This is a genomic window from Streptomyces sp. NPDC059832 (assembly GCF_042731715.1).
Taxonomy (GTDB): domain Bacteria; phylum Actinomycetota; class Actinomycetes; order Streptomycetales; family Streptomycetaceae; genus Streptomyces.
The window spans coordinates 1-57,671 of sequence record NZ_JBHWIY010000001.1 but is presented as its reverse complement, the minus strand read 5'-3'; the positions used below and the strand labels follow the sequence as shown (position 1 = coordinate 57,671).

The following is a 57,671-nucleotide window of genomic DNA, read 5'->3' as shown; positions in this document are numbered from 1 at the left end:
GCCGCGCAGTTCCGAACCGGACGATCTTTGCTTGCTGGCTTCTCGCCGATCGCGCACGGCGTGGACAATGGCACTCCCCGGCAGCCCGCCGAGCGCGTCAGCTCCCAGCACGCTGAACTTGACAGAGAAGGCGACGGAGGGCGAGGCGTACGAATCGCGTCCGTCGGCCGGCTGTCGGTCATCTTCCTCGCGAACCGCGCCCTGCGGCACCTGTCCGTGCTGGACATCGTCTGGCTCGGACAGCCACGTGGTGACAACGCCCCGACCCCGGCATCGCAACTGGGCGAATTCCAGGGAACGTCGCAACACGTGATCACCGATGTGTGATGGCGAGCAGTCCAGACAGCCGCTCGGCCGGGACACCCGGCCGAGCGGCTGACGATCGTACCGTGCTGGGCGCCGGCAATCCCATCTGTCTCGGCCGGGGTTCGCAGACGGCTGAGGCTCTGATGGACTCACGTCATGACGACACCGCTGCCCCGCATCATGCGAGCACTTGAGCAGTTCCATGCTACCCACCCCTGGGATCACAACGCCCACTACCACCGATGGATCCTGCGCCGGCTCCCCAGACGTTTCAACAGCGCTCTGGACGTCGGATCAGGCAGCGGTGACCTCGCCAGGCTCCTGGCCTCACGGGCCCAAGCAGTGCACGGTATCGACGTGGACCCCACCATTGTCGCTCGCGCGCGGGAGCTCACAGCCCCGGCAGCCCCGGTGACCTTCTCTGTCGGAGACGCACTGAAGGAGGTACCGCCTGGCGCCTACGACGTCATCACATGTGTCGCCACCATCCACCACATGTCGTTCAGCAACGCCCTCACCCGCTTCCGACAGCACCTGGCGCCCGGCGGAACTCTGGTCGTCGTCGGCCTCTCCCGCCCGCAGTCTCGGAGCGATTACCTGATCGATGCCGTCGCCATTCCGTCGAATGTCGCCATGGCCTGGATCAAGAACAAGGGGCGCAAGGCGCCGCGACCAGCCTCGATGACCGCCCCGACCCGACCGGCGACCATGACCTTTGCAGACATCGTTCGCGACGCCCGCCAGGCGCTACCCGGCGCACGGCTGCGCCGGCGACTGTTCTGGCGCTACACGCTGGTCTGGCACCAACAGTAGGCGGTCGGCCTCACGGCTTGGCCTGGGGGCCAAAGGCACCGCGCGGAAGTCCTCTTGTGCTGCCGATGCCGATGCCGATGCCGATGCCGATGCCGATCCCGATCGCTCAGCGCAGCTCTTTCCATCCACGCGGACACGAGGCTGCCCTCGACGCAACGGTCAGGTTGCGCGACGAGAAAGCGGGTTGCTGGTGAAGATCGTGACGCGGATGCTTCCACCATGAAGATGCACGCAAACCAGCTGACGGTGTCACCCGAGACGGTGCGCACGTTGGTGGACCAGCAGTTTCCTGAGTGGCGGAGCCTGCCGGTCAGGAGCATCGCTGGGCAGGGCACGGTCAACGCCATCTTCCGCATCGGCGATCGGTTCGCCGCTCGATTTCCTCTTGAGTCCGCGGACGTCGAGTCGACGCGGCGCCGGCTGGAGGCCGAAGTGGAAGCGGCTCGCGAGCTGGTAGGCCGCACGCGTTTCCCTACGCCCGAGCCGGTCGCGCTTGGTGAACCCGGGGCAGGCTACCCGCTTCCGTGGTCGGTGCAGACGTGGCTGCCCGGGATCGTGGCCGTCAATGAGGACCCGGGGGAATCGTTTGCGTTTGCCCGAGACTTGGCCGATCTCATCGGCGATCTGCGCGCGATCGACACGCGTGGCCGCACGTTTGCCGGCGCGGGTCGGGGAGGCGCCATGCAATCCCATGACGCATGGATGGAGACCTGTTTCAGGCACAGTGAGCAACTTATGGATGTCCCTCGGCTTCGCCGCATCTGGGCAACATTGCGCGATCTGCCGCGAGGTGCAGCTGAGGACGTCATGGCCCATGGTGATCTGATTCCGGGCAACGTGCTCGTGTCCGCCGGTCGGCTTGCGGGAATTCTTGACGTCGGCGGCTTCGGGCCGGCTGACCCTTCTCTGGATCTGGTGAGCGCGTGGCATTTGCTCAAGGCTGGGCCGCGGCGGGTGCTCCGTGATCACCTGGGTTGCGACGACCTTGAGTGGGAGCGGGGCAAGGCGTGGGCTTTCGTTCAAGCGATGGGGTTGGTCTGGTACTACGTCGAAAGCAACCCGGCCATGAGTCGGATGGGTCAACGGTCCTTGGAACGTGTCCTGGCGGACAGATCGCCCGCGTGACCTGTTTGCCTTCCTCGAAACCCTCGGCATCCACGCCCCCGGCACCGTGCTCGCAGCCGGATCCGCCCGGCGCCACCCAGCGAGCTTCCCGGCCCGTTTCCGGACGTTGTCGAGTCACGCGCCGAGCTTGACCACCACGCCACCGTCAGTGCCGTCCTGAGGGCTACGGAGATGTGTCCCGGTGCAATGGATCCTGCCCCAACGTGCGGGTGGACGGTGCGTCGCGTCGTTGGTGGTGGCGGCGAAAGGTCTTCACCACAGTCGTGGCAGAGGTGCTCGATCAGGCTGGCGGCCCGCTGCGGCACGGGTATGCCGTCCGGTGAGTCGGTGGGGCGCGGTCACACCACCACAGGGGGCGTGACCGCGATCGGCCGGCTGAGGCCTGGTGCTCGGGTGGTGGCGAGTCGGTAGGAGTCGGTGCCGGTCTCGATGATGTCGCCGCCGACGGTGAGGCGGTCGACGAGTTTGCCGCGTTCGAAGCGGGCTCCGGCCCGGACGAGGGCGGCGAGGTGGGGTGCGTTCACGGCTCGCCGGCGGGCCTGGGCGGACTCGACGAGCTTGAAGACCCTCGCCAGGGCGGCCGCTCGGGACCCGGCACCCTTGGTTGCCTTGGTTGCCTTGGTTTCCTTGGTTTCCTTGGTCCGCATCCTGACCGCTGCGAAGGCCGACTCGAACGGATTCTTGGTCCGCAGGCGGATCCAGCTTGAGCCGGCAGGGCTGAGCGTCGGAGCTGGCGGGCAAGATGGCTGCCGGGCGACCGGTGGGCCATCGTTTGCCGCCGCGGATGGTTTCCTTCCGGCAGGTGGGAGTGGGCTGGGAAGCCCGCCGCTCAGGCGGCACCGGTGGCGGGTATGGCGCGAGGGGGGCGGTCTGCATCCCAACGGTACGAGGTCGAGAAGACCGCGAAGACGGCTGTGCGGCACTACCCCAAGACGGAGTAGCCGCAGGTGCTGGAGCCCGCGGTGGCAGGGACAGTGGAGGGTAGGACCCACGGGGCCGCGCATCGGGGCTCACGCCTGTCGGGCGTGCGCTGCCCCGGCCAGCCGAAAGGTGCATCCCCATGTCCGCGGAGCGCGCAAACCTCGACCCGCACCCCCTCACTGCCCTGGTCACCGGGGCCACGTCCGGCATCGGCCGGGCGGTTGCCAAGCGGCTGGCCGCCGACGGAATGTCCGTCGTCGTGGCCGGCCGCAACGCCCAGCGCGGCGCCGAGACCGTCGACGAGATCACCACAGCCGGCGGCCACGCCCGATTCGTCGCGGCGAACCTGGAGGACCCGGTCGGCATCGACCGGCTCGCCGCAGAGGTCGGCGGGATCGACGTCCTGGTCAACAACGCCGGACATGCCGTCTGGGCACCGACCGAGGAGATGAAGATCTCCGACTACGACGCGATGTTCGCCGGCAATGTCCGCGCGGCGTTCTTCCTCGTGGCCGCGTTCGTCCCGGCGATGGCGGCGAAGGGATCGGGAAGCGTGATCAACATCGGCAGCATGGCCGGCAGCCTCGGCTTGGCCAATGCTGCCGCGTACGGCGCGACCAAGGCCGCGCTGGCATCACTGACGCAGAGCTGGACGGCCGAGTACAGCGGCCGTGGCGTCCGCTTCAACACCGTTGCCCCCGGCCCGGTCTACACCCGGGGCGCGGCCCGCGAGCTGTTCGACTCGATCGCCGAAACCACAGCGATGAAGCGCGTGGCCGAGCCTGCCGAGATTGCCGAGGTCGTCGCTTTCCTCGCCTCGTCGAAGGCCAGCTACGTCACCGGCGCGACCGTCGCCGTCGATGGCGGCCGCACCGCCATCTGACCCCTGGCTCCCACACTGGGCGGCCCCACTGACAGGCCCCCTGTCCGAGGAAACCATCACGCACGGCGGCCCTCTCAGGAACCGTCGGTCGGGGCTCCTGGCGGGGGTGCACCTCAGCGGCGAGAGCCACCAGGTGAAGCGCTCCTTACCCTGTTGGCGGGTTGATTCCGGTCCTTCGTACGATCGGGAGACCCAGGGGCCTGGGTGTGGCTGAAAGCGCTCATGTCGAACGTGTGGCTTTGACTGATAGGCCGTCCAGCGCCCCGCGACGACACGGCCTAAGAGGTGGACGACGTTGCTGCCCGCGGACCGTATCCGCTGCGCCGCCGGACACGTGCCCACCGCTCGATTGCTCACCGCTCGATACCAGGCCGCTCGTTGTGGTTCGCGAGTACCTCGGCCGGGACATCAGCAGGCAGGCGCGCCCACCGGGCCAGATCCCCCCAACTCCACCCCGGCCCGCAGCGCCGCTGTTGCGGTACCACGTCATCGACACCGAAGACCTCCGCAGCCATCAGGGCGTCGGACGGGAGGTGTCCTTCGTCAGGGGAGTCTTCTGGATCGCCGTGATCCTCCACCGGCCGTCCTGCTTGGCAAGGCTGATGGTGCGGTGCTGGGTGTACGGCGTGTTGAGGGCGAAGCCGCCCTTCTTCAGATAGCCGGGAGCGGCGGCCGTGAACTCGATCACCGTGTCCATTTCGGCCTTGGCCGTCGCCCGGTCCTTGTAGAGCGTGGAGCGGTACCAGGCCGTCTTCACCTGGCGCGTGGTCACCTTGTTGTCGCGGAAGAGGGAGGCCAGCTGTGCAGCGTACCCCTGCCGCTTGAGGGCCTTGACGAACTCGGGCGAGTAGAAGGCGAATTCGGCGTCGGTGCTGTCGGTGACGGACCGGTGGTCACGATTGTCCGTGGTTCCGGAATGCAGGGCGACTGCCTTGCGCACTGCCACGACATCCGGGTCGTCGTCGGGCAGCGTCTGGATGGTTTCGCCCTTGTCGCCGATGAGCGACCACAGCGACCTGCCTGCCGACCCGGTGGGCGGACCACCCTGCGAGGACCCGTCGGTGGAGGTCGCGGAGGTCGGGGTGTCGCCTGGTGCGGAGTCGCAGCCGCTCAGCATGAGGACCAGGGCGGCAGTGAGGGCGGCTGTGAGGTGGCGCATCGGGTTCGCTCCTGGGAGGGGAGGCGGGCGCGCCCCTCGGCAGGGCGCGCCCGGATGTTCAGCAGGTGATCAGAGAGCGGGTTCGCGAGTCCACTGGCTGGTCCAGTACGTCGCCGGTACGGAGCCGTACTGGACGGATCCGGTGGCGCCTTCCGTGTGCATGTACTGGCCGGTCCGGCGGTTCCTGAACCGGATACGGCCGTCGACGGTCTCCTCGGTCCACTGGCCGTCCGGCGGGTCAGTCGCGGGTGCAGCCGGTCCCATGCCTGCGCGGTCGCCTTGCCGCAGAGGCGGGTGCTTGAACGTGCGCATGCGCTGCTCGGCTTGGAGTTCCTCCGGAGCAGCCCGCATCAGTACCAGCCCGACACCCGGTATCTGGACTGTCCGGCGGGCGTAGGGTGCGGCGGCGCAGGCACCCTTGCATAGGCTGGCCGTCTCATCCGACGCACCGCGACGAGGATCAGCCCATGCGCAGCACCAGGATCCGCCTGATCGAGCCCACCGACGCCGCCCCGATAGCCGCGCATCGGCTGCGGGACTTCGAGGCTTTCCGGCCGTGGGAACCGGACCAGCCGGCCGACTTCTTCACCCCGGAGGGCCAGGCGGAGCGGATCGACAGCCTGCTGGCCGGATACCGGGCCGGCGCGGTCTGGCCGGGCGTGGTGCTCGCCGACGACCAGGTGATCGGGCAGGTCACCGTCGGAGGCATCCTGCCGCAGCCCCACCTGCGCCGCGGCTCCGTCGGATACTGGATCGCCGGCGTCGCCCAGAATCAAGGGCACGCCGGGCACGCCGTCGGGCTTGTACTCCGGGTGATGACGGACGAACTCGGGTTGCACCGCGCCGAGGCGTCCACCAATCTGGAGAATCTGCCGTCGCAGCGGGTGCTGCGCCGCAACGGGTTCAGCCCGTACGGCGTCGCGCACTCCTCGATCCTTCTCGACGGGAGCTGGCGGGACGGGCTGCTGTGGGAGCGGGTCCTCGGCGACTAGGGTGTTTCCTGCGGATCATCCGCCTGGCCTTGCGGCAACGGCACTGATCGAGTCAGGGAGCCCACGGCCGGGAGGCGGGTGGTCCTCTGCTTCGGGTGGGGGTCCTCCGGATCACAAACCACCGGCGACACCCGAAACCGCGTACGGGCGGGGCCTCGGCACGCACGGCGCGACGCACGGGTTCGAAGCTCGCGAACCGTCCCGGTGCAGCTCGGGGTCCGCAGGCAGAGGCTGTTCAGTCCTCGGCGTGCTGGTCGAGCAGCGCCGCGAATCCCGGGGCGAGCTCACACGCACGCCCCGCGTCGTGGTCGTAGCTCGTCACGGGACCACCAGGGGCGAGCACGAGGGGGTTGCCTGCGAGGTCGAAGGACACGACCAGTCCCCGGTCGGTGCCGGGCCACCCGTCGCGGCGAAAGCGCAGGGTGAGGTCTACGACGCTCACACGCTCCAGCAGGTCCGAGTTCCGCAGTCCGTACACCGGGACGCCGACATAGCAACCCCCGAAACGCTCGACGAACTCGGCGTAGTCCGGGTCGAGACCGACCCCGAGAGGGGAGATCGAGGATGCGAGTTCCGCCCGGTCGGTCGGCGTCCCGGCACCGTAGCGCCGGACGGCGCGCTCCAAACGGTTCAGCAGCGCGGGTTGGAAGGGCACGCCGTGATCCTAGCCAGAACCGTAGGACAAGCTGAATCGTGTGGTCAGGAGTTAAGCAGACCTGGTGAGGCCGATGCCACGCTGGTTGAGGAATCGGTGGTGATCGCCGTGGCGATCGCTTCGCTGCGCCATACGAGCATCGGTACGCCGGACATGTAGTAGTGGGTGCCGCTCGTGAGGTAGCCCAGGGCAAGAAGCGACCGCTGGGGCCTACCGCTCCGGTCGATGAGCCGTCCGGTTTCCGGCTGCACGCGCAAGCCACCGTCCGGGTGCCGTTGTCCGCACCCGTTACGGATCAGCGAGTCCATCAGCTCATGGGACGTGGCTGGGTGGGCCGTCGGTGCCGCGGTTGCGGCGGCGATCACGACATCGGCTTCCACCGTGTGGTGTTGCGCTGTGACCCGGAACCCCTGCTTCGCGGGCGTGACTTTCTCAAGGCCGCGTAGGACTTGCAATTGACCGTTGTCGGCCATCTCAAGGAGTGTGCCAGCGGTCGCGGCGGGCATGGGGGAAGTGAAGCTGGCCCACAGTCGGTGGTAGCGGCGGAAGAACTGCTGCCGATCGCTGCGGGGCAGAGTCGGCCACCAATAGTGCACGGTGGTGATCAGAGCCCAGGTGGTGACCTGGAGCCAGTCGATGTCCCGTACGTGTTCCCGGTCGGCGAGTTGTCGGCGTACACGGCTCAACCCCCAGTCCGCCATGGACGTCTCGGCGGCGATCTGCCCTGGCGTGGCCCCGGCGCGGAGTGCTTCTGCCCGGGCCAGAGCGGCCACCATCGACAGCCGAAGAGGTGAGGACGAGCGCTCAAGCCGGTCCCGGACGATCTCTGGGGTCATCACCGTCGGCCGCCCGACCTGTCGTGGGCGGCGCACGGCAGCCAGGATGCCGTCCCGCGAAAGCAGTGTGATCCGCCCCTGATGCCCTTGGGCCCGCAGCCCCAGGACGGCGTCGACAGCGGTGAGCCCGCAGCCGATGACGGCCACGGAGGCCGACGGATGAACGGTGTCAAGAGTGGATGCCACGGGATAGGGCCGCGTGATGTAGGACGGGTGACCAGCGAGTTTGTAGGGGTCGTAACCGGACGGGTCTCCGACGCACAGCACCGCGTAGTCGCACGGGATGGTGGCCCCGTCCTCCAGGCCCACCAGTGCCTTGTCACCGTCGGGCGCGACACTCACGACGCGTCGGCGCAGCCACGTGACACGCCAGCCGGCGCCCGTCAGGCCGTCCAGGGTCTGGGAGAGAGTTTCCTCTAGGTAGCGGCCGTAGACGTGCCGCGGTGGGAAGATCTCCTGCGTCCACAAGTTGGGAGCACAGCTCCCGTCGTGGTGACGGGCGAGCCACCGCTGTGCGTGCTCCGGATCGTTTGGGTCCAGCGTCATCATGGTGGGTGGGGCGTTCACCACGATCTCGTCACGGTCCATCCGGTACGCCCTGCCGCGCCACAGCTGGTCCGAGGGCTCCACGATCACGAGGTCAACGTTTCGAGAGCCGAGTGCGCGGGCGAGCGCCATGACGAGACATGCCGCGGCCGTGCCCCCGCCCACAATGCAGATACGCATGCGCAGCTCCTAAGCTCTCGGGGGCGACGTACTGGCGGATGGCTGCCTGCGAGCCAGCGCGAAGCGGTAGGTGATGCTGCCGACGAACCCTTCGTCCTGTGCCCTGCGCCGCGCTTCGTCCTTCAGCGAGCGGGCCAGGTCTTTGCCGATCGTCCCGCTGTCGAGCATCGTGTCTACGCCTCGGTCGATGATGGTGTACGCGTAGGCCGAGTGCGCAGCTGTGTAGGTATGGGCACCTGCCTGCGTGAGCTGGAAGCCTGCCGCCTCCAGCAGGCGCGGGAGGGATCGCAATTCGTGCGTGTTCACGACGTACTGTGCACGCCAGGCGGCCACGCAAGCGTTCAGCGGATCGTGCGGGCCCAGCGAGAAGTCCGTCGATGCGTAGTCGCCGTCGAGTACGGCGATCTGCCCTCCCTGGCGGCACACCCTGTGTGCCTCTTGGAGCACCGAGCGGATGTCCGGAGTGTGGCTGAGCAGCGTGTACATGAGGACCGTCGGGAACGACTCATCGGCGAACGGCAGCCGATGCGCGTCGGCTGCCAGGAGCCTGAGGTTCCCCGCTGTTCCGTCCGATTGGCCAGCCATCCTCAACAGGTCGACGCTGTGGTCGATGCCGACAACTGTGGCGGTACGCGCCCGGTCGCAGAGGTCGGCGAGAAGTTCACCGGAACCACAGCCGATCTCCAGCAGCGGCCCGGCGGTGACATCGACGGCCGTGAGGAAACGCTGCAGCATCTGGTACTGATCCGGGTCCTGCCTGCGGGAGTGCAGTACTGATGCAACCTGCTGCGTGGTCTCGCTGTCACACGTGGCCAGCGAGGAGAACACGTCGTTCATGTACAGCCACTTCCCGTGGTCGGTGCAGGCGTGACGCGGAAAAGGGCCCCTTCGTCCTCCAGTCTGCTCAGCGCCTCAAGAGACTGCCGGACCACGGACTCCTCGGGATGGACGAAGTAGACGATCCCCGTCTTGCCCTTGGTCAGGGTGCTCTTCTGGATCGCTTGCCCGACGCACGGCAGTCCCTGCACGCTGTGGAAACCCGGGAGCCGGCGTACGGATGACAGTCCTGGCACCGCCGCCAGGACTCCGGTCTCCCAGCAACGCACGAACGCCTTGCCCATCACCTGCGGCGGAGCGTAGGCGTGGGAGAAGCGGGCCTTGAACGACGCTGGGTCGCCGAGGCTCTCTGCCAGTAAGTGCTGCTGGCTGCTGCCGAACGCGGCGAAGTACGGATCGGGGTGGAGCACTGGCCCCAGGATGCGCGCATTGACCTCGACGAGGCGCGGGCCGTCACAGGTGAGGCGCACGTCCGCATTGGCCGCGCCATTGCGAATACCCAGAGCGTCCAGGCAGTCGAGGGTGTAGGACACCACTTCCCGCTCGGCTGCCCCAAGGCTTGGGCAGCTGACGTTGTACCGGCGCACAGGAAGGCCGTCGAGCTCCTCGATGACATTTCGTGCCACCTCACACACCACATGCCGACCGTCCAGACTCACCGTCGTCACCACGTACTGCTCGCCCGGCAGATACTCCTGTACGAAAATCTTGTCGTTCGGCAGGCCCACGAGGTTCATCTGTCGGTGAATGTCCAGGAAGTGTGCCACCGCTGCCGTTTCCGTCCAGCACACCCTGCAGCCGTCGCTGCCGGAGCTCTGGCTGGGCTTCACGACCGCAGGAAGCCCAAGGCGCCGCAGTGCCCTGGTCAGGTCGTCCACCGTTCCCACCACGGCCTGCCCCGCGCAGGGCACGCCGGCCCTCCGTAGGGCTTCGCCCATCAGAGCCTTGTCCCGCCGCGCGGCGGCCGTATCGTCCTCGTTGCGCGGCAGGCCCAGGGCCGCTGCAAGGTCATGGGCCAACGCGACGCCGAACTCGCTGCCAGGAACGACGTGCCGGACACCCCGGTGGCGCAGTGCGGCTACCGTGTCCGCCGTGTTTTCACTGGCGATCAGGACAGGCGCGCTCGCGTCGCTTCTGGCTGTTCCTGAGAAGCGATTCTCGTAAACGTGTACGCGGTCCTGGCCACGTTCCCTGAGGGCGGAGGAGAGGAAGACGCCGCTGGAAAGGGGGTCGACCAAAGCGATCATGGTGGTCCTCTTGCTTACGAGGGTGATGGAAGCACTGTTCGCCTCAGCGGTAGCTGCCCAGGCGGGGGGTGTGGGTGTGGCCCTTCCGGGGTGGCCGGCAACGGGCGACGCGGCATCAGCCCCGTGCCAGAAAGCGCGAAGCGCACCAGGCACCCAGCGCGGGCGCCCCGGACAAGAGACTCCGCAGCCGCTCCAACCGGTCCAGCTCCGTCGACCCGCCTCTGGCCCGACACCGATACCTCCCGGGGCTGCGACGCTCTGCGGCCACTCGACCGCAGCAGATCACAGGCTAGGAGCGATAGAAGAAGCCGATTCGGCAAATCATCCAACAAGCCATGGAACAGGCCGGAAACGCTCCCTTGACTTTCGATCCTGCGCCGACCTGCTGAATCCCCGTAGGTGATCTCCGTCCCGGTACTGGTGGAGCACCCGGCGGGCAGGGTCGCGGAGGCGCCCAGGGGCAGGGATGCCTTCACGGTGGCGGAGGTGACCGCGCTCGGGCCGGTGTAGGCGAGGTGGGGGACCAGGATGCCCAGGTGCGGCTGCGCGGCGACGTTCATGTCGAGGCCGGCGGTGCGGGGCGACCTGCGACTTCGGCTTCGCCGCATCCCACGGACCCGGGGCGTCCTCAGCGGGCGAGTATGTGGCCGTCGTGGGGGCGGTGGTCGCGGGAGCGGCGCAGGTCGGTGGTGACGTAGGTGCGTTGCAGCCAGCGGTCTGCTCCGTCGTAACGGGGGTGGAAGGCGGTGCGGCCGTGGACGGTGACGCGGTTGTCGATGATGACCAGGTCGCCGGGTGTCAGGCGCAGGGTGCGGGCGGTCGCCTCGCAGGCGCGGCCGAATTCGGTCAGCGCCGCGGTGGCCCGAGGGGTGAGAGGGGTGGTGACGAGTTGGGCCATGCGTATGTCGGGATCCTCGACCGCTCCCGACAGCACCGGTCGGGGCTTGACGTCGGGTTCGCCCGCGGCGGTGGCGGGGCCGAAGGAGGGGGGTGGTGTGGTGATGAACTCCGGTGCGAACAGGGCCTGGCGGCTGGCTGGGGTGAGAAGCGGCAGCGCCTGGCGGATGCCGGCGACGCGCATGCCGGCGATCTGGTCGTGGTCGGCGCGCAGGCACAGGAAGATCACATAGTCGGGTGGGTGGGGGTGGAAGCCGTTCTCGGTGTGGAAGGACAGTGGCACCGATCCGGCGTTGCCGTGGAAGGTCTCCTGTCCGGGCACGGGCACGACGTCCTGCACGAGGGCACCGGATTTCTCAGCCCGGTAGGCGAGAGGCTCGCCGAGCCCGCAGGCCACCATGGTGAGCACCGCGGCCGGGATGGTGGCCTGGCGCTGGACCGAGCCGGGTACGGCCGGTGTCGCGGGCAGGGCTGCCTGATCGATGGGCAGGCCGCCGATCACCAGTGTGCCGTGCGGGCCGGAGTGCCTTCGAAACCGGCGCACCTCGCGGCGCAGCGGGAACGGAAGGTCCTCCCAGGCGTCCCGGGCCCCTGCCACCCACTCGGGGTTGTCGACCTGGTCGTGCACGCCGGTGCACAGGGTGCGGGCCAGCCGCTCGCACGCGCCGGCATCGGCCGGGTCAAGTGCCCAGTCGGCGGCGACGGCAGAGCTTTGGGTGGTGTCGGGCGTCGTCTTGGACATCAGGGTCTCCTGCCGGGGGGTGGGCGGCGGACGCACGGACTCACGAGTGGCGCAGGCCGGCCACGGCGTCGGCGATGTAGTGGTCCCCGAATCGGATCAGGGAGGCGTACTGGGCTGCGCGGCGATGGCGCATGTGCCGTAGTTCGGCGACGGCGTTGTCGGGGCCTTCTGGTTTCTGAGCGATGGAACGATGCAGGTGCACCATCGAGTACGCGAGGGTGACGTGCCGCTCACCGTCCACGATGTCGGCTTCCAGAAGAGCGCCCCGTGCCTCGGCCAGCTCCGGGGCGCGGGCCGCCAACTGCTCGTAGGAGTCGGGAAGCACCGACAGCAGGTCCTTCATCGCCGCCCGGAACAGCTTGTATCCGCGATGTTGGCGCCCGCTCAACGGGACGTCCACCGACGGAGGCGCCATGGTGTGGCGTATCGCCGCCATGTAGTAATCGGCCGGGACCGTACTGGCGTGGGTCATGGCTGCCGGGAAGCCCCGCACGTACACCGTCGCATCTGCCAGCCGCAGCAGAGCGGCATCGCCGTCGCCGTGCCGCAGATAGCGGGTGGCGTCGGCCACGGCGACCGCGGCGCAGACGTTGAACAGGACATGGACCTGGTGCCCGATGAGCCACCGAGCACTCCACACACTCTCCAACGACGCCCCCGCAGCAGGCTCGGGGACGGCCACCGGCGGTAAGGAGTCAGGGGCGGCGCCCGGCGCTGCGCCGGTGAGGTCGAGCACCGACTGCCGCATCCCGGCCACCTCCAGCGCCAGGTCGGCACCCGACAGCGGAGCCTCACACAGATCTGCCAGACCGCGGTGGACGACCAGGACACCGTGCAGGGCGGCCTGCTGATCCGACAGCTCCACCTCACGGACCCGGAAGAAGGACTGACTGATCGACTCCGCCGGCAGTTCCTCACCGGCCACGGCCGGAGCCAGAGCCGACAGCGCGGCCACCAACTCACCGGCAGCCGCGGCGGCCTGCCGCAGCGCGACGGTCCGCTCGACAGGCCTGGCATGGGTCGCCAACCCGGCCAGCACGCGCGCGGTGCGCTGCGCCTCAGCAGCGACCCGCGGGCCCAGCACCGGGACGGACCGCCCGCCTCGGGGCTCACGGAAAACAGCGACAGCAGGATGACCGGCAACCGGCGATAAGCCCATGGTTGAAGTACTTCGCCAAGAACACTCCACACGAAACCTGATCTACAAGACCATTCCTGTGCGGTGCACTGGAGTTGGCCGGCGAGGTCCGCGGCGGCGGGCCCGGCACGCCCCCGCGGGCTCCGGTCCGAGGTCCGTACTGGTGAGCTCGCGTATCCAACTGTCGCCAATGCTCCCAGTACACAAGAATGAATGTCACTCTCTGTAGCTATCGAGGACGGTAGCCCGGTGAACTCGCGACAGTTGAATACGCGAGCTCACCAGTATCGAGCTCCGAGTTCCTCGATGGTGGCGAGCCGTTCGGTCAGCCACCGCTGGTAGAGCGTGAGCTGTCGGTCGACTCGCGGGAGGGGGTGCTTCGGGTGCCAGGGTGCGACGTGATGCCGCAGTTCGAAGAACCGCAGGCCCTATCCAGAAGCGTCGGTCGTCGTGGCCGGCGGGATCGAGTTTTGCAGATACGTCACGCATATATGGCCGGCTCCTGAGTCCCGTGAGCTTTGAGTCCCGTATCCACGCACACAGCAAAAGCCCAGTTCAGAGGGGTGCCGCTACATTCCTACGGGACTAACGGGACTCGTCCCTGCAGTTATCCCACGCCTACGACTCTCTCAACACGCGCGGGTGTACGTGTACTGATGTGATCTCTGAAGAGCTCATAACTGACAGACTCGGTCCCGTCAGCCCCGTGAAGCGCAGCAGGAACGCCGCTGACCTGCATGTATGCGCTACGGGACTCAACTGATGCCCGCCCCGGCGGGACTGAAATGCAGATCCTGCTCCGTGGACAGAGCCAGAGTCACGGGACTGACGGGACTCAACTTCCGCGACACGCGGAAGCCCCTTCTGGAAGCGCCCTTCTGGTGGGCTACGCTCTCACGAAACTGGCGAATTCGGTCCCGTCAGTCCCGTTGGTCCCAGTGAAGACCAACCCCGCCCAGGCTCCACGCCGCGGGATCAAAAGCATCAAAAAAAGATACATCTTCGATAAGGACACAGCCGTTGCCCCGCCAGCCCGAGACATCGTCGACGGTCCTGGACGCGCCCGTAGAAGGTCATGCGATCACCCGCTGGTGCGCCCAAGAAGGCTGGCTTGTACATCCCCTTGCAGGAGCCCGGCGCTCGCGCCGCACCCCTGCCGGCGTGGCCGGCGGCAGAACTGACCCGCACCGGCCATGCCTCCGCCTCCCAGCCAGCCGGTACCTGCACCACCACACCATCGCCGCGCTGCGCAAGGCCCCGACTCCTGGACCCGCTGTTGGCCGAGGTTGTCGACTGAACGACAACACCGCAAGGCATAAGTTGCACAGAGAAGCGCAATCGGGCCGCATACACCGCCGGAACCTTCAGTCACCTCGCTAGAACATGAGGCGAAGGACCTCCTGATGGAGACAGCCCGGTCAGCGTGCCCCCTCCAAGACCGCCGCAACCTGACGATCACCAAGTCTGCTCTGTCCGCGGGTGCCCAGCGCCCGCTCCACCCCCGAGGACGTTCATGAGCGCCGAGTCCATCCGCTTCGACGCAGAAGGCGCTGCCGAACAGATCCGCCAGCAAAGTCTCGACCTCGCGCTGCCCGGGACGCCCAGCCTCCCGGCCCAACAGACCGACGCCCGCTGCCCACCTGCCCCCAGCGCTCCCGTCGTGCTGCCCGACGCTCTGACCGACCGCGGCAACGCGAAACTGTTCGCCCGCCTCTACGCCGACCAGTTCCGCTACGTCGTCGGCATGGGCTGGCACTCGTGGGACCAGTACCGCTGGAAACTGACCGGCGGTGACGAAGCAGCAGTCTGGGCAGCCGGCGATATGGCCGAGCAGTTCGCCGACACCGACCCCAAAGGCCGGTTCAGCACCCGCGAACTCGCCACTCACCGCAAACGCTCCGAATCCACCTCAGGTGTGAAGGCCCTGCTGTACCAGGCACAAGCCGCACCGAGCCTGCGCCTGGACCCCGACGTCCTCGACGGCAACATCTACGCCCTGTGCACTCCTTGCGGGGTCGTCGACCTGCGGACCGGAGAACTGCGCAAGCCAAATCCGCTCACCGACATGCACTCGCGCGCCACCATAGTGGCCCCCCAGAAGATGCCGATCCCCCGATGGGAGAACTTTTTACGCGACACCTTCGGCGACGACGAGAAAGGCCTGGAGACCACACGCTTCCTGCACCTGCTGCTCGGCTACTCCATCACCGGTGACGTCGGCGCACAGATCCTGCCCTTCCTCTACGGCTCGGGAGCGAACGGCAAGTCCGTACTGCTCGAGGTGATGACACAGATCCTCGGCGACTACGCCAACGCCGCCCCGCCCGGATTCCTCATGGAAAAGGGAAAGTTCACCGAGCACAGCACGGAACTCACCGAACTCCACGGCCGCCGCATCGTCGTCTGCAGTGAACTGAAACCCAACGACAAGTTCAACGAGGCCCGCGTCAAGCTACTCACCGGCGGCGACACCATCACGGCCCGCCGCATGCGCCAGAACTTTTTCACCTTCACCCCGACGCACAAGCTGTGGCTGCTCGGCAATCACCGTCCCGAAGTCGGCACCGGCGGCCACGCCTTCTGGCGCCGCATGCGCATCATCCCCTTCGAGCGACGAGTCCCCGACGAGCGGAAGATCGACAACCTCGCCGCCGAACTCGTCCGTGACGAAGGCCCCGGCATCCTGCACTGGCTGATCGACGGAGGCCGCCAGTACCTCGCCACCCGTGCCCCGCTCACCGGACCGGCCTCCGTCCGCGTGGCCACCGCCGCCTATGAGACGACCGAGGACCACATCGGCCGCTTCATCACCGAACACTGCACCAAGGGCACAGGCGGCCAACTCAACCCCGAGCTACGCGTCGAACAGAAACTCCTCTACGAAACCTACGGGCGATGGTGCTCCGACGAAGGGATCAGGCCCTCGACGAGCCGGGCCTTCGCCAGTCGCATCAGGCAGGAACTCGGGCTGGCCTCTCCCGCCGAGATGATCAAGAACAACGCCACGAAGCTGTACCCCGGCCTGGCACTCCTCCCAGAAGACAGTGACACCCATGAGGGGAGAGCCTCGTGACCAGTGGCTACGCCCTGGGATCCCCAGCAGACCGACCGTACGATAGACGGTGCTCCGCCGAACGGCTCCGCGCAGTCCGCCAGAAGCGAAGCCGAATGACCGCCACACCTGCCGGCCGACACCCGGCGGCACACAACCAGGAGGGCCGATGAGCGTGATGCCGAAGGAAGGCGATCTCGCCCAGGAAGCCGAAGTCGTGTGGCTGGAGAGCACAGAGGATCTCGACTACGTCCGGCAGGCCCTGGACAAGGTCAACACCCGCAAGGGCAAACCGCGTTACGAACGCGACGGCCGCCTCGTCGGCTACACCAACCTCGCGCCGACCGCGCCACGACGTCCCGACAGCGGCCTCTTCGCGCGCCGTACGTTCTACCTGCTGCCACACGACCGCCCCAACCAACCCGACGACCCCGAGTGCCCCTACAAGGTGGGCGCACCACTCGAAGCCGTCGACCCCCGGACCATCGAACCTGGAAAGGCCGGTGCAAAAACCCCCAGATCCCAGGCCACTGCGCAGATAGTGCCTGCCGCCACCTGAGAAGTTGTTGTCTTCCCGGACAGGAGTGGGGGATCGTTCGCAGGCGGGTCGATACGGTGCTGGCTCCGGATGGTGGCGGCACCGCCGACACGAAGGACGCCCCGGGTCCGTGGGATGCGGCGAAGCCGAAGTCGCAGGTGCCGGTGTGGCGTGAGGGCTTCTCCTGGTCGGTGCTGTCGGTGGACTACCAGCGCATCCTGTAGACCCTCGTGGACCGTCTCCGCCTCGGGCAAAATCCGCTGACCTGCCAGGAGATGGCTGCCGTGTTCGGCATGGAGGTGGTGCCGGCGCGGGTGGAAGCCCTGCGGTCGAAGGCGAAACGCCTGGTCGCGCGCGGCTGGCCGGCCGAGCCGGCGCCGGGCCGGTTCACACTCTCACCGGGTGTGGCCGGGCCAGACGGCGCGGCATGAGCAGGATCATCGACCAGTAGACCGTCGCCTCGGCACTGGCGGTGCGGCGCTCGAAATCGCGCACCAGGCGACGGGTCCGCATCAGGTGGGCGAAGAGGCGCTCGACGATCCACCGCTTGGGCAGCACCACGAAGCCAGGGAGTTCCCGGTCTGGTGGACGGCCGGGCCGGGCGGCGGGAAGCGCCCGGGGCCAGGCTCGATCCGCGGATCGTGGAGGCGGTGCGGGACATCGTGCTGCCGCCCGTCGCCGGGCGGCGGCCGGGCAGTGAGCGCGTGCGGACCGAGGTGCTGCGGCGGCTGGCGGGGCCGCTCGGTCGCGGCGAGTTGACTTCGCCCTCCCGGTCGGCGATCCACCGGTTGCGCACCGAGTTGACGCGTCAGCCGTCCGTGTCCAGGGGCCGGAGCCGCAGCGCTTCACAGGTGGGGGAACGTGTGCATCTGGACACAGTGCACCTGCCCGCGCCGGCCCATATTGGGCACGGGTCTCACTACGGTCTGGGGATCCTGTTCGCGATGGATGAGGCCGACGCCAACCCCGCTGTCACCCGAGGCATTTGGGGAACTACCCGGGGTAGCGCCGAGGTACGCCCAAAAGCTGCCAGTTCTTGATCTCGGTGGGTCTTTTCAGCTCCCGTTGTGAGTCCCGAGAGCGTTGACGCAGTTCTCGTACTCGCGGCGGGCCTTGCGCTGTGCCGGGATCGCCGCGGTGTCGTCGAGGGGCTGGCAGCGGTCGAGGAGTTGGCGGTGGACCGCGGGTACGGCGGTGACGCGCAGGGTGTAGCCCTGTCCGCGCCGTACGGTCACGCCCTGGTCGAGCGTGACGCGCTCGGCGGGCTCCAGCTCGGCGGCGCGGAGGAAGTCGGCGACCTTGCCCGGCATGTCGAGGGCGACCGGCAGTTCCGGGGCCGGGGCGCCCGGGTCGGCGGCCGTGTACTCGGGCAGGAGGTCGGCGACGGCGGTGCGGATGGCGCCGCGGCTGACCTGGTGGTCGCGGGCGAGGGCGGCGATGGACCGGCCTTCCAGGTACGCGGTGCGCACGTCGTCGGTCTTGTCGGTGGGGACGGCGGGTCGGCGCCCGCCCTTGTTGCCCTTGGCCTCGGCGGCCCGCAGCCCGTCGTAGGTCAGCTCGCGTTGGAGGTCGCGCTGGAGTTCGCCGGCGGCGGCGAGGGTCTGCACCATGAACTTCACGGTGGAGAGCAGCTCGCCGGTGCGCGGGTGGCGGGCGGCGAGGTCCATCGCGGAGAACGCGCCGTCGTGGATGCGCAGGGCGAGGCGGTCGCGGTGCAGGATGTCGAGCACGTCGAGAATGTGGCCCGTGCCACGGACGAGGCGGAACATCTCCGAGATGTGCAGGGTGTCGCCCGGCCGCGCGTACGCAAGGAGATTGCCGAACTTCGGCCGCTCAAGGGGGTGGAGGCGGCTGGAGGTGCCGGCCTCTTCCTCGAAGACGATGGGGTCCTCGATTTCGGCTTCGGCCAGGACGAGGTTCTGGGCGGTCGGTCGACTGCTGGTCGGTCGACACCCGCTTGTAGACCAGATTGGCCACGCTCTTCCTCGCTTCTGTCGGCACACCGGACCTGGCCTGTCATCTAACCCTGTCGCCAACCGTCATCGGATCTCATTGGATCTGAGTCACTGTCAGGCCCCCGAATCACCTGGTTCATTGGACGCGTGCGGTGCCTGTCGTCATTGGAACGTTTGACGACAGGTAGGGACAGTGTCGAAGCGCTCGACAGAGCGCCGCTGAGATTGGAAGGCAGCCGGAATACGCCGGAAACGTGCCATAGGCCGTCTGCGGTGATGATCTGAAGCCCGCTGGCCCACCGGTGGGTCACCCGTTCGTGAGGGTCAGCCGAGATATGGCCGGACGGGATAGCAGGGCCTGTCGGCCGGCCCCCTGCGCCTGAACCTCGGCGCCCGGGGCCGCCGCTTGTGCCGCGGCCCCGGGCGCCTTCCTCGCAATGCCTTCGTCTCAGCGACGGCGCCATGGCCTCGCACCAGCCCGAGCACTCCCGCCGGGTCTTGCGGTGGCAGGCGCTGAAATTCCGATGCCCCCGCCCGTGCGGAAGCCATCATTTTCGGATCAGAAAGCGATCGGGTCGCCTTCGGACGTGCAGTCGGATCCGATGACAACCTTCGCCGGGAATCCGTTGGCGTGCAGGACGTCGACGGTGAGCGATTGCGCGCAGTGCTCCTGGAGCGGGGAGATCCCCTCCCCCCGGAGGATGACCGGACCGGACCCGGTGTATTCGTGGATCGGGCCGCCGCTGAGAGTCTTCTCGCCACGGCAGGTGATCGCGGCAGCCTTGGGCACGCCCGGCAGTCCGCGCTCCTTCGCGAGCTTCTGCACGGCGTCATAGAACTGTTCATAGCCGGGCGGGAGGTGGGCGAGGTCAACGACCTGACCGCACCGGAGGGCAGGCGTATCGTCGGGCGCGGCGCTTGCCGCAGGGGCGAGCGCGAGCCCGGACGAGAGGGCGAGAGGGACAGCGAGCAGGGCAGCTTTCTTCATGTGTGCGGATGTCCTTTCCTACGGATGTGTACGTGACGCAGTATTTCTTTCGCGGGTTCGCAGGAAGCAGGGGGCAGCCGAGCCGGTCGACGGGCACCGCAAGCGCATGACCAGGGGAAGAAACCAACCAGCCACCCCGCCGGGAATCGTCGGAAGAGCCCACGAACGGGTGACTCATCGATGGGCCAGCGGGCTTCAGATCACTACCGCAGACGGCCCGCAGCACATTCCCGGCGTATGCCAGCCGCCCTCCCAGTTGAGGTGCACGGATAACCGTCGGCTGCGGCACAGATCACCGAACACCCTCACGAGACTGGCGGTTTGGAGCTTCACACCCCGCGACCGGGTGCTCGCAGTTATGGTCGCCGTGATGGCCGTGTCCGATGGAGGGGGCGAACGTGGTAGGCGTGGAGCTGGCGGTGGGCTACTTCTTCGCGTGGGCCGTGCGCAAGGCGCGGCGGGTGTCCGGTCGGGCGGATGCGGAGGTCGATCAGGCGCTGGACGCCGGGATGGACCGGTTGCACGAGGTGGTGGCCACCCGGTTGGGCCGTGAGCCGGCGCTGGAGAGCGTGGCGCGGGAGGTGACCGACGGCCGGGAGGAGCCGACCGCGGAGACCCGGGACCAGCTGGAGCTGGCCTTGAGGTACACGGCCTCGCGCGACGCCGAGTTCGCCGCGGCGCTGCGACAGGCCATCGAGCAGGTCTGGACGGCCGAGGCGGCCGCCGGTCCCGGGGCGGGCAAGTACACCGTGAGCGGGAACACCTTCGACAAGGCGGCCGTCCAGATCGGCGACAACAACGAGCAGCACAACCACTTCGGGTCCTAGTGACGACTGAGGCAGCCGGAGGCCAGTGGCCCGGCTTCGGTCCCGGAACCGTCATCAACCTCGCGGTGGTGAAGGGCGACCATAACGTCCAGAACAACTACTTCATCACCAAGGACCCCGATCCGGTGGAGTCGGCGACGCGGCATCTGGCCGGGCTGGTGTGGGAGCAGTGGCACCACGAGGCCGAGCTGCGGGACCTGTTCCCGGTGCCGATCCCCGTTCTGTGGCGCATGACCGACGGCGGGAACCTCGGCGACCACGACCACCTGACGGGCGGTCCCATGGCCGGAAGCGCCTCGGATCTGGACTCCTTCGCCCGGTCGTTCTCCCAGCGGCAACCGCGGCGCCTGACCATCCTGGGCGGGGCCGGCAGCGGCAAGACGACCATGGCCGTCCTGCTGGTCCTCGAACTGCTGCGGCAGATGAAGGAAGGGGACCGGGTCCCGGTCCTGCTGCCGCTGGCCTCCTGGCGGCCTGCCGAAGAACATCCGAAGTCCTGGCTGATCCGTCAGATCGTCGATACGTACCCGTTCCTGAGCGCCAGGACGGTCCGGGATCTGCTGAACCGCAGGCGCATCCTGCCGGTGCTCGACGGCCTGGACGAACTGCCCGTCCCCGAACGGCCGCTGGCCCTGCGGAAACTCAACTCCGGCTACCCGGCGCACGAGCCACTGGTGCTGACCTGTCGGACCCACGACTACGCCAAGGCGATCAAGAAGGGGCCCGTGCTGCGCTCGGCCCCGGTGGTCGAGGGCCGGCCGCTGACGGCGGAGGCGGTCGCGGGCTATCTGCTCGACCACGCCACCCCGCAACAGCGGGACCGTTGGCGGCCGCTCACCGATGCCGTGACCCGGGACCCGGACGGCCCCGCGGCCCAGGCCCTGTCGGTTCCGCTCCTGCTGTGGCTGTGCGGCAAGGTCCACGAGGACCCGGACCAGGACAGGAATCCCGGCGATCTCGCGAACCGGAACGCCTTCCCGACGCCCGAGAAGATCGAACAGCACCTGCTGGACTCGCTCGTGCCGGCGGTCTACCCGAGTGATCCGCGGGATTCTCCGCACCCCGACCGAAGGGCGCCGCGCAGGTGGGCCAGGGGGCACGGGCCCCGGGAGGCCGAACGGGCGGCCCGCTGGCTCGGCCATCTCGCCCGGCACCTCACGAAGCGCGAGCAGACCGACCTCAAATGGTGGGAACTGGGCACGACCATGCACCCGTCGGCCCGGATGACCGTGATCGGCTGTGCGGCCGGGATATGCGTCGGGGCGGTCGTCTTCCTCGTGGACACGGTCTTCGTCACCGTCTTCACGGCGCGTCCCGGCTGGGGCTTCCCCGCCAGGCTCGCGAAAGGACTCCTGGTCGGGCTCGCGGACGCCCTCATCAACGGGCCTCCGGCCGCGCTGCTCTTCGGCCTCGCCCACCGGGTCCGTCGGGCGTTCGTAGGGGCGGCGGTGGAGCCTTCGCGGATGCGGATCGGCATCCGCGGCCGGGGCGGATCGCCGCGCACCAGGTCCGTCCGGGACGTCCTCAAGCAGGTCAGAACCGGGAGCCTCGCGGGGTTCGCGGGCGGAGCCGGGATCGGGCTGTTGTTCGGGCTGTGGGAAAAGGGGGTCGGCGACCCGCGCTGGTTCGAGATCGGGCTGGTGGCCGGGATGGTGTGCGGCGCTCAGTTCGGGCTCGTGTTCGGGCTCGTGAGCGGGCTCGCGGCCTGGCTGGAGACTCCGATCGACACCGACTCCGCCGTTCGGCCCCGTGGTCTGCTGGCCACCGACCGGAACAACGTGCTCGTGCAGCTACTCCTGCTCGGACCCCTGGCCGGAGTCACCGTGATGGTCGGAGGCAGGCTCATCGTCGGGTTTCTCGGAGGCTCCCTCTGGGGCGTCCCGGTCACGGCGGAGCCGGTGTGGGCCATCCGGTTCGCACTCCTCACAGCACTCGCGGGAGGTCTCGGAGCGGCCCTCTCCATGACGGCCTGGGGCGAGTGGGTGGTCCTCGCACACGTCTGGCTGCCGCTGACCGGGCGGCTGCCCTGGCGGGCGATGGCGTTCCTGGAGGACGCCCACCAGGAGCGGGGCGTCCTGCGCCAGGCCGGGGCGGTCTTCCAGTTCCGCCACGCCAACCTCCAGGAGCGCCTCGCACGTCCGGCGGAGGCCGGGGCCGACGACCGATCCTGATCCGGGAACTACCCGTTCTGCAGCACTAACCCTCCAGGACGCAGCCGGGCCGGAGTGTCAGGGTGGGGCAGCCCTGGCAGCGGCTCAGCCAAGATCATCCCGTGGCGGCTTTTGGGCTCACCTTGGCTCAACCCCAAACTGAATCCGGCGACGATGGTCCAAAACCCGGTCATGTTCGTCACCGAGGTCGGTGCCACGCTGGCCGCGCCACAGTGCGTTGACGCACGACGCGGAGAACGGCACGTCCACGCCAATGCTGCTGGCCCGCTCCCGTCACGCCTACGCGCGCTGCAGCGACGGGGAGTTGGGTGCGGCGGCGAACGGTCCCTGCGCCATGCCGCCCACCCAGTGGACGGGCTGCGTCCACGTCGACGGGTGGTCCGGGGCGCAGCCCGTCTCTCGCCACAGCAGCCGCGCGCAGTCTGCGGCCACGCGCGGCGCGACGGCGCCCTCCAACTTCACGAAGCCGTCGCGGAGGAAACGGGATACCAAGGTCGTGTCATCCATGCCCCTATCGTGCGGCGACACCGGCCCCGATCACCCGACATTCTCCGCATCGCCTTTGTCGGGTGACCACCGGAGCGCGGTCAGGCGGCGCGCGCCACCTAGTCGACCGTGATCAGCTTGCCCCCATCTGCCACCACGAAGGCGTCCCCGTCGTCCTCGACGGCGCCATCTGCCTCGACTTGGCCCACGCCGCAATGCAGGTGCTGCAGCCCGAGATGGACAAGCTGCGGCAGCGCATCCGCGACCTGGAAGGGGGACAGCCCCCACTGGTGCTGCCGGCGAAGTTCATCACCGATGCCATGACCGACATCCCCGACCAGCTGCCGTCCGACTTCAGCTGATCAGGCCGCTGTACCGAAGCCCTCGGCGCGCAGGTCCTGGTCGCGAAGCTGGGTGAAGTCGACGTCGAGTTTCGTCTCGTACGCCTCGGGTTGGATGCCGAGTTCATGGGTGGAGTACTCGCCGAACCGTTTGATGTGCTCAGTCGGGTACGGCGAGATGTGGGCCAGGTCCTCTGGGCTGATCTCCCATCCCTCTTCAAGGAGCTGGCGGACGATCTCCGCAATGTCCAGGGCGTTGTGGAAGATCACCGCGTTCGTGAGCAGGGCGTAGAACTTCATCGCCTTCTCCTGCTCGATGGGGTCGTTGTCGGCGAGGACACCCTGGTTACCGAAGCCGACCCACTGGGAGAACCGGTTGAACGACTCGACCTTGTTCGTCGCCGCGGTCACCCGCTGGCGAAGCGGCGCGTCCGAGAGGTAGCGCAGCAGCTGCACCGTACGGATCACGCGGCCGACCTCGCGGAACGCGGTGTACGTGGAGTTCTTGTGCGAGCCCGACCGCAGCCGCTTCAACAGGGTCGAGGAGGAGATGGCGCCCTCACGCACGGACACGGCCACCTTCATCAGGTGCCGGAACTGGGACTCGATCAGGTCCCAGTCGATGACGTTCTTGCCTGCCTCCCCGAACAGGGAGTCGATGTGGACGTACTCGCATCGCTTGGACGGGCGGTAGAAGGTCAGGCCCTTCCAGTTCCTGATCCTGGGCATCAGATCGAAGCCCAGCAGGTGCGCCAGGGCGAACACGGGCACGCTCTGGCCCTGGGTGTCGGCATGCACGGTGGTCGGCTTGACCTCGGAGGTGTTCTTGAGGAGGCCCTCGATGATGTAGACGGCCTCCCACACCCCGCACGGGATGAAGTGCGTGAACAGCGCGATGTAGGTGTCGGAGATGTGGTGGTAGGCGATGCCGCCCGCCTTGCCGTACCGCACCGAGGTCTCGGCGAGCAGGTTGTTGAGATAGGTGTCCATGTGGGTGCCGTCCGCTGCCACGGCGGTGCCGTCGCCCCACGCCTGGGAGATGTCGAGGCGGGCGTGCGCGTTGACCAGGTCGGCGACGGCCTCGTTCAGCAGCGCGATGGAGAAGTGCCGGTTGGCTACGTACGACAGCTCGTGCCCGGACACCCCGGGGATGTGCTTGGCCGCCTCGTACGGGCCCATGTTGGTGCCCTTGACGAACGTGGTCAGCACGTACCGGCCGAACGGGTCCTTCAGCTTCGGGTCGTTGCCCGAGGGCGGACCGAAGCGACGCCACCACTCCACCCAGTACGCGGTGCGGGCCACGATCCCCATCAGCGTGCGCTCCGGCATCCGGGCCTTGACCTCCTGCTCCAGCCGCTTCGCCGAGGGCCGCTGCCCCTCGGAACGGTGCGGCTTGAGAGAGGGGATGCCGGTCTCCGGGTCGATGACCAGGCCCTCGTTGTCCGGATACCCGGCATCCGCCGCCGCGGCCGCGGTCCGCAGCTTGTCCTCCAGCTGCCGGCGGAAGGACGCCGCGTCGAAGGCACCGGCCTCGCCCTCCTCGCACAGCCCGACCTCCACCAGGTAGTCGGCCAGCTTCTCCTGGATGTCCTCCCACGCGAGCAGCTGCTCGGACCAGTCGGCGTACTCCTCCGAGCCGACCACCGCGACGTCGCCGGTGCGCAGCTCCTCGGCGAGGTGGGTGAAGACCATCGCCTCGAAGTGCTTGCGGACGAACCGGCCCGGCCGCGTCTTGTCGAGGACGGCCTTGCGCCAGTTCTGTGTGGCGAAGGAGATGTCGATGGTCTTGCCATCCTCGCCGAGCGCGGTGATGTACTCGCCGCGGGCGCTCTCGTGGCGCATCGCGTGCGCGAGCGCGGTCAGCACCCGCCCGTCCTCGGACGTCGCGATGAACTCCAGCTTCTCCGCCAGGTCGAACATCACCGACCGGTCCCGGCCCAGCTGCCCGTACAGCAGCACTTCCCAGAAGTTGCCGTGATGCGCGGAGACCTTCTCGATCTGCTCGTACTGCCCCGCGAAACCACCGAAGCCCTCCACTGCCTTGGTGACCGCCCCCAGGCCGCCAGCCTGCACCAACTGGGCCTTCGCCAGGGCGAGCACGGCCGGAGAGACCTCACCGCCCAGGCGCCGGGCGACCTCCTCCACCGGCGCCGCCTCGTCCAGCCCGTCCAGGGCCTTCACCGCCTCGGCGGTCATCGCCGCGGCCTTCGCCAGCGCCTCCTGGGCGGGGCCGCCGTCGTCGAGGTTCTTGAGCACGGTGCGGTAGTTCCCGATCAGGGCCTCGACGATCTCCCGCTCGGCGAGCCGGATCTCCTCCAGCTCCTCCTTGGCCTTCTTGATCTTCATGGCGACCCGCTTGCAGAACATCGTCGCCAGATCGTCCCGGACCCGCATCCGGGCCTTGTGGGCGAGGCAGGCCAGCAACGCGATCCGCTTAATGGCCGCGTAGTCCCGCAGTTCGGAGGCGTCCGCCGCATCCGCTTCCCCGGCGAAGTCGGTGACCTTCGGCGCGGCGACGCCGTCCACCCACACCGCGGTGTCGCCGAGCTCGTCCAGCCACTCCAGGTGCGTGAACAGGCGCTTGAAGTGCGACCAGCTCGGGCCCTGGGCGGTCTGCTTCAGCCGGTTGAACTGCGTGGTGCCGTCGCTGTCGCGCTCGTCCAGCAGCCGCAGCATCCCCGTCTGCTCAGCAAGGCTCATCCGGTCGTGGATGCCGCAGCAGATCGAGGTGTTCACCTCGGTGCGGATCGTGGAAGCCATCGTGTCGAAGGTGGAGAACGCCGGCAGTTCCAGCCCGGCCGCCACCACCTTCTCCAGCGCGATATTGATCAGGTCGGCGGGCCGATTCTTCGACGCGGCCTCCTTGCGGATCGCCGCCTCCGCGATCTGCCGTGCCTGCGACTGCTTGTACTTCGTCCCCACCCGCTGCCGCACCTCCGCACGCTGACGTTCGGCAGTGCGGCCCGTCTCGTAGAGCGGGAGCGTGCCCTCCGGCAGCTCGACCGTGCGGCGCACGAAATCGACCACCATCTCCGGATACTCGTCCGGCTTCGGGAACCGGCCCATCCGCTGATACGACTTCAGCGCCAACAACAGCGCGAGCTGATGGCCGTCGGAGTCCATCCGCTCAGCGGCCCACGCGGCCTCCTCGCGCGTCGGAGCGAAGAAGAGATGCAGCTCATGCGCGGTGATCAGCCGCTTGAACCGCGGATACGCGGTCCGCTCGATCGAGGTCACAAGTTCCGTCCCAGGCCCAGAGAATCAGTCGGTATCAGCACCAACGACCTTCGGCCGAATGGGTGACGGCGACGACCGCGCAGGACACCAAGATCAAGAACTGGCGGCTTTTGGGCGTACCTCGGCGCTACCCCTACCCAACACGACCTCACGGACTGTCGGGCCGACCGGTCCACGCCTGGCGGGTCGGACATACGACGCTCCGGCCTTGGAGCCACTGCGCCCCCTCCGGCCCGCGACCGAGGCGAGCGGGCGGCCGGTCCCAGTGAGCTGGGACCCGTACGACACGCGCCGCGTGTGGGTGCAGGGGCTGGACAGCCGGTGGCTGGAAGCACCTGTGGTGCCCGAACAGGTCCAGTGCGCTGCGAGACGCTCTGAGGCACTCTGGATGGCAGCAGAGCACCGCGTATGCCGGGCGGTCGGCGTCGCCCGCGCCCTGTCGCCCCTCATCCCCCCGGGCAATCACGGTCGAGGACGCGACTGGGTCCACGCACGCCCTGTCATCACCGCCTCCCTCCCCGCCGCTCGACAGCGGCTCAGCCCCCATACCGACTCCGCGCGCCTTGCCTATCACGCTCAACTTCCGTTGCGGGCTCCCGCCGTCGCCTCCGCCGTGCGCGGGATCGAGGAGGTGGTTCTCCTCAACCGTGCTTCCCTGGGCAGCCGTTACGGGATCCTGCTGCACGGCCCGACCGGCACGGGCAAGACCACCGCCCTGCAGAGTGTCGCCGGCCAGCACCTTCATCTTGAGGGAGCGGAGCGGCCGTTCGCGGACTTCTTGCGCGACCAGGTGCCGGTCACCCTCATCTACGCGGCCCTTGACGCACCGGACCTGCCGGCCTCGTCCCTGACCAGCCTCCCGAACACCTCACCCCGGCGGCCGGTGTCCTTTGACAGTGAAGTCAGTCGTGTGCAGCGCGCTGACCTGGCCCGACTGGGTTGAGTGTCACCGGGATGCTGCCGGCCATTCGTGATGGCTCTTCAAAGATTTTCGTGAAGACGGTCAGGTAGACGTCCCTTTGCCGCCAGTCGGTCTTCGACGACTGGCGGCACCGAGCAGCACGCGCTTCCGTAGCAGCCGGAAGCAGGCGCGGCCCGCTTTCCACCTCTTGATCGATCGCCCTGTACGTCGACCTCTGACCACTGCGCGGTCGTGAGTGTTCCAGGCGGTTCTCACCGCCCGGAACACTCACGCTGCCAGAGCAGCAGCGGGCTTACCTGGTGATTTCGGCCAGTTCATCGAGCCGCGTCAGCTTCTGCGGATTTCTCATCAGGTAGATCCGGGTGACCCGCCCGTTCTCCACCACGAGGCTCACCGCGGTCGGCTCGCCGTCGATCTCGAACCGGCCCGCAGGCGCGCCGTTGAGCCACACGGTCATCGTCTCGAACGCGGTCACCACCTGGTTCGCGCGCGCGAGCACCGTCGCCACCAGCTCGGCCCCGTAGATCGGAGCCAGAGCGGCGGCCGCAAGCCCGCCGCCATCGGCGATCAGGACCACGTCCGGCGCCATGACCTCCAGCAACTCCTGCAACTGCCCGGTTCGCAACGAGGCCAGGAACCGCTCCACCACGGCCTGCTGCTCCGTCCGGCTCACTTGCACCCGCGGCCGCCGGGCCGCCACATGCTCGCGGGCACGCCGCGCGATCTGCCGCACCGTGGCCGCGGACTTCCCGATGGCCTCGGCGATCTCGCCGTACGGCATCTCGAAGACCTCGCGGAGCACGAACACCGCCCGCTCGGTCGGCCCGAGCGTTTCGAGGACGGTCAGCATCGCGATTGAGACGCTCTCCGCGAGTTCGATGTCCTCGGCAACATCGGGGCTGGTCAGCAGCGGTTCCGGCAGCCACTCGCCCACGTAGTCCTCGCGGCTGCGCGACAGCGTTCGCAGGCGGTTGAGCGCTTGCCGCGTGACAGTCCTGACGAGGTACGCCCGCGGCTCGCGCACCTGCGACTGGTCGACGTCGGCCCACCGCAGCCAGGACTCCTGCAGCACGTCCTCCGCGTCGGCCGCCGACCCGAGTATCTCGTAGGCGACGGTGAACAGCAGGCTGCGATGGGCGACGAACGGATCCTCGGTCATCATGACGTCGACGCGCCGGAGTTCTGAGGGCGCGCGGCCAGTGGAATCTCGCAGGCATCGGAGAAGCCCTGCGACGATATCCCGTTCGCGTTGTTGTTCCTGGTCGCCATGTTGACGAAGGCGATGTACGCGGTGAGCTCGACCATCGCCGCCGCACCGAGCCGGTCGAGCAGGCTCGCGTGCAGCTCGTCGGTGACGGTCGGAGGCGTGTTCGTCATGGCCTCGGCGTACTCGAGGACGTCCCGCTCCAGCGGCGTGAACACCTCCGAATCCCGCCAGCGGGGCACCTGGCTCGCCTTGGCCAGGTCCAGGTTCTGGTTCTGCGCCTGGAAGTAGCCGACGTCGAGGCACCAGCCGCAGCCGACCTGGGACGCGACGGCCATGTGCGCGAACGACTTGAGGCTCGCGTCGGCCGCGTCCCACTCGCCCAGCTTGGCCGAGAACTCCAAGTTGGACGTGGCGACCTTGGGGTTGTGCCACACCACCTCGACGGGCTCGGCCACGGCGCCGAGCTGCTTGATCATGTTTTCGCTCATCTCGGTGCTGAGCTCGGCCTTCGGAACGCGGAGCGCCATGGTGTTCTCCTCAGTAGATTTGCCTGTCTGGCTGTTCGGCATGGAGACACCGCCGGGCCCGCAAATGTGACAACCACCGCCGCGCATAGATCGTCAGCACTCCAGTGCCTGGTCATCCCGCACGACTAAGTTCACTGTCGTGGAAGCCGAAACGGCTGGGTTCGCTGTCAAACGCCCCGGTTGGATGGCAGAGGACAGCCGGAGAGCCCCGCCGCAGGTCGCGGTGATCACGGTAGAGGCCCTGTCGCAGTGTTCTCGGTTTCATCCGTCGGACGCAACGCCGATGCGGGCCAGTACCGCGGCGGTGCCGTCCTCTGTGGCGATGTGGCGCGCGAGTTCGACCGCTCGCTGCCGGTGGGCCGGATCGGCCATGCAGGCTGTGATCGCCTCGGCGAGGGCTTCGGCGGTGAGCTCGTGGAACGGCAGTGGCCGCGGGGCGACTCCGATCCGGTGCAGCCGGGCCGCCCAGAACGGCTGGTCGGCCATGACGGGTACCGGCACGGCGGGCACCCCGGCTCGCAGTCCGGCCGCGGTGGTGCCCGCCCCGGCGTGGTGAACGACGGCGGCCGTGCGAGGGAACAGCCAGTCGTGCGGCAGGTCACCGATCGCCAGGACGTCATCGCCGGCCGCGCTCAGGCCGGCCCACCCCGCCTGCACCACCGCGCGCACGCCCGCCCGAGCCACTGCCGCCGCCACCAGCTCGCCCAAGCGATCCCCCTGGCTCGGTGCCATGCTGCCGAATCCGATGAACACCGGGGGCGGACCGGCCTGGAGGAAGTCGACCAGCTCGGCCGAGGGCCGCCAATCTCGCGGCCGGGCAGGCCACCAGTAACCCGTCACCTCGACCTCGGACGGCCAGTCCGCCGGGCGCGGTACCACCCGTGGACTGAAGCCGTGGAAGACCGGCCGGATCTTTCCTGCCTGCACCGGTCCCACGGCGGCGGGCAGCCTGAGCCGGGTGCGCAGTCGCGTCAGGACCCCTTCCTGGAGCGTTCCGGCCCGCGCCAGCAGCGCCCGGCCCGCGGCGACGTTGCCGTCCGGCCCCAGGTCGTCGGCGCCCGGCACGCCGGGCAGCGGGAATTCCCTCGTGGCGAAGGCAGGCGCGAGGTAGGTACCGATGACGGGGACGGCGAACGCCTCGCCGGCCGCCTGGCTGAGTGATGCGGGGCCGAACGCGGTGAGCACCAGGTCGGTGCCGTCCGCGACGGCCGCCACCACCCCGTCTGCCAGCCGGTCCAAGAACGCCGAGGTCACCGCCCGTGCCTCCTCCGGTGACGTCGCCAGAGCGCGGGCGCGGATCAACTCCTGCGGATCCCCTGGCAGAGGCCGGTGGGCGAGGCCGCACCCGGCGACGAGTCCAGCGAAGGGCAGGTGCGCGGCCACGGCGACCTGGTGCCCGGCATCCAGCAGACGCTGCCCCAGGCCCGTGAACGGTGCGACGTCTCCGCGCGAACCGGCGGTGATGATCAGAATCCGCATGTGATGATCCTCCTCGGCGAGTGCCGCCCCGGGCGCGCCGGAAGGCGGCGGTCGCCGTGGACGCTAAAGGCTCCTGCGCGGTGGAGGTTCAACCAGCTGTGACGCACGGCACACAAGGAGAGAACACGGTGGGCATAGGCGAGCTGGCCGCGCGCACCGGGCTGCCGGTGAAGACCATCCGCTACTACTCCGACATCGGGCTGCTGCCCGAGAGCGGACGCAGCCGAGGCGGCCACCGCAGGTACGCCGCGGACGCGGTACCCCGGCTCCGACTGATCCAGCGCCTCCGCGCGCTCGACACCCCGATCGCCGCGATTGCCACGGTGATGACGGGGGAACACTCCCTGGCCGGCCTCGTCACCCGCGAACTGGACACCGTCCAGGCGCACATGCGTGAGCTGACGTGGCGTCAGGGGATGCTGCGGACCCTGGACGACTGCCCCGAGCCGGAACGACTTCGCCGCCTCGCACTGCTCGCCGAGGTGGGCAAGCTCGACGAGGCCCACGACCGCCTGGTCCGTTACTGGCACTGGGCGCTGCCGACTGGCTTGCCGCACCGCTTGACCCGGGCCGTCATCGAAGGCGCGGTGCCTGTACCACCAGCCACCCCGACCAGCACGACCGTTCTGGCTTACGCCGAACTCCACGCCCTGACCAGCGGAGACGACCGGCGCCGCCAACCGCAGAGCCACCAGGTCGGCGACGTCGCGTCGTTCTACTCCGGCATCATGGACGCTTGCACACTGGCCGCCGAGGCCCTGGCCTCCGGCTGCCCGACCCGACGCGCCGAGGCCCTCGGCCACTTCGTACGCACCTACGCCCGCATCAGCGGCCACGACGACACCCGGGCGTTCCGTGCACACCTGCGCACCCGGTTCCGCCACGCGGCGCACCCCGGCTCGTTCCCGCTGCACTACTGGCGACACGCCCTCGCTGTCACCTGCGAAACCCCGCCTCAATCCACCGCCACCGGCCAGGGACACCTCGCCGCTTCCCTCGCCACCCTGCACCAGCAAGTCGCCGGCCTCCCCCTGGCCGCGGAGCACGGGGCCGACAACGACGACACCACAGCCCGCCTCGCCGAAGAGGCCAGGGGAACCTGGCATCACTACACCCCCGGTGACCACTCAGGGTGACCACGATCCTTCAGCAGCTGAAGAATACGGAGCTCCCGATTACGCGAGGTTGCCAGTTTTGGCCCTACGGCGAGCCGACCGACCGCTGTCGGCGTCGACCAGTGCACTCCGGGCAGCTCCAGGCCTTCGAGGAGACTCCTGCGCTCGGTGTACGGCAGCCGGGTCAGGTTGTGGCCGTCCAGGTGTACGGCGTCGAAGAGGATCAGGTGGGCAGGTACCAGCTGGGCCATGCGGGCGGCTTTCGCCGGGGATCCGGTCAGTCCCATGCGGGACTGCGGCCTCTCGAAGTCACTGCGTCCCTCACGGTCGAGCGCGACGATCTCCCTGTCCAGAACTGCGGGCCGGCCGAACACGGACCCGAGTGCTGTGAGTTCCGGGTAGGCGGTGGTGATGTCCGCCCCGGACCGGACCGCAGGATCACCGTTCCCGCCGCCCGGCAGGTAGACCATGGCCCGCTGCCCGTCCTGCTTCACCTCGAACGCCCACCGGTCCTCGACACCCGCGGGCGGCAGACTGCCCGGGGTGGCGAGCATTCGGAGCGATCCGCGGCAGGACCATTTCGGTCCTCTTGCGCGGCTGCATCGTGTGCACGGTGGCGTCCTGGTCGCCGTGCTGCTCACGCAGGGCGTCGTACCAGAGCTCGGAGACGTCACGGTCATCGGTTGCCGGGACGGCCTGGATCGGCGGCTCGACATCGGCGAGGAGCTCCGGCGGGAGGACGCGGCGCTCGGTGTGCAGGGGCGGCTTCGGGAGTTACCGATCGCCGAGTCCGGGTGCTGCAGAACGTCCCAGCAGATGTAGGAGGCCGGATACCGCGGGCCGCCAGCGCGCCGGCCCGGGTCACGCGCGACTTTCTCGTAGAGCCGCCGTACAAGCTCCTGGTCACGCCTCGCCGGAACTCTGTCAGCGCAAGCTCGAAGGATCGGTGCTCTGCAGTTCCAGGCCCATGCACTCGGCGAGGCCTGTGGCCAGTGCCGACAGCGTCGGATGCTGCCAGACAAAGTTGTTGGCGAGCTCGACCCCGAGGTCGGATTCCAGACGGACCCGTAATTCCATGGACAACAGCGAATCGAAGCCCAGCGCCTTCAGAGGGGTCTGCGCGTCGAGAGTGGTGCTGCCCAGCCGAAGAACTCCGCGAATGTGCTCGGCCATGTAGGTCTCAAGAGCCTCTCGCCGGGCGATACCTGGCGCGAGGCCTTCGAGACGGCCCCGGATGTCGCGGGAATCCTCCGGTGCGTCTACCGAATATTCGTTGTCCGGGGCGAGGCGGCTGAAGAACGAGGACTGCCGTCCGGTGAGGGGAATCCAGGTGCTCGGCTCCCCGGGAATCACCCCGGTCTGGACGCGTCCGTGTGCCAGAAGCGAGTGGAGCGCCAGCAATCCCTTGTCGGTCGGGATCGTCTCGTAGCCCCGACTGCTGAAGTCGGTTGCGACACCGGTCTCGCCCCATGGACCCCAGTTGACGGCGAGCGTGGGCAGGCCGGCGCGGCTCCGCCATGCGGCGAAGGCGTCGAGCCAGGAGTTGGCGGCTGCGTACACGCCCTGTCCGGGGTTGCCCAGCAGGGAGGCCATGGAGGAGAAGACGACAAACCAGTCCAGTGTGTGTGCTGCGGTGGCGTTGTGCAGTTTCCACGCGCCGGTGACCTTGGGGTTCCATACGCGCTTCAGCTGGGAGTCTCGGATGTTGGCGATCGCGGCGTCCTCAAGGACCATGGCACAGTGGATGACACCGCGCAGGGGCGTCCGGTCTTCGGTGGCGGTGGCCACCAGGCGTTCTGCGGTACCAGGTTTGGCGATGTCGCTCAGTACGACAGTGATCCGGGTGCCGCCGGCGGACAGCTCTGTGATCGCGCGCGCGGCGGCAAGGGAGGGAGGTGTGCGGCCGTTGAGGACGATGTGACTCGCGCCCTGCTCGGCCAGCCAGTGCGCGGTTGCCAGGCCGAGGCCGCGCAGGCCGCCGGTCACGATGTAGGCGCCGTCTGTGTGCACGACAGGCGGTCCTTCGGGAAGGACCGCAGTGGTCTTCCCCCGGTTCGGGATGGTCAGGACCAGCTTGCCGATGTGGCGGGCGCTGGCCATCAGCCGGAAGGCTTCGGTGGCTTCGGCGAGCGGATACGGGCTGCAGAGCAGCGGCTTGAGACGGCCTTCGGCGAACTCGGTGACGACCTCACGCAGCACGGTCGCGAACATGTCGGGGCGGGTCCGTTGGAGTTCGATGAGATCAACGGTGCTCAAGGTGATGTTGTGCCGGAACGGGGCCAGCCCGACAGGGGCGTCGGCCAGGATGTCGCGCACTCCCAGTTCGACGAAGCGGCCGAAGGGCCGAAGCGTCTCCAGCCCTGCGCGGACGGCCGCACCGGAGAGCGAGTTGAGGACGACATCGACGCCCTGGCCGTGGGTGGCGTTGCGGGTCTGCTCGGCGAAGTCCAGGGACCGGGAGTCCATCACCCGCTTGATCCCGCTGCCGCGTAGGTATCGTCGCTTCTCTTCGTTGCCGGCTGTGGCCAGCACCTCGGCGCCGAGCAGCTTGGCGACGGCGACCGCCGCCAGACCGGTGCCCCCGCTGGCCGAATGGATCAGGACGCGTTCTCCCGCGCGCAGCCGGGCGACGTGGCGCAACGCGTACCAGGCAGTGAGGAAGGCCGTGGGCACTCCTGCCGCGGCGACAGGATCGAGCATGGCTGGAATCGGGGCGACCACGGTCGCGGGCACAGTGACGAACGAGGAGAAGGCGCCGCCTTCGAGGTGAACGGCGAGCACCGGGTCGCCGACACGTAGGTGCTCGACGCCAGGCCCGACTTCGGTCACCACGCCTGCGCACTCGAAGCCGATCCGGTACCGGATGTCCTGCTCGCCGGGCAGGAGGCCCATAGCCGTGAGTACGTCGCGGAAGTTGAGGCCCGCTGCCTGGACGCGCAGTTCCACTTCGCCCGGTCCTGGAGTCCGCCGCCCGGTCGCGGCGAGTTCCAGACTGCCGAGATCCCCGAGCCGCCCCGCCCGGAGGCGGAATCCGTCCACCCCGTAGCGCACGGTGCGGGTGGCGGCCCTGGCCTGTTCGGAGGCGGCAAGGGGGGCGTGATCGAGACGGGCGATGTACCGGGTGGTGCCTCGTAGGGCGATTTCGTCTTCGTGGCCATCGGCGAGCAGTTCCTCGGCCAGGCTCCGCAGGCCTGGGTCGCCGTGGTCCGTGTCCACCAGGGTGGCGCGCATGCGCGGGTGTTCGAACGCCAGGACGCGGATCACGCCGCGCAGGGCACTTTGCTCAAGATCCACGGTCTCGTCGGCCGCTACCGCGCGGGCGGCCCGGGTGACGGCGTACAGGCGAGGAGGGGTGGAACTGCGGGCGGCTGCCTGGGCAGTGGCGAGGATTCGTCGGGCACGCCGCTGGGCGCCCACGGTGGGATCGTCCGTGGTGGTGGGTGATGTTCCGCACAGCATCACGACGGCGCGCGCAGGGGTCGCGAGGGCCTCCAGGTGTGTGCTGACGGATTCGGCGAACGGTCCGAGCCGGTCATCCCGCAGCGGGGTTTCCCACGCCTCGGCCTGAGCCCCGGCCTCGCGCAGGATGGTGGCCAGTGCCTCGGCGTCTCCTTGGCCCTCCCCGATGACGAGCCATTTTCCGGGCGCTGGCTGAGGGGTGGCCTTCGGACGTGGGACCGGATGCCAGCCGGTCTCCAGGAACCACTGGTCGACCTGATCGGCCTTCCGTGTGCTTCGGCGTGCAAACTTCACTCTGTCGATGGCCATAACCGGTTTGCCTGTTTCGTTCAGCAGACGGGCATGCCCCATGGCGCTGTCGGCTGTGGTCTCAACGATCCGGGCGTGGCAGTACACAGCGGTCGCGGGATCCCCCAGAATCCGTACTGCCCCCATCTGGACGGGAAGGATCAGCCCCTGGCCGACGTCCTCGACGGGCCCTGCGACCAGGAGTTGCAGGCAGAGATCGACGAGGACAGGGTGAACCCGCAAGGAGAGGTCTCCGGTCCGCGCGGGCTCCGGGACAACGACGCGGGCCCAGAAACTGTCTCGGCTGCGGGAGGCGTGCAGATCCGTGATGCCGGTGAACGCCGGACCGTGTTCCAGTCCACGGGAGCGGAGTCTTGTGTAGAGAGCTGCGGGATCGTCGGTGACCGTGTGCCTCCGTGCCAGGGTGGCGACGGACGCGGTGTGGGTGCGCGTGGGCCGGGAGAGACGGCGCAGCACGGCTGAGGCGTACATCACCCACTGGCCGTCGTCACCGCGTCCGAAGATTTCGCATGTGGCGTGGTCCGGGGCAGTCATGGTGACGGTCGTGCTGAGGTCGGTGTGCTCGGTCAGACGCAGCAGCTCCCGGAATGAGACGTCGGTGATCTCTACGTCGGCGGGGGTGGCTTCGAACACCTCGCAGGCGGTGGTCAGTGCGATGGCGTAGTGGGCGGCGCCGGGCAGTACCGGGGTTCCGTGCACTCGGTGGTCGGTCAGCCAGGGCAGCCCCGTGGTTCCGGCGTCCCCCTGCCAGCAGTGGCGCGCCTGCTCGCCGGGTACTTCGGTGTGGCTGCCCGGCAGGGTGACGGTCGAGCGTGCGACGTGCTGCTCGGCGGGGGTGGCCAGCCGGGCGGCATCCACCCAGTGGTACTTGCGGTCGAAGGTAATGGTGGGGACGTCAGCGAGGTCGCCCCGCGCGTACAGCGGCGACCAGTCGACGTTCACACCCGCGCAGTGCAAGGCCGCGAGCTGGGTGCGGAACGTGGTGGGTTCGTCCTCTCCGCGGCGTAGCGTGGGCAGCACGACCGGTTCGCCGGTCAGGTCTCGCAGGCTCTCCGCGACGGCGTGTGTGACCACTGGGTGCGGGGAGATCTCGAGATACACCAGGTTGCGATCCGCAGCAGCCGTGGCCACCGCCGGGCAGAAGCGCACCGGGTTGCGCAGGTTCGCGCACCAGTAGGCGGCGTCGAAGGCCGGCACCTCGTGCGGGTCCTTCAGCACGGTGGAGTAGAAGGGGATCCTGGGGCGTTGAGGAGTCAGGTCCGCGAGGCTGGTGAGAAGTTCTGCGAGCAGTGGGTCCACTTGCGGGCTGTGGGAGGCGACGTCTACCGCGACGGTCATTGCCGGGATACCGCGGTCCTCCCAGCCGGCGACGAGCCTTGCGACCTGGGTGGGGTCGCCAGCCACAACGGTGGAGTTCGGCGCGGCAAGGACCGCCACAGAGACTGACTCGGCATTGTTCGCGGCGAGTTCGGCCTCCACCGCGGCCCGGTCCAGTCCTACGGTTGCCATGGCACCGGCTCCAGCGATCCGGGTGAGCAGCGCGGAGCGCCGGCAGATCACCCTGGCGCCGTCCTTCAGCGACAGGGCCCCGGCCACGACAGCGGCCGCGACTTCTCCCATGGAGTGGCCGATGACACCGGCCGGCTCGACTCCATGGGCGCGCCAGGTGGCGGCCAGCGCGATCTGCAGGGCAAACAGCACGGGCTGCACTTTGGAACATTCCGTCACCGGTTCACCGGCGCGTACCACGTCCAGTACGGAGAACGCGGCCTCGGCGAAGATGTGAGCGTCGACTTCGGTCAGGGCCGCTGCGAAAGCCGGTTCCTGCTGCAACAGTCCCCGTCCCATGCCCGGCCACTGCGAGCCCTGCCCGGAGAATACCCATACGGGCTGCCGGGAGGCGGTGATGCCAGTCGGCCCCGTCACTACGGCCGGGTGGGCCCGGCCCGCTGCGAACGACCTCAGTGCGCCGACCGCGTCGCGCGTCGAACGGGCCACGACTCCGAGACGTCCCCGCCCTGCGCTGCGTCGCAGGGCCAGGGTGTGCGCGACGTCGCCCAGCGGTACCTTCGCCCCGTCGCTCTCCAGCCAGTCGGCCAGACGCAGTGCCGCGGCCGGTAGCACGGCGGGGGATCCGGCCGGAACCAGGACCACTTCGGATACGGCAGGAGGGGTCTGCCGCCGGTGTGGCAGGGCCGTTCGGCTGTCCTGTGGCGGTTGTTCCAGGATGACGTGGGCATTGGTGCCGGAGAATCCGAAGGAGGAGACCGCGGCCAGCCTCGTCGGCGCCTGAACGGGCCACGGAGCCAGCTCGGTGGGTACGAAGAAGCGTGTCTTGTCCGCGGCGATGGCCGGATTCCAGCGGGTGAAGTTCAGGTTGGGGGGGATGAGCCCGTGTTGGAGGCACAGGACGGTCTTGATCAGTCCGGTGACTCCGGCGGCGGGCTCCAGGTGGCCGAGGTTGGTCTTGACGGAACCCAGAGCGCACCGGCCGTGGCCGGTGCCGTACACCTGCGCCAGGCTGGCGAACTCGATCGGGTCACCGAGCGGGGTTCCCGTTCCGTGAGCCTCGATCAGCCCCACGTCCCGCGGGTCGATCCCGGCGTTTGTGAGCGCCTGCTGGAACAGGGCCTGCTGGGCGGTGGGAGAGGGGGCGGCCAAGCCGTCGGACCTGCCGTCCTGGTTCACGGCGGACCCGCGGACGACGGCGAGGACGCGGTCGCCGTCCCGTTCGGCATCGGCCAGACGTTTGAGTACGACCGCGCCGCAGCCTTCACCTCGGACGAAGCCGTCCGCGGCTGCGTCGAAGGTGTGGCAGCGCCCAGTGGGCGACAGCATTCCCATCCGGGCGAAGGACAGAGTTGTCCTGGGGCGGAGCATGAGTGTGACGCCGGCGGCGAGGGCGAGATCGCATTCGTTCTGAAGCAGCGCCCGGCAGGCCAGGTGGAACGCGACGAGCGAGGACGAGCAGGCCGTGTCGAGGGCGATGCAGGGGCCGTGCAGGCCCAAGAGGTAGGAGATACGGCCTGCGGCGACGCAGTGCCCGTTCGTCAGAATGGAGCCCTCGAGTTCTTGGGGCTGTCCGGCGAGCTGATCCATGTAGTCGTTGTAGCTGAGACCGGTGAAGACGCCTGTCGGCGAGCCGGTCAATCGATCGGGTGGCAATCCGGCGTGCTCCAGCGCCTCCCAGACCACCTCCAGCAGCAGCCGGTGCTGGGGATCGAGTACGTCCGCCTCGCGGCCGGAGACACCGAAGAAGTCCGCGTCGAAAACGGACACGTCATTCAGGTAGCCGCCCTGCTGAGGAGGTGTGGGCACGCCGGGGGTTCGCTCGGCGCCGTGTTGTGCCCAGAGCGTCTCGCGTCCCGGCGGCGGATTCCCGACTGCCCCTTGCCCCTTGGCGAGCAGCTGCCACAGGGCTGCGGGGGAGTCGATATCGCCAGGAAGCCTGCAGCCCATGCCAATCACAGCGATGGGGTCCGTTGCCTTGTTCGAGGGATGCCTGTGTCGGCCCACGGTGGTTCTCCTTATCGATTGACTGCGCAAGGAAGCGCTGAGTTCCCGCTCTGCTGACGGCTCATCCGGGCTCGCAACGCGCACGGGCAGGGGCCGGACCGGGTGGCATGGAGGGCTGAGGGTTATCGGGGCGGGCCTCAGACGTCGGGGCTTCCCAGGAGGATCGCGCTCTTCACCCCACCGACCTGGTAGTTGAAACTCAGCGCGTAGTCGAAGTCGAGAGGCCGGGTGTGCACGCCGGGAACCGGGTCGAAGGTGAGGTTGTCCGCCGGCTGCTCGCAGTTCGCGGTGGGACATACCTCGCCGCGCTCCATCATGAGCAGGGTAAGAGCGACGCCGAGACAGCCCGCGGGCGCGCCGTTGTGGCCGAAGCAGCCTTCCTGAGACGTCATCAGAAGGTCCTGGGCGGCGGAGCCGTACAGTTCCTTGATCGCGTTCGCCTCGAAGGCGGTGACCACCACGTTGCCGTCGCTGCCACCGTGGACGTAGGGCACCTGGCCGATCTCCCAGCGGTCTGCGAGACATCGGCGGACGGCGGACACCAGCTCGCGGCCCGTCTCGTCGGAAGCCAGAGGGTTGGTCAGCCCGTCGCGGGTCGTGGCCTGGGCGAGCACCTGACCGTACAGGTGGGCCCCGCGCCGGGTGGCGTGTTCGCGGCTTTCCATGATGACGGTCACCGACCCCTCGCCGTGGTTGATGCAGTCGGCACGCCGGTCGTAGGGGCGCATGAGGGAGTCGAAGGACGGCAGAAGCGCGGGCATGTCGTCGGACCGGATGATCTCGTACGTCTTCTGCGCGCCCTGCAGCAGGCGCTGGATGTTTCGGATCAGTTTGACGCTGAAGATGTCGACGCCGGTCACGACGGCGATGTCGACCTCGCCGTCGGCGATCAGGCGTCGGGCGTTGCCGATCTGTACTGCGGATGACGCGCAGCCGCACGAGACCGTGAAGTTGGGGCCTTTCGATCGGGACAGTGCGCCTTGGACCAGGGCGACGTCGGAGGGAGTGACGGCCTGTTCTGCCGCGACGAACAGTTCCATCGCCTCCGTCACGCGAATGGTCTCGGGATCGGCTCGCAGCACGGCGAGGTAGCTGTCGATGTTCGCGTCGACGCCACCGCGTCCGGCCAGGATCGCCGCGTCGGCCAGGTCGCCCGAGTAGGGATCCAGTTCGGCGTCCGAGCATGCCTGCGCCATGGACACCAGGCCGAACCGGTGCGCTGCGGTGTAGTGGCGTGAGAAGAAAGGGGCGACATCGGGGAGGAGTTCGTCGAACATTGCGTCCGAGAGGTCTACCGAGCCGTAGTAGGCGTTGCTCTGCATGAGGCAGGAGGCCCCTCGGGAGGCGATGTTCCACAGGTCGTCCGCGGTGAAGACGGGTCGCCCGTCACCGGGAAGGCAGAACCCGATACCGGTGACCACGGCATCCCGCGCGTGCCGACCGCCTCCCGAGAGGGAGGCCGCCCCGCTCACGACACACCTACGTGCAACAGAGAATTCGTCATGGTGATCCCCTCCGGATCAGTTGGTAGGCCCCGCACGTAATCGGCTGTGTGCTACTGAGGAAGAGATTCCGCAGCGGCCGGATTCGTACAGGTATCTATTCGGCGATGTACGTGTGGTAGATCCATCGATAGACGGGCAGCATTTCACCATCGAGTTCGGCATAGTGATCCACGAACTCAAAATGCTCATAACCGTTCCGATAGGGAACCGTCACTCTTGTTTCATTTTCCAGTGATTTCACTTCCCAGGTCGATGGAGATCCCTCCGGTCCTCCGCTGAGCATTACACGAATTGATTGAGACATAGCGCTCTCCAGTCGGGAGGATCAGCGCTGAGTGATCAGCGGAGACGTTGGCTCGATTGTTTTCCGCCACGCCGCCCCGAGTGCAGCTGAAAATGCTTCCACCACAGAACGGTGAGTGTCACCATGCCGCGCAACTGGTCCAGGAATCCCATGTTCTGCGCGTCACTCCCCATCGTGCGGGAGCCGGTCCGGAGGCGGCGCGGACGGTATCGGCGACCGGCCTCGCGTACGAAACGACGTGGCCGCCACAGGGTCGAAGCCGGCAGCGCGCGCCATCGTGACCGCATTGACCAGCGCGGTTCCAGGGCGCAGCGCGGGGGTCCGGGCGTAGACGGCCGTCGGGATCACGGCGGGCCCTGATGGTGGGAGGCAGGCCCTGATGACGGCTTGGACAGCGCTGGGAACTCGCATGGCGCCCCTTTGGTGAGGTGATGCGAGCCGCCTCTTCCTTGCCGGGGGCGCTCATTGCGACGAACGATCTCGATGCTGCGCACAACTGGCTGGCCGGTCGTGCGGTGGATCGTCGGTTGCCGCGCTCCCCGGAGAGGAGGGCAGCCCACCGGTTGGATTCAAAACGGTTATCCCACAGGGCTGAATAATCTCGCAATGAGGCCGCTTACAATTCACCCGTATGGCGTAATGTGATGAACGGCGGACTCCATCTTCCCGGCGGCCTTCGCAAATCCAGCCTCACCAGTCACGAAGTCGCATTCGTGACGGCTTGCCGCCGAGATGTCGCGCACGAATGGAGATAGCCCGCACTCCGGTAATTATCTGGCAATGGCTGGTTGCGGTGAAATGATCTTGGCGTGACTGCCGCCGTCGTGGCGGCAGTGGCCCGCAGCTGGCCACCACTCTCGGAGTAAATTTCGGACTGGGCCAATCGGGTGACTAATTGGCACAGGGGTTGATGACAGTTCATTCATTGGAGTTACTGAAGTCGTTGAACCGGTGGGTCGCCCATCCCTCTCCGGGGAGCTCGGCAATTGGCCCGCCCGTTTCAGCCCTTCCTGCTGGCAGGGCTTCGGCGAGCAGAGCCACTGCAAGGCTGCTCCGGAGAGCCACCGGCCGGTAGGTGCGACATCGGCTGGTGAAGCGTCTCGCCGTGCTTGAGACCGGGCAGTGGTGCGCACCTCGCGGCTGATGTCCGGCGGCCCCCGATCGCCGTCGGATCCGCCCCGTCCCGAGCGGACTCATCGCCGCGAGCCACTGCCCGGTTGCCTCTCCCGGAACCGAGAGTCGATCTTCCTCTCACCCCTGCCCCCGTCAGGCATGAGGGAAGCCCGCCCTCGCTCTCGGCCGGTTCCCGTGCGGACCGCAATGGTCCGCCTGTCACAGGAGGATCCGTCATGTCCACAATCGCAACCTCGTCCGGCCAGTCACCGTCGGTCGCCCAACTGCCCTTCCCCTTCGGTCCACTGCTCCTGGCGGTCCTGCCCAACTCCGGACCGGTCGCCGGCGGCAACACGGTCCATCTCCTCGGAGCGGGCCTCAGCGGTGCCACCAGCGTCCTGTTCGGTACCACGCCAGCCACCATCGTCTCCCAGGACGTGCTGGGGCTCACTGTCACGGTCCTGGTCCCCGCGCACGCCGCAGGCACGGTACCGGTCACCGTTACAACGAGCGGTGGTACCAGCAACCCGGTTCCCTACACCTACGCGACCCCGTCCACGCCTGCTCCTCCCACCGCCACCAGCATCATCCCGGCCTCGGGCCCGGTCGCCGGCGGCACCCCGTTCGTGATCACCGGCACCAATCTGAACGGCGCCACTGTCACCGTCAACGGAGTTCCGGCCACCGTGCTGGGCAGCGACCCGACGGGAATCCTGCTGTTCGGGATCACCCCGGCCGGCGCCACCGCGGGCAACGTCCCGGTCGTGGTCACGACCACGGCCGGCACCACCACTGTCCCCGGCGGGTACACCTACATCTGACCACCCCCTCACGGCCCCTCTCCTGCCACGTCGCCATGCCGACTGGCCAGGGCTGTGAACAGCGCCGGCCTGCGAGTTCCTCGCGCAGGCCGGCGCTGTTCGGAACCAGGGACGATTCTGTAGCGACCGGCCCACCCGGCGGCGACGGACCCGAGGACGCAACGGCAGAGGAAACGCTGCGACGCGGTATGAGGTGACCCCTGTGGTGTGGACACACCTGACAATGGATCTTGTTGATACTGGAAGGTGTAGATCTACGTGGCACGACCCTCGAAGCACAGTGCGGTGTTCCGGTCCGAGGTGATCGCGTTATGGCGGGCTTCGGCCGGCAGGCGGGCGTTCAAGGACGTCGCGGCTGATCTGAACGTCAACCCCGAGAAGCTGCGGACCTGGGTGCGTGATGCCGACGGTCGTCCACTCACCGTCGGCGCGTCGCAGGAAACCGAGGCCGAGTTGGCCCGGCTGCGGACGGAGAACGCGCGGCTGGCCAGGGCGGAGAAGGAATGGCAGCTGGAGCGGGAGATCCTGCGTCGGGCAGCGGCCTATTTCGCCCGGGAGATGAAGTGAAGACCGCCGCTCGGGACTTCGTCTCCGCCCACGCCGAGACGTTTGGCATCAAGCGGATATGCCGGGTGCTGGAGGTCTCCCGCTCGGGCTACTACCGGTGGATCACCGGCGCCGAGGCGCGGGCGGGGCGGCAGTTCGAGGAGGACGCGCTGGTCGAGGAGATCCGCGAAATCCATGCCGAACACCGCGGGAACTACGGCGCGCTTCGAGTCCATGCCGAACTGCGCGGCTTCGGCCGGACGGTCAACCACAAGCGCGTGGCCAGGCTGATGCGCAAGCACGGCCTCGTCGGCCGTCACCTGCGGAAGGAGAAGCGCACCACGATCCCGGACCGCCTCGCGCCGCCGGTGGCGGACCTGGTCCAGCGGGACTTCACCGCCGGTACGCCGGCCCAGAAGTGGTGCGGCGACATCACATACGTGCAGGTCGTAGCCGCGTGCCTCTACCTCGCTTGCGTCATCGATATCCGGTCGCGTTGAGTGCTCGGCTGGCCGATGGCCCCGCACATGCGGGCCGAGCTCGTCATCGACGCGCTCCAGGCCGCAGTCGCGACCTGCGGCCGCGACGTCACCGGAGTGACCTTCCACGCGGACCACGGATCGCACTACACCTCGGCCGCGTTCGCCCAGGTCCGCGACCTGCACGGCATCCGCAGAAGTATGAACAGGGTCGGCTCCAGCCACGATTGTGAGGATGGGATCACCGTTGCCGGGGGCGGCCTGACTGGTGTGACGACTGACCCCTCGGGTGTCCTTGCTGTTGATCTGTCGGTCACTCCGGCGGCGGGCCTGATGCGGGCCGCCGGCCGCACGGGCAGTGACCGAGTAGGAGCCCGTTGCCCCCAGGCACTCGTCACACCCTGGCCTCCCGCCCGGCCGGCGGTCTCGTGCTGACCGCCGCTCCCGGGAGGGGAACCGACAGCCATGACCAGCATTCTGCAGGGAAACGATCGGGAAAGTCGTCGTCGGAGCCGACACCCACGAGTACATCCACACCGCCGTCGCCGTCGATGTCGTCGGTGGTGTCCAGGGCACCGTCAGTGTCCTTGCTGACCGTGGTGGCTACGAACAACTCGACTCACAGGCACGGCAGTTACGCCCATGTCGGCCCTGAAGTCCTAGCTCAGACACCAGCCGCGAAGTAGCTCCGTGGTCAGTGGCTGAGGGTGTTGACGCGGTTCTCGTACTCGCGCCGGGCCTTGCGCTGGGCCGGGATCGCGGCGGAGCTGTCGAGTGCCTGGCAGCGAGCGAGGAGTTGGCGGTGGATCGCAGGGGTGGCGCTGATGCGCAGGGTGTAGCCCTGGCCGCGTCGTACGGGCACACCTTTCTTCAGCGCAGTCCGCTCGGCGGGCTCCAGTTCGGCAGCGCGTAGGAAGTCGGCGACCTTGCCGGGCATGTCGAGGGTGATGGGCAGCTCCGGCGCCGGGGCGTCCTGGTCGGTGGCGTGCTCGGGCAGGAGGTCGGCGACGGCCGTGCGGATGGCGCCGCGGCTGACGCCGTGCTCGAGGGCCAGGGCAGCGATGGACTGGCCCTTCAGGTAAGCGGTGCGTACGTCGGCGACGGTGTCGCCCGCGAGGGCGGGGCGGCGTCCGCCCTTGTTGCCCTTGGCCTCGGCGGCCCGTAGTCCGTCGTACGTCAGCTCGCGCTGGAGATCGCGCTGGAGTTCGCCGGCGGCGGCGAGGGTCTGCACCATGAACTTCACGGTGGACAGCAGTTCGCCGGTGCGCGGGTGGCGGGCGGTGAGGTCCATGCCGGAGAAGGCGCCGTCGTGGATGCGCAGGGCGAGCCGGTCGCGGTGCAGGACGTCGAGCACGTCGAGGATGTGCCCGGTGCCGCGCACCAGGCGGAACATCTCGGAGATGTGCACGGTGTCGCCCGGCCGCGCGTAGTCGAGCAGCTTGCCGAACTTCGGGCGCTGGAGCGGGTGGAGACGGCTGGAGGTGCCGGCCTCTTCCTCGAAGACGACGGGGTCCTCGATTTCGGCTTCGGCCAGGACGAGGTTCTGGCGGTCGGTCGATTGCTGGTCGGTCGACGCCCGCTTGTAGACGAGATCGGCCACGCTCTTCCCCGCTTCTGTCGCCGCATCGGACCTCGGCTGTCATCTAACCCTGTCGTCAACTGCCATCGGATCTCATTGGATCCGAGTCGTCGCCAGGCCCCTAAAATCCGGGGTTCATTGGACGCCCGCCGAACCTGTCGCCATTCGAGTCCTGGACGACGTTCTTCATGACCCGGTGGAGTCAGGTGTTGGACGCCGGGGAGTCGGACGAACTGCTGGTCGTAGAGCCGCTGTGCCGATCCGAGCCCTCAGCCCGAACCGGCGACCAGCGCCTCGCCGAGCGGGGTGCGCCGGTAGAGCACCGACCGTCCGGACCGGGCGCGGACGAGCAGTCCCGCGCCTCGCAGGATGGCGAGGTGGTCTCCTACCGCGCCGGGTGTCATGGCGAGGCTTCGGGCGAGGTGGCTGGTACTGGCCGGGGCGTCCAGCGCCAACAGCAGCCGGGCTCGGGACCGGCCGACCAGAGCGGTCAGGGCGTCCGGTCGGGGGACGCTCTCCTGTTCGCCCCACAGGGCGGCGGTGCCGCGGGCACGATAGACCAAGGTCCTGGGCCAGGGGTCTTCCAGGTGGGCGGCGATATTCGCGACGAAGACCGAAGGGATCAGCAGGAGCCCGTCGCCGGCGAGGCGGACTGTTCCCACTTGAGGGAAGTGGCCGATCTCGATACCGCCGGCTTGCCAGGCGATGCTCGGGTGCAGGCTCTCTATGGTCGTGACCCATCCGTGTTCGCCGATCACACCCACCCGGTGCACGACGTCGCGCTCACAGATCGCGCGCAGTTGCGGCCAGTCCGTGGCGAGCAGCTCGTGCCAGGCCTGGTCCATCGCCTCGGCGATCCTGGAGACGGCGTCCGTCGAGTCCAGCACTGCGCGGACGCGGGGATCACGGGCGGACGGGCCGGTCGCGTTGGTGGCGATTTCGTGGCGGGCCGCTTCCAGCGGTGTGGCCCGGATCATGGCTAGGTCGTCTGCCCAGGTCTGGTTGAGGCCGCGCGGGGGCGGGGCGACGAAGTTCGGTCCGGATTGCGGGGTGTGCAGGGCGAGGGCGGCGTTCAGTTCGCTCTCGCGGCGAAGCCGTTCAAAGGTCGGCAGGAGCCGGGTGGCCCAGGCTCGCGGCAGCGGCCGGTCTTGGCCGGCGAGCGAGCGCAGCAGGAAACACAGGTCCATCGCGGGCGACAGTGCGAAGCGGCTGCGCAGCAGGTCCTCGACGGAGACTTCGAAGCGGAGCACCGCGCCATGCTACCGCCGGACGTCTGTTCCGATTCGTCCAGCGACGAATCATTGGTGAGTGGCGTGGGCGCACGGCGAGGCTGCGCGTCATGACTCCAACCGCCGAGCCCGCACAGGGCAACCACCGTGCCACCTACCGGGAGGTGCTGGCCGAGCCGCGATTCCGGCTGCTTTTCTCAACCCGCACCGTCGCGATCACCGCGGACGCGCTGCGGATCACCACGTTCTCGGTGCTGGTCTTCTCGGCCACCGGCTCCGCGCTGCTGAGCGCACTGGCCTTCGGCATCGGCTTCATCCCGCAGCTGTTCGGCTCGCTGCTGCTGGGCTCACTGGCCGACCGGCTGCCGGCCCGCGCGCTCATCACCGGCGGCTACGCCTTGACGTGCGCCGCCGCCCTGCTGCTCGCCCTGGTGCGGATGCCGGTCGCGGCAAGCCTTGGTGTCGTGGCGCTGGTCGCCCTCGCCACACCGGTGTTTCACGGCGCGTCGAGTCGGCTGGTCGCGCAGTCGCTGGAGGGCGACGCCTATGTACTGGGCCGTTCACTGAACAACATCGCTGCCTCCGGCGCGCAATTGTTCGGTCTGGCGCTGGGAGGTGCGGCCGTCGCGGTACTCGGCCCGCGCCGGGCGCTCGCGGTCAGCGCCGCCCTCTACCTCGGCTGCGCGCTCGCTGTCCGCATCGGGCTACCCCGGCTGCAGCCGGGAGAGTTCGGCGACACACCCGGCAGCGCTCGGGGCGATGGCGGCACCGTCCGGGCAAGCCTGCACGGTGCCGGCCTGCTGCTGCGCAAACACACGGTGCGACGACTGATGCTGGCCCAGTGGCTACCCGTCGCGTTCGTAGCGGGCGCGGAAGGCCTGATCGTCGCCTACGCGGGAGGACGCCACTTCGCGCCCGGCTGGTACGCGGTGCTGATGGGCTGTCTGCCGGTCGGCATGCTGGTCGGCGACCTGCTGGTGGGCCGACTCCTACGGCCACTCACCCGGGAGCGACTGGTAGTCCCGTTGATTGCGCTGATGGGACTGCCGCTGGTCGGCTTCGCTGCCGAGCCCGGAGTGGGCGTCTCGTCCTGTCTGCTGCTGCTCTGCGGCTTCGGATTCGCCTACGGTCTCGGCCTGCAACGGCCGTTCCTGGACGCCCTGCCGCAGGATGGCCAGGGCCAGGCCTTCGGCCTGCTCGGCTCCGGCAACATGACGCTGCAGGGCGTCGGGCCGGCCTGCTTCGGCGCGGTTGCCGCAGGCATCGGAACAGGCGGCGCAATCGCCCTGGCAGGCGGCGCGGCGGCGCTTACCGCCGGCTGGATCCTCACCTGGCACCCGCCCACCTCCCCGGTCCCCGTCCCGAACGACTCAACGGGATCAGAGAACGGCACCGAACAGCATGCGTGTAGTTCTCGTGCGCAGTAACCGTCGCCGGTCGAGTCGGCCGCGAGCCGTCACGCACCCCACCCCCACCCCGACGTATCTCTGACAGACAGTCATTCCCGGTAGCTCATGCGGGGGCCGCCGAAGTGCGGGGCCGGGACACAGTGGTGGGCAGCCCCAAGTCGTGGCGCTTGTCCATGTCGAGGCGGAAGGCGCCGTACGGGTTGACGTTCGACCAGAACAGCGCGGTCAGCCCGCGCCGGTCCTCGTCGCTCAGCTTCTTCGCCCAGGCCGGTTCGGCCAGGACCTGCTGCACGAGCAGGGTGTTCACGTGCACGAGCGCGGACTGGAGCAGGTGCAGGGCGAGCATCGAGGTCTCGGCATGTTCCTTGTCCGGGCCGGTCAGGGCGCCGTCCTTGCCGTAGTGGAGCACGGTGTTCGCCGAGTTCCAGTTCTCCACGACCTGGAGGCCGCCGTGGATCTCGCGGCGCAGGCCGGGGCTGGCGAGATAGTCGCACGCGAAGATGGTGCGTACGGCGCGGCCGAGTTCTTCGAGGGCTTGGTAGGTGGGGTGCTTGGGGCCGCCGCGGGTGAAGCGCCGCAGTACCTGCTCCGCCTCCGCTGTTCCGAGCCGGATCAGGTACTGCGGCGCTTCACTATCTGATCGTACTGCTGCTCGATCAGGTCCCAGCGGATCGGCCGCGTCAACGAGGCGCCGAGCGCCGGCCAGCCGGGCGCAGTGTCGTCCGGGCGGTACAGGCGGATGCTGCCGATGTTCTTCAAGCGGGGCAGCAGGCGGAAGTTGAGCAGCTCGGTGAATGCGAAACCGGTCGCCACGATCGCGCGGATGCCCATGTTCGAAATCACCGGGCAGGTCGTCCTCCGGGTTCCTCCAGCGGGCCGCGCCCTCGACGTAGATCTCCCGACGGCGCACCGCGTCCCGCAGCGCGACCAGGACGCACAGCTCGTACGGGAGGCGCTCGACCCTGCCTTTGTCGTCGACGACCGCCTCGCGCCAGTCCTTGCGCACCACGCCGTCCATCGGCGGCTCGTCCATCGGCGGTGTCATAGAAGCGGGTCTTGCCGCCCACATCGGCGTACTTCTTCAACAGCTTCATGGCGTCCATAACCGGCTGGTAGGCCGTGTTGTTGCACTTGAAGCCCAGCGTGTTCAGCAGCGGCGGCAGCATCTGCCGGTAGTACGAGCTGCAGGAGGAGCGCAGGGTGGTGCGGACCTTTGCCTTGAAGACCTTCTCGTTCGCCTTCGCCTCGGCCACCAGGTTGCGCAGCGTCTTCTCGCCGACCACCGGATACAGCGCCCGCCGTACGACCTCGTCCGGCTTGCCGACCGCGGCCTCCGCCAGCTTGAAGAGGATCCCCTCCATACCCCGGACCTTCCTCAGCTCCGCCGTCAGCTGCTTCTCCACCCGCCGCTCCGCGCGAGCGTTGATCTTGTGGACCAGCGCGATCAGGAGGTCGACCAGGGCATCGGTGATCTCCGCCTGCCGAGATGAGCACAGCAAGCACCGCGAGCAGCGTGATCCGTACGTCCTCGCTCGTGTCGCGGAAGTCCGAGGGGTACATCTTGATCGCCCGTGCCCGCCACGCGGCCACCAGCCTCTCCGGGCAGTCCACGAACAGCCCGTCCGGGAGGGCGAGTTCCCGCACCGACGTGAGCTTGAGGATCTCCATCAACAGAGCGTCCAGACCGACAGCTCCCGGATCGCGCTTGAGCGCAGCCAGCAGCGCGGTGCCCTCGTCGTTACCCTCGGCCACCAGCGTCAGCAGTCGCTCCCTGCCCACCGTGCCCAGGCGTTCGATGGTCCTCGCGCAGAATGCCCGCTCCCACCTGCCTCACGCCGCGACCAGCACCTTCTCGACACGGGTGGGGCCCGGCGGCTCGATCTTCCGCGTACGGCACTCCACCAACAGCGCCTCACGCTGCCGGTCCTCCACCAGCTCGACCGGACGCACCTCCGCGGCCAGCCACGCAGTCAGCGCCTTCTCATCCGCGACCGTCGACGGCCGAAACCCCAGGGCCTTACGGATCTGCTTGCGGTGGTACTCGGCGGTCCGCCCGACCAACGTGTACTTCGCGAAGACGGCGGCCGGGACCTTCACCAGTTCGGCGACGTACTCCACTGCGGCCGACGGGACCTCTTCCAGCACATCAGGGAACCGGCCCTCAAGCTCGAAGAACTTCAGCATCAGGCTGAAGCCGAGCCGAGTTGCCCCGCTCTTGTTCGCCACCACCAGGTCCCAGCCGCCGTCTACCAGCGTCCAGTTCGCCAACAGCTCCTCTGGCGACCACTCCTGCCGCACGCCCGCCCCTTCGGCCTCGATCACACGATCAGATCAACGACGCCACCCAGGACGGGGAAACGGGGCTCGTCCGGCTACCCGAGACCTACTTTGCGGCTGGTGTCTGAGCTAGGACTTCGGGGCTCTCTCAGGTGCTTCATGCTTCCGGAATACGGAACGTGATCGAGGTCACCGGACGACCGGGCTCGCCATCGAGGGCCCGATCGACGGGATGAACCGGCGCCGCGGGCGTTGTTCACCGGGCTGGGGACGTGGGTTGGCGACGGATTTCACCCGGCCAGTGCGATCCGTGCCCAGAATGTGCGGCCTCCGTCGGTCTCCTGCCGCGTTCCCAGTGTCTGCGCGGACTGCGCAACCATCACCAGGCCTCGACCGTACTCGTTGGCGTTGCCGGCACGGTGCGGGACGGACGATGTTCCACCCTCGTCCTGGACTTCCACGAGAAGCCAGTTGTCGTCCTTTTGCAGACGGCCCGTGATCGAGAGGCTGTTGGTGTGGACGATGGCGTTGGTCATCAGCTCAGAGATCACGAGTAAGGCCGCACACCGGGCACTTTCATCTGTTATGTCCTCGGAGTCCATCCACAGCCGGGCCAGTTGGCGGCAGACCGGCACCGCTCGCTCCAATGTCGGCACGCGGAACGAGACCGGTCGTCTGCTGGGGCAACCGTCGGCCAGGGCCCGGGCTGACGCCGTATCCGGCCATTGTTCAATCTCTTGGGGGGACAGTGAGATCTGCACCCCCGACCAAGCAGTCGGCAGCATAGTCCTTCCTCTCTCATCCTGGGCCTTGCCCAGGACGGCGGGGTGGCAGGTTTGCGCTTCCGGACACAACGCGGCGCAAATCGCTGGCGGCGGATTGCTGCCGTACCGATGCGCTCGCCGGGCGGGGACAACCGTGCCGTGAGCCGAGTGGGCGGTTCAGTGACGGCAAGCGGGGCACACCCGCCCGAAGCCGACACGGCGGGCGGGGTCCGGACGATGCCGGCCACCGGCCCTGGAGATGATTCGGTGCCGTGGGGAGGCGGCAGACTCCGTGCTCCGGCAAAGTCCCTGCGCCGTGCGCGACGGTGAGCGGGTTGGCCGAGCACGGCGTGAGAGCGACGGGCGCCCCTGCCGACTGGCGTCGCGCCGTGTCGACCTGAGCGGTCTCACCGTAGAACTCGGGAGTCCGAGACGGGGCACTGGACGTCGAAACCGTCGCCAAGAAAGCTCGCATGGTGTCCCCATAGAGGTCACTTGGGCCGCCGCGCCAGTCGGTGCCAACGGCACCGACTGGCGGATCCAAACCCCTCCCACGGGGGTGCCCATTGCGGCAGCCCCACCCGGCAGATGCCCAGGCTTTCACCTCACCTGGACAGCTACGAGAGAAATGAGCAGCCACTCCCCCGGAGAGGGTGGGCGGCCCACCGGTTTGGATAGTGATAGTTATCCTCTCGGGCGCACATGGCAGCAACAAAGCCGACACAATGTCACCCGAATGGCGTACCTGTGGCAAAATCCATACCCTTCCGCTTTGGGCCACTCGAAGACTCCCGGGCAGGCCGCCATCAGGCATCTGGACGTAGTGGTTCATACGCGTGGGCAGCCCGCGATGTCGCGGAATCGGTGTCGCACGAAGCAACAATTCTGCTTGGTGAATCGCTTCTTCTGGCTTCTTTTAATGACTGTCTGTCTGCCAGTTCTTGGCGTGATCTGTTTGGCCTGATCCCGTGGGGTAATTCGACGGCCGGTAACGCCCTACGGCAAAGACGTAAGGCGTCGCAACATCGCACCCCTCGCTCTGTGCGCACTTCGATGCTGCGGTCGACACCAATGACTCGATTGAAATCCGCACCGTCACAGGCCAGAGCGCCTCCGACACCGCGAATCATCCGGTCCACAGACGGCGTGAGACAGTCCTGCCGGCCGTCGCGAGCAGGCATTTTGGCGCGATCCGTACAGTCGGCTATCGACTCGTACCGCGGCACTGCAGTGATCGTTTGACGCCGGGTCGCGGAATAGTGCAGCCTCAATTCTGCAGACTATGAAGTCGCATGCCGACGAGGGACTCAGCCGTGGAACTGATGCCCGAGCGCAAGCTTCCAACGGATCCTTCAGGTCGGGCGATTGAATCATGCGACACTCAGAAGCCACAGCTGTATAACCACCAGTCGTTTCCGTGCTGCGCCGCTCGGATCCCTCCGGGGTACCCACATCCATGCGAAAGAATAATTCCTTCAACGTACAAGTTGATCGAGCTTGGATCTTACAGATGAAACACGAGGCCTTGTCACCACCACATCGATTCAGCCAGATAGTTTCTTGATTGAATATTGCCCAGTGCAACCGGATGAACCTAGGGCAACAGGGGCTGGGTGGGCCTCCTGAAACCCCCAGGCATTCGGCCCTATCCACGCTCCATCAATTTGCAATTTGAGTCGCTTCAGTCGCTGAAAGGAGTACGTATGGTTCCTGATCTGCACCTACGTGACAGCAACTCAGGCCGGACCGTAGCTTCTCGACCGGCAACTTGGTTGCCTGACGTACTGTCGACCGCGCTGCGACGCGCCCGGCCGGTACAACCGACCAACTGTCCGTCCCAAGGCATCCCCGCCAATTGCCACGACTGCCAGAGCCTGGGCCACAGCTTCCGCGAGTGCCCGCGTCTCCCAGCCGGCCGCTGGTGTCACTGCTTCCACGCCTCGACGACCCGTGCGTGGTGTATCCGGGTGCGTGAGCGCATCAGCCTGAGTCCGGGGTGGGCGTCGCCTGCGGTGATGCCGGTCCGGTCGTCATCGGTGTCCACGCGACATCGCTGCCCGAACGGAACCAGCTGCTGCCCGGCATCGCGGTTGCCCCGTCGGGGTCACTGCATGGATGCCACCGCCTCGCGGCGCTGCGGGGTGCAAAGTACCCGGCCCATATCGTTTCGACGCTGCGGCCCCCGGTCCTCGACTGCACTGTTATGGCAGAAGAGGCAAACGTCAGTGCGACGTTCAGCCGAGCCGCTCACACCGCGGGCGGCCTGGCCACCACCGGCCGTCTGGCGGGGCAGGACGCGGAAGCGGCCCTGGTGGCGGCCGCGGTACACATGTGTCCGGGCCAGGAATGCCGAACACCGCACGTCATCCAGTCCGGAATTGCTTGCGGGCAGCCGCCTTCCGCTCGATCCGGGAGACCGCAGGTGAACCACGCACCCAGCCACGATGACGGACCGTTCGACCCTCAAAAGGTCGTACGTCAGATTCTGCTCGGCTCCGGCTCCCCCGCCAGCACCGTCCCCGCGCAGGCCGCCAAGAGAGCTGCGCCGACGGCGATGCGGGCAACCGAGCAGGGTCTGCTGCCCGACACCCTCAGCGACCGTGGCAACGCCAAGCTGTTCGTCGCCTTGTACGGGCGGAGCTTCAGGCATGTGCCGGGCCTGGGCTGGTACCGGTGGTCGGGCTATCGGTGGGAGATCGACGAGGCCGACACCGTACTGTGGACAGCCGGCGAGATGGCCGAAAGGCTGGCGGAGACCGACCCGCACGGGCGGCACGGCGAAGCAGAGCTGCGCCGACACCGCCAGCGGGCTCTGACGACATCCGGAATGATGGCCATGCTGATACAGGCCAAGGCCGCGCCGGGGATGACTCTCAACGCTGCGCTGCTGAACGCGGATCCCTATGCACTGTGCACTCCGGAGGGGGTGGTCGACCTCCACACCGGTTTGGTCGCCGCGCCGGATCCGGAGAGGCATTGCCACTCGCGTGCCACGAGCGTCGAAGCCCGGCCGATGGGAACACCCCGCTGGCAGCAGTTCCTCACCGACACGTTCGGCGACGACGCCGACGGCCGTCAGATGATCGGCTTTCTGCACGAGCTGCTGGGCTACTCGATCACCGGTGATGTAGGCGCGCAGATCATGCCATTCCTTTATGGACAGGGAAACAACGGCAAAAGCGTTTTTCTGGACGTCATCGTCAGACTTCTTGGGGACTACGCGGATGCCGCCCCGCCCAGTTTCCTGATGGCTCGGTCTGGCGTCGTGCACGCCACCGATCTCGCCGAGTTGCATGGCCGGCGCATTATCGTCTGCTCCGAACCCAAGCCCGGTGACCGCATCGACGAGTCCCGCGTCAAGTTACTGACCGGCGGAGGCCGGATCAAGGCCCGCAGGATGCGACAGGACATCTTCAGTTTCACCCCCACCCACACACTGTGGCTGCTCGGCAACCGGCGCCCTGAAGTCAGCACCGGCGGCTACGCGTTCTGGCGCCGGATGAGGCTGATCCCGTTCGACCGGGTAGTCGCAGACGACCGGAAGATCGACAACCTCGCCGACGCCCTGGTCACCGAAGAAGGGCCGGGCATCCTGCACTGGCTCGTCACCGGCGCGCGCCGCTATCTGAACGGTCCTCGCGACCTGACCGGCCCCCCGCGGGTGCGCATCGCCACCCACACATACGCAAAGACCGAAGACCATATGGGCCGGTTCCTGAGCGAGTGCTGCACCGTGGACCCCGCCCTGCGTGCGGAGCAAACCCAGCTCTACACCAGCTACCGGAACTGGTGCCAGCTGGAGGGCGCCAACCCGGTCTCCTCACGAGCGTTCGCCGCACGTGTCCGTGAGACAGTCGGCATCGCCACACCCAAAGAGATAATCCTGTCCAACCAACGCAAGTTCTACCCCGGTATCGCGCTGAACCCTGAACTAGAAGAGAAAGCATGAATGTCCTCATCGAGCCCGCCCGACTCGCCTGCGGGAACGCCCTGCTTCGTGCGCGGCCGCTGCCGCGGTGACGAGGACGCTCCGCTACGTACCGTCAGGCACGGGGATCAGAAACAGGATCCGCGAGCCGGCACGGCTGAGAAAGCCTCAGCGCACCACACCCGCTCTTGGCCGTTCGCGCACTTCGGCACGGTCGTCGCCTGCAAGGCGAAGCGGGCCGGGTGCCGCAACCTGCTTGTCCAGGCCAACGCAAATACCCCCTTGAGCAGCTGACAGCGGCGACCTCGGCTGTCGCCAGACCGACGATCACAGTCCCGAAGGGGATGGGCGACCCACCGGGGTTCACTGGCACAAGTAGCCCACCGTCAGCGGGTTGATAAAAGCCCACAGGAGTAGACCCTGACCTAATCCGGCGCTCTGAAGGCCCTGGACTCATCCATAATTCAGCCATACGGGTGATGTTTGCCTCATCGTCCCTTCCTCATCCGGGTTCCGGTGGAGTACTTGTAGTAGGGGAACCCGAAGGCCGCCCATCCTTCTCGGGGGACTGTTCCGGTCGACCTGCCTGAAAGGCCGGCCAGCACGTGGATGGGCTGACGGACGTCGGTGAGCTCTCTTACCTACAGTACGCAGACCGCACCCTGAGTAATCAGACTGCAGCCCATCCGGATCAGACAGACCTGTGATCTGGAAGGGCGAATCATGACCTCAGCACTTCAGCGTAGTTGGCGGCAGATCCTCGGACTTCCGTGGAGGGGCTACCGTCGTCCCCTTGCGGCGATCTCATCGGACCCGACTGTGACAGTGGGCACGACACCGTCAGGAGTGGCGATCACTCCGGACGGGTTGCACGCCTACGTGACGAACGAGGGCAGCAACGACGTCAGCGTCATCGACACCGGCACCCTCGCCGTCACAGCCACCGTGCCCGTTGGAACAACACCCTTCTGGGTCGCCATCACCGGCGACGGCCTCCATGCGTACGTGACGAACGCGAGCGACAACACGGTCAGTGTCATCGACACCGGCACCAACACCGTCACCGCCACCATCGCTGTCGGAACCACGCCCCTCGGAGTGGCGATCGCGGGAACCAACGCGTATGTAGCCAACGCGAGCGACAACACGGTTAGTGTCATCGACACCGGCACCAACACCGTCACCGCCACCATCGCTGTCGGAACTGGCCCCTTCGGTGTAGCGATCACCGGCACTCAGGCGTACGTGACGAACGCGAGCGACAACACGGTTAGTGTCATCGACACCGGCACCAACACCGTCACCGCCACCATCGCTGTCGGAACCACGCCCTTCGGAGTGGCGATCGCGGGCACTCACGTGTATGTGGCCAACAACGGTGACGGCACGATCAGTGTCATCGACACCGGCACCAACACCGTCACCGCCACCATCGCTGTCGGAACCGGACCTGTCGGTGTAGCGGTCGCGGGCACCCACGTGTATGTGGCCAACAACTCCGATGACACGGTCAGTGTCATCGACACCAGCACCAACACGACGACCTTCGCAATCCCCACGGGGCCGGGACCGTTCGGGCTGGCGACCACACCGGATGGGTCGACGCTCTACATCACCGACAACTCCGACAACAGCGTTACTATCACTCCCACCGTCCCTTTCCCCACCACGACGACGCTGGCCTCGGCACCGGACCCTTCGGTGTTCGGTGAGGCGAAAACGCTCACGGCTACCGTGACTTCCTCGGTAGGTACTCCGACGGGGGCGATCAGTTTCTTCGACGGGGCGACCCTGCTGGGCACTGGGACACTCAGCGGCGGGGTGGCGTCGTTCACGACGTCGTCGTTGTCGGTTGGGTCGCATTCGCTGACCGCGGTCTACGGCGGGGATGTGAATTTCGCGGGTTCGACGTCTCCGGTCGACACCCAGACGGTGAATCAGGCAGGTACGACGACGGCCTTGACTTCGGTCCCTGACCCGTCCGTGTTCGGCGAGGCGAAGACGCTGACGGCGACGGTGGCGGTCGTGGTGCCTGGAGCCGGTACTCCCACCGGGACAGTGGACTTCTTCGACGGGGCGACCCTGCTGGGCACCGGGACACTCAGCGGCGGGGTGGCCACGTTCATCACCTCCACCCTCGCCATCGGTACTCACCCTCTCACCGCGGTCTACAACGGAAGCGGCGACTTCAGCACCTCCACATCCCCCGTGGACACCCAGACGGTGAATCAGGCAGGTACGACGACGGCCTTGACTTCGGTCCCTGACCCGTCTGTGTTCGGTCAGGTGAAGACGCTGACGGCGACGGTGG

At 67.9% G+C, this 57,671-nt stretch carries 45 protein-coding genes and 5 pseudogenes; 22 read left to right on the top strand and 28 right to left on the bottom strand.

Annotation, left to right across the window (positions count from 1 at the left end; all coding sequences use genetic code 11):
- The first annotated feature begins 27 nt into the window (after positions 1-27).
- From ACFV8T_RS00250 to ACFV8T_RS00240, 3 genes are all read left to right on the top strand, one after another.
- Positions 28-327 carry a hypothetical protein gene (locus ACFV8T_RS00250; RefSeq protein WP_385322858.1) on the top strand — a complete coding sequence of 100 codons (300 nt, stop codon included), beginning with the start codon at positions 28-30 and terminating at the stop codon, positions 325-327.
- A gap of 135 nt (positions 328-462) precedes the next feature.
- Entirely contained in the window at positions 463-1,119 is a 657-nt protein-coding gene (locus ACFV8T_RS00245; RefSeq protein WP_385322857.1) for a class I SAM-dependent methyltransferase, read from the top strand.
- Positions 1,120-1,338: 219 nt separating this feature from the next.
- The gene (locus ACFV8T_RS00240; RefSeq protein WP_385322855.1) at positions 1,339-2,244 is read left to right on the top strand and encodes an aminoglycoside phosphotransferase family protein; all 906 of its coding nucleotides are present in this window, start codon (positions 1,339-1,341) and stop codon (positions 2,242-2,244) included.
- Positions 2,245-2,696: 452 nt separating this feature from the next.
- Here the strand turns inward: ACFV8T_RS00240 and ACFV8T_RS00235 are convergent.
- A pseudogene (locus ACFV8T_RS00235) lies at positions 2,697-2,945 on the bottom strand (hypothetical protein); the annotation flags it as partial.
- 359 nt (positions 2,946-3,304) lie between these two features.
- On the opposite strand from ACFV8T_RS00235, the gene ACFV8T_RS00230 reads away from it, so the two are divergent.
- Positions 3,305-4,048, top strand: a complete 744-nt coding sequence (locus tag ACFV8T_RS00230) for an SDR family NAD(P)-dependent oxidoreductase (protein ID WP_385322853.1) — start codon at positions 3,305-3,307, stop codon at positions 4,046-4,048.
- 514 nt (positions 4,049-4,562) lie between these two features.
- Here ACFV8T_RS00230 and ACFV8T_RS00225 read toward each other — a convergent pair.
- Complete coding sequence (locus tag ACFV8T_RS00225; RefSeq protein ID WP_385322851.1) at positions 4,563-5,207, bottom strand: hypothetical protein; 645 nt, start codon at positions 5,205-5,207, stop codon at positions 4,563-4,565.
- Between the two features lie 69 nt (positions 5,208-5,276).
- Positions 5,277-5,471, bottom strand: a complete 195-nt coding sequence (locus ACFV8T_RS00220) for a hypothetical protein (RefSeq protein WP_385322850.1) — start codon at positions 5,469-5,471, stop codon at positions 5,277-5,279.
- A 203-nt stretch (positions 5,472-5,674) separates the two neighbouring features.
- Between ACFV8T_RS00220 and ACFV8T_RS00215 the strand changes: the two genes are divergently transcribed.
- On the top strand, positions 5,675-6,199 hold the full coding sequence (locus ACFV8T_RS00215; RefSeq protein WP_385322848.1) for a GNAT family N-acetyltransferase: 525 nt from the start codon (positions 5,675-5,677) through the stop codon (positions 6,197-6,199).
- A gap of 235 nt (positions 6,200-6,434) precedes the next feature.
- On the opposite strand, the gene ACFV8T_RS00210 is transcribed toward ACFV8T_RS00215, so the two are convergent.
- From ACFV8T_RS00210 to ACFV8T_RS00185, 6 genes are all read right to left on the bottom strand, one after another.
- Entirely contained in the window at positions 6,435-6,854 is a 420-nt protein-coding gene (locus tag ACFV8T_RS00210) for an SMI1/KNR4 family protein (RefSeq protein ID WP_385322847.1), read from the bottom strand.
- 44 nt (positions 6,855-6,898) lie between these two features.
- On the bottom strand, positions 6,899-8,416 hold the full coding sequence (locus tag ACFV8T_RS00205) for an FAD/NAD(P)-binding protein (protein ID WP_385322845.1): 1,518 nt from the start codon (positions 8,414-8,416) through the stop codon (positions 6,899-6,901).
- Between the two features lie 9 nt (positions 8,417-8,425).
- The gene (locus tag ACFV8T_RS00200; RefSeq protein ID WP_385322843.1) at positions 8,426-9,253 is read right to left on the bottom strand and encodes a methyltransferase domain-containing protein; all 828 of its coding nucleotides are present in this window, start codon (positions 9,251-9,253) and stop codon (positions 8,426-8,428) included.
- Entirely contained in the window at positions 9,250-10,500 is a 1,251-nt protein-coding gene (locus ACFV8T_RS00195; protein WP_385322841.1) for an ATP-grasp domain-containing protein, read from the bottom strand. Before ACFV8T_RS00195 ends, ACFV8T_RS00200 begins: the two co-directional genes overlap by 4 nt.
- A 628-nt stretch (positions 10,501-11,128) precedes the next feature.
- Positions 11,129-12,139, bottom strand: coding sequence for a TauD/TfdA family dioxygenase (locus ACFV8T_RS00190; RefSeq protein WP_385322839.1), 1,011 nt, complete (start codon positions 12,137-12,139; stop codon positions 11,129-11,131).
- Positions 12,140-12,179: 40 nt separating this feature from the next.
- Positions 12,180-13,223, bottom strand: coding sequence for a hypothetical protein (locus tag ACFV8T_RS00185; protein ID WP_385322837.1), 1,044 nt, complete (start codon positions 13,221-13,223; stop codon positions 12,180-12,182).
- 1,567 nt (positions 13,224-14,790) lie between these two features.
- Between ACFV8T_RS00185 and ACFV8T_RS00180 the strand changes: the two genes are divergently transcribed.
- From ACFV8T_RS00180 to ACFV8T_RS00170, 3 genes and pseudogenes are all read left to right on the top strand, one after another.
- Entirely contained in the window at positions 14,791-16,350 is a 1,560-nt protein-coding gene (locus ACFV8T_RS00180; protein WP_385322835.1) for a phage/plasmid primase, P4 family, read from the top strand.
- Between the two features lie 148 nt (positions 16,351-16,498).
- Entirely contained in the window at positions 16,499-16,888 is a 390-nt protein-coding gene (locus ACFV8T_RS00175) for a DUF6009 family protein (protein ID WP_385322833.1), read from the top strand.
- A pseudogene (locus ACFV8T_RS00170) lies at positions 16,849-17,298 on the top strand (hypothetical protein). Before ACFV8T_RS00175 ends, ACFV8T_RS00170 begins: the two are co-directional and overlap by 40 nt.
- On the opposite strand, the pseudogene ACFV8T_RS00165 reads toward ACFV8T_RS00170, so the two are convergent.
- The 3 genes and pseudogenes from ACFV8T_RS00165 to ACFV8T_RS00155 all read right to left on the bottom strand — a co-directional run.
- Positions 17,255-17,434 (bottom strand): annotated as a pseudogene (locus ACFV8T_RS00165) (IS5/IS1182 family transposase); the annotation flags it as partial. The pseudogenes ACFV8T_RS00170 and ACFV8T_RS00165 sit on opposite strands and share 44 nt — an antisense overlap.
- A 488-nt stretch (positions 17,435-17,922) precedes the next feature.
- Positions 17,923-18,870, bottom strand: a complete 948-nt coding sequence (locus ACFV8T_RS00160; RefSeq protein ID WP_385322831.1) for a recombinase family protein — start codon at positions 18,868-18,870, stop codon at positions 17,923-17,925.
- Positions 18,871-19,381: 511 nt separating this feature from the next.
- Complete coding sequence (locus ACFV8T_RS00155) at positions 19,382-19,810, bottom strand: hypothetical protein (RefSeq protein ID WP_385322829.1); 429 nt, start codon at positions 19,808-19,810, stop codon at positions 19,382-19,384.
- Between the two features lie 398 nt (positions 19,811-20,208).
- Between ACFV8T_RS00155 and ACFV8T_RS00150 the strand changes: the two genes are divergently transcribed.
- A complete protein-coding gene (locus tag ACFV8T_RS00150; protein WP_385322827.1) occupies positions 20,209-20,637 on the top strand; it encodes a hypothetical protein in 429 nt (142 codons plus the stop codon).
- A complete protein-coding gene (locus ACFV8T_RS00145) occupies positions 20,637-22,808 on the top strand; it encodes an NACHT domain-containing protein (RefSeq protein ID WP_385322825.1) in 2,172 nt (723 codons plus the stop codon). Before ACFV8T_RS00150 ends, ACFV8T_RS00145 begins: the two co-directional genes overlap by 1 nt.
- A 282-nt stretch (positions 22,809-23,090) precedes the next feature.
- Here the strand turns inward: ACFV8T_RS00145 and ACFV8T_RS00140 are convergent.
- Positions 23,091-23,315 (bottom strand): annotated as a pseudogene (locus ACFV8T_RS00140) (phytanoyl-CoA dioxygenase); the annotation flags it as partial.
- Positions 23,316-23,377: 62 nt separating this feature from the next.
- Between ACFV8T_RS00140 and ACFV8T_RS00135 the strand changes: the two are divergent.
- Positions 23,378-23,656 (top strand): hypothetical protein, encoded by a 279-nt coding sequence (locus ACFV8T_RS00135; RefSeq protein ID WP_385322823.1) that lies wholly within the window; start codon positions 23,378-23,380, stop codon positions 23,654-23,656.
- Here the strand turns inward: ACFV8T_RS00135 and ACFV8T_RS00130 are convergent, their stop codons facing one another.
- Positions 23,657-26,872 (bottom strand): Tn3 family transposase, encoded by a 3,216-nt coding sequence (locus ACFV8T_RS00130; protein WP_385322822.1) that lies wholly within the window; start codon positions 26,870-26,872, stop codon positions 23,657-23,659.
- Positions 26,873-26,930: 58 nt separating this feature from the next.
- Here ACFV8T_RS00130 and ACFV8T_RS00125 point away from each other — a divergent pair.
- Both ACFV8T_RS00125 and ACFV8T_RS00120 read left to right on the top strand, forming a co-directional pair.
- A pseudogene (locus tag ACFV8T_RS00125) lies at positions 26,931-27,185 on the top strand (Mu transposase C-terminal domain-containing protein); the annotation flags it as partial.
- Positions 27,186-27,458: 273 nt separating this feature from the next.
- The gene (locus tag ACFV8T_RS00120; protein WP_385323649.1) at positions 27,459-27,815 is read left to right on the top strand and encodes a hypothetical protein; all 357 of its coding nucleotides are present in this window, start codon (positions 27,459-27,461) and stop codon (positions 27,813-27,815) included.
- Between the two features lie 271 nt (positions 27,816-28,086).
- On the opposite strand, the gene ACFV8T_RS00115 is transcribed toward ACFV8T_RS00120, so the two are convergent.
- The 3 genes from ACFV8T_RS00115 to ACFV8T_RS00105 form a co-directional block, all read right to left on the bottom strand.
- On the bottom strand, positions 28,087-28,953 hold the full coding sequence (locus ACFV8T_RS00115; protein WP_385323607.1) for an RNA polymerase sigma-70 factor: 867 nt from the start codon (positions 28,951-28,953) through the stop codon (positions 28,087-28,089).
- Positions 28,953-29,528: a carboxymuconolactone decarboxylase family protein gene (locus ACFV8T_RS00110; protein ID WP_385322820.1), complete on the bottom strand. Its 576-nt coding sequence runs from the start codon at positions 29,526-29,528 to the stop codon at positions 28,953-28,955. The genes ACFV8T_RS00115 and ACFV8T_RS00110 overlap by 1 nt, the downstream gene beginning before the upstream one ends.
- A gap of 261 nt (positions 29,529-29,789) precedes the next feature.
- Positions 29,790-31,007 carry a glycosyltransferase gene (locus ACFV8T_RS00105; RefSeq protein ID WP_385322819.1) on the bottom strand — a complete coding sequence of 406 codons (1,218 nt, stop codon included), beginning with the start codon at positions 31,005-31,007 and terminating at the stop codon, positions 29,790-29,792.
- 128 nt (positions 31,008-31,135) lie between these two features.
- Here ACFV8T_RS00105 and ACFV8T_RS00100 point away from each other — a divergent pair, with 128 nt between their 5' ends.
- Positions 31,136-32,143, top strand: coding sequence for a MerR family transcriptional regulator (locus ACFV8T_RS00100; RefSeq protein WP_385322817.1), 1,008 nt, complete (start codon positions 31,136-31,138; stop codon positions 32,141-32,143).
- Here ACFV8T_RS00100 and ACFV8T_RS00095 read toward each other — a convergent pair.
- Positions 32,116-32,676: a hypothetical protein gene (locus tag ACFV8T_RS00095; RefSeq protein WP_385322815.1), complete on the bottom strand. Its 561-nt coding sequence runs from the start codon at positions 32,674-32,676 to the stop codon at positions 32,116-32,118. The genes ACFV8T_RS00100 and ACFV8T_RS00095 overlap by 28 nt on opposite strands.
- 52 nt (positions 32,677-32,728) lie before the next feature.
- Here ACFV8T_RS00095 and ACFV8T_RS00090 point away from each other — a divergent pair, with 52 nt between their 5' ends.
- A complete protein-coding gene (locus ACFV8T_RS00090) occupies positions 32,729-32,944 on the top strand; it encodes a hypothetical protein (protein WP_385322814.1) in 216 nt (71 codons plus the stop codon).
- Between the two features lie 102 nt (positions 32,945-33,046).
- On the opposite strand, the gene ACFV8T_RS00085 is transcribed toward ACFV8T_RS00090, so the two are convergent.
- The 3 genes from ACFV8T_RS00085 to ACFV8T_RS00075 all read right to left on the bottom strand — a co-directional run bounded on the left by ACFV8T_RS00085 (position 33,047) and on the right by ACFV8T_RS00075 (position 41,215).
- On the bottom strand, positions 33,047-39,358 hold the full coding sequence (locus ACFV8T_RS00085; protein WP_385323604.1) for an SDR family NAD(P)-dependent oxidoreductase: 6,312 nt from the start codon (positions 39,356-39,358) through the stop codon (positions 33,047-33,049).
- Between the two features lie 185 nt (positions 39,359-39,543).
- Complete coding sequence (locus ACFV8T_RS00080; RefSeq protein WP_385322812.1) at positions 39,544-40,827, bottom strand: beta-ketoacyl synthase N-terminal-like domain-containing protein; 1,284 nt, start codon at positions 40,825-40,827, stop codon at positions 39,544-39,546.
- 178 nt (positions 40,828-41,005) lie between these two features.
- Positions 41,006-41,215: a DUF5988 family protein gene (locus ACFV8T_RS00075; RefSeq protein ID WP_385322810.1), complete on the bottom strand. Its 210-nt coding sequence runs from the start codon at positions 41,213-41,215 to the stop codon at positions 41,006-41,008.
- Between the two features lie 1,349 nt (positions 41,216-42,564).
- Between ACFV8T_RS00075 and ACFV8T_RS00070 the strand changes: the two genes are divergently transcribed.
- The 4 genes from ACFV8T_RS00070 (at position 42,565) to ACFV8T_RS00055 (ending at position 44,609) form a co-directional block, all read left to right on the top strand.
- Complete coding sequence (locus ACFV8T_RS00070; RefSeq protein ID WP_385322808.1) at positions 42,565-43,149, top strand: IPT/TIG domain-containing protein; 585 nt, start codon at positions 42,565-42,567, stop codon at positions 43,147-43,149.
- A gap of 258 nt (positions 43,150-43,407) precedes the next feature.
- The gene (locus ACFV8T_RS00065; protein WP_385322806.1) at positions 43,408-43,716 is read left to right on the top strand and encodes a transposase; all 309 of its coding nucleotides are present in this window, start codon (positions 43,408-43,410) and stop codon (positions 43,714-43,716) included.
- On the top strand, positions 43,713-44,195 hold the full coding sequence (locus tag ACFV8T_RS00060) for an IS3 family transposase (RefSeq protein ID WP_385322804.1): 483 nt from the start codon (positions 43,713-43,715) through the stop codon (positions 44,193-44,195). Before ACFV8T_RS00065 ends, ACFV8T_RS00060 begins: the two co-directional genes overlap by 4 nt.
- Positions 44,196-44,609, top strand: coding sequence for a DDE-type integrase/transposase/recombinase (locus tag ACFV8T_RS00055; protein ID WP_385322803.1), 414 nt, complete (start codon positions 44,196-44,198; stop codon positions 44,607-44,609).
- A gap of 259 nt (positions 44,610-44,868) precedes the next feature.
- Here the strand turns inward: ACFV8T_RS00055 and ACFV8T_RS00050 are convergent, their stop codons facing one another.
- Together ACFV8T_RS00050 and ACFV8T_RS00045 are read right to left on the bottom strand one after the other, a co-directional pair.
- A complete protein-coding gene (locus tag ACFV8T_RS00050; protein ID WP_385322801.1) occupies positions 44,869-45,774 on the bottom strand; it encodes a recombinase family protein in 906 nt (301 codons plus the stop codon).
- Positions 45,775-46,022: 248 nt separating this feature from the next.
- Complete coding sequence (locus ACFV8T_RS00045; protein ID WP_385322799.1) at positions 46,023-47,003, bottom strand: ArsR/SmtB family transcription factor; 981 nt, start codon at positions 47,001-47,003, stop codon at positions 46,023-46,025.
- 89 nt (positions 47,004-47,092) lie between these two features.
- On the opposite strand from ACFV8T_RS00045, the gene ACFV8T_RS00040 reads away from it, so the two are divergent.
- Positions 47,093-48,409 (top strand): MFS transporter, encoded by a 1,317-nt coding sequence (locus ACFV8T_RS00040; protein ID WP_385322797.1) that lies wholly within the window; start codon positions 47,093-47,095, stop codon positions 48,407-48,409.
- An 85-nt stretch (positions 48,410-48,494) separates the two neighbouring features.
- Here the strand turns inward: ACFV8T_RS00040 and ACFV8T_RS00035 are convergent, their stop codons facing one another.
- From ACFV8T_RS00035 to ACFV8T_RS00015, 5 genes are all read right to left on the bottom strand, one after another.
- Complete coding sequence (locus tag ACFV8T_RS00035; RefSeq protein WP_385323602.1) at positions 48,495-48,971, bottom strand: Tn3 family transposase; 477 nt, start codon at positions 48,969-48,971, stop codon at positions 48,495-48,497.
- Between the two features lie 32 nt (positions 48,972-49,003).
- On the bottom strand, positions 49,004-49,234 hold the full coding sequence (locus ACFV8T_RS00030) for a Tn3 family transposase (RefSeq protein WP_385323600.1): 231 nt from the start codon (positions 49,232-49,234) through the stop codon (positions 49,004-49,006).
- A complete protein-coding gene (locus ACFV8T_RS00025) occupies positions 49,231-49,890 on the bottom strand; it encodes a hypothetical protein (protein ID WP_385322795.1) in 660 nt (219 codons plus the stop codon). Before ACFV8T_RS00025 ends, ACFV8T_RS00030 begins: the two co-directional genes overlap by 4 nt.
- A 331-nt stretch (positions 49,891-50,221) precedes the next feature.
- On the bottom strand, positions 50,222-50,713 hold the full coding sequence (locus ACFV8T_RS00020) for a DUF4158 domain-containing protein (RefSeq protein WP_385322794.1): 492 nt from the start codon (positions 50,711-50,713) through the stop codon (positions 50,222-50,224).
- A gap of 245 nt (positions 50,714-50,958) precedes the next feature.
- A complete protein-coding gene (locus tag ACFV8T_RS00015) occupies positions 50,959-51,453 on the bottom strand; it encodes an ATP-binding protein (protein ID WP_385322793.1) in 495 nt (164 codons plus the stop codon).
- A gap of 2,182 nt (positions 51,454-53,635) precedes the next feature.
- On the opposite strand from ACFV8T_RS00015, the gene ACFV8T_RS00010 reads away from it, so the two are divergent.
- Both ACFV8T_RS00010 and ACFV8T_RS00005 read left to right on the top strand, forming a co-directional pair.
- Positions 53,636-55,381: a phage/plasmid primase, P4 family gene (locus ACFV8T_RS00010; protein WP_385322792.1), complete on the top strand. Its 1,746-nt coding sequence runs from the start codon at positions 53,636-53,638 to the stop codon at positions 55,379-55,381.
- A gap of 825 nt (positions 55,382-56,206) precedes the next feature.
- On the top strand, positions 56,207-57,671 hold a 1,465-nt coding region (locus ACFV8T_RS00005; protein WP_385322790.1), incomplete at its 3' end, for an Ig-like domain repeat protein.

Excerpts from the sequence above, each read along its gene's own strand:
- ACFV8T_RS00245 (WP_385322857.1), top strand. The coding sequence starts at position 463 with ATGACGACACCGCTGCCCCGCATCATGCGAGCACTTGAGCAGTTCCAT.
- ACFV8T_RS00240 (WP_385322855.1), top strand. The coding sequence starts at position 1,339 with ATGAAGATGCACGCAAACCAGCTGACGGTGTCACCCGAGACGGTGCGC.
- ACFV8T_RS00230 (WP_385322853.1), top strand. The coding sequence starts at position 3,305 with ATGTCCGCGGAGCGCGCAAACCTCGACCCGCACCCCCTCACTGCCCTG.
- ACFV8T_RS00225 (WP_385322851.1), bottom strand. The coding sequence starts at position 5,207 with ATGCGCCACCTCACAGCCGCCCTCACTGCCGCCCTGGTCCTCATGCTG.
- ACFV8T_RS00220 (WP_385322850.1), bottom strand. The coding sequence starts at position 5,471 with ATGGGACCGGCTGCACCCGCGACTGACCCGCCGGACGGCCAGTGGACC.
- ACFV8T_RS00215 (WP_385322848.1), top strand. The coding sequence starts at position 5,675 with ATGCGCAGCACCAGGATCCGCCTGATCGAGCCCACCGACGCCGCCCCG.
- ACFV8T_RS00205 (WP_385322845.1), bottom strand. The coding sequence starts at position 8,416 with ATGCGTATCTGCATTGTGGGCGGGGGCACGGCCGCGGCATGTCTCGTC.
- ACFV8T_RS00200 (WP_385322843.1), bottom strand. The coding sequence starts at position 9,253 with ATGAACGACGTGTTCTCCTCGCTGGCCACGTGTGACAGCGAGACCACG.
- ACFV8T_RS00195 (WP_385322841.1), bottom strand. The coding sequence starts at position 10,500 with ATGATCGCTTTGGTCGACCCCCTTTCCAGCGGCGTCTTCCTCTCCTCC.
- ACFV8T_RS00190 (WP_385322839.1), bottom strand. The coding sequence starts at position 12,139 with ATGTCCAAGACGACGCCCGACACCACCCAAAGCTCTGCCGTCGCCGCC.
- ACFV8T_RS00180 (WP_385322835.1), top strand. The coding sequence starts at position 14,791 with ATGAGCGCCGAGTCCATCCGCTTCGACGCAGAAGGCGCTGCCGAACAG.
- ACFV8T_RS00175 (WP_385322833.1), top strand. The coding sequence starts at position 16,499 with ATGAGCGTGATGCCGAAGGAAGGCGATCTCGCCCAGGAAGCCGAAGTC.
- ACFV8T_RS00155 (WP_385322829.1), bottom strand. The coding sequence starts at position 19,810 with ATGAAGAAAGCTGCCCTGCTCGCTGTCCCTCTCGCCCTCTCGTCCGGG.
- ACFV8T_RS00115 (WP_385323607.1), bottom strand. The coding sequence starts at position 28,953 with ATGACCGAGGATCCGTTCGTCGCCCATCGCAGCCTGCTGTTCACCGTC.
- ACFV8T_RS00110 (WP_385322820.1), bottom strand. The coding sequence starts at position 29,528 with ATGGCGCTCCGCGTTCCGAAGGCCGAGCTCAGCACCGAGATGAGCGAA.
- ACFV8T_RS00105 (WP_385322819.1), bottom strand. The coding sequence starts at position 31,007 with ATGCGGATTCTGATCATCACCGCCGGTTCGCGCGGAGACGTCGCACCG.
- ACFV8T_RS00095 (WP_385322815.1), bottom strand. The coding sequence starts at position 32,676 with ATGCTCGCCACCCCGGGCAGTCTGCCGCCCGCGGGTGTCGAGGACCGG.
- ACFV8T_RS00075 (WP_385322810.1), bottom strand. The coding sequence starts at position 41,215 with ATGTCTCAATCAATTCGTGTAATGCTCAGCGGAGGACCGGAGGGATCT.
- ACFV8T_RS00070 (WP_385322808.1), top strand. The coding sequence starts at position 42,565 with ATGTCCACAATCGCAACCTCGTCCGGCCAGTCACCGTCGGTCGCCCAA.
- ACFV8T_RS00040 (WP_385322797.1), top strand. The coding sequence starts at position 47,093 with ATGACTCCAACCGCCGAGCCCGCACAGGGCAACCACCGTGCCACCTAC.
- ACFV8T_RS00015 (WP_385322793.1), bottom strand. The coding sequence starts at position 51,453 with ATGCTGCCGACTGCTTGGTCGGGGGTGCAGATCTCACTGTCCCCCCAA.
- ACFV8T_RS00010 (WP_385322792.1), top strand. The coding sequence starts at position 53,636 with ATGGCAGAAGAGGCAAACGTCAGTGCGACGTTCAGCCGAGCCGCTCAC.